The organism is Marininema mesophilum, assembly GCF_900106775.1.
Classification (GTDB): domain Bacteria; phylum Bacillota; class Bacilli; order Thermoactinomycetales; family DSM-45169; genus Marininema; species Marininema mesophilum.
This window is the reverse complement of the sequence record NZ_FNNQ01000017.1, coordinates 1-57,671: the sequence shown is the minus strand read 5'-3', so window position 1 is coordinate 57,671 and position 57,671 is coordinate 1. Positions and strand designations below refer to the sequence as shown.

Here is a 57,671-nt window from a genome sequence, read left to right as displayed (position 1 = left end):
GGAACACACGAGCAGTGGATTTGGTGGTGGAGGAGAGAGTATGTATCGGCGTGAGTGCTTTTCACGCTGGTAAGGCAGTCCTTTATTTGGCGCGTGCCGTAATATTGGCCACCGGTGGTTGTGGACAGATCTATCGCTACACGACCAATTCTCCTGCTGTGACAGGTGATGGATTGGCAATGGCATGGCGAGCTGGGGCGGAAGTGCGGGATATGGAGTTTGTGCAATTTCATCCAACTGCGCTCGCCATCGATGCTAATCCGATGTTCTTGATTTCTGAAGCTGTACGTGGCGAGGGAGCTGTCCTGGTTAATGATCGAGGGGATGCCTTTATGTCCCGCGTGCATGAATGGAAGGATCTTGCCCCACGCGATGTCGTATCACGGGCGATTGATAGTGAGATGCGAGCAGGGCGAAGGGTATATCTCGATGCAACATGTCTAGGCGACACCTTTGCTAGTCGCTTCCCTACTATTTATGAACGTTGCCTTAAAGCAGGGATCAATCCAGCGCTGGATTGGATTCCTGTCACACCTGCCACTCATTTTTTGATGGGTGGCGTGGCGACGGATACGGTTGGGCGCACTACAATCCCTCATTTGTTTGCCGTTGGTGAGACTGCTTGTACAGGTGTGCATGGAGCCAATCGTCTGGCGAGCAATTCACTATTGGAAGGAGCGGTTTTCGCGCAACGAGCAGCGCGCGAAGCGATGACACTCTCGAATCCTTCGAGATTTCCCCGCACCGTTTCCATGCCGATCTGCTCTCGAGATGAGGGCAAAGAGGCGGCGTGGAAAGAAGAGCTTCGTCAGTTGATGTGGGAACATGCAGGAATTATCCGTGACGGTTACACCTTACAGTGTGGTTTAGAAAAACTGGCTCGTTTAGAGAGGAAAGTTCCTGTAAGCTTCCTTGAATGTCGAGATATGATCACGATTTCACGATTGGTGATGGAGTCTGCACTCTGGCGTGAGGAGAGTAGGGGTGGTCATTACCGAAAGGATTATCCAGAATCTATTCCTAGGTGGGCGACAACTAGAAGTTTGATGCAAAGGGGGCGTCAGGATGAATCCGTTGTGGTTGCAGGAGATTGTACATGATGCTTTGAACGAAGATATTGGTCAAGGGGATTTGACCACAGAAGCGCTCATCCCAGCTGAAATGATGGGCGAGGCGATTTTCCTCGCAAAGGGAGCGGGTGTGGTCGCAGGCCATGAAACCGTAAAAGAGGTTTATCGGCAATTGGATCCACAGGTGCGTTTGCACCTGGAACGAGAAAACGGGGATCGAGTGGAACCTGGAATGGTAATTGCTCGGGCGGAGGGGAGTATTCGTAGCCTATTGATTGGTGAGCGCGTAGCTCTCAACTTCTTACAACGACTTTCGGGTATTGCGTCGATGACTCGTGGCGTTGTGGATCAATTGGAAGGGCTCACCTGTCGTGTATTAGATACAAGGAAGACCACACCGGGCCTTCGCTTATTGGAAAAAGCGGCAGTTTATGCAGGTGGAGGTGTAAACCACCGTTTTGGACTCGGGCATGGTGTGATGATTAAGGATAATCATATTGCTGCGGCTGGGAGCCTTTCACAGGCAGTGAAGCAGGTACGCAGTCGTTTGGGACATATGGTTCAAGTAGAGGTAGAAGCCGACACCCTAGAACAGGTGAAGGAAGCACTTTCCCTCGATGTCGATGCTATTTTGTTAGACAATATGAACCTCGATCAGTTACGGGAGGCTGTCCATTGTATTGATGGGCGTGTGTGGACTGAAGCTTCTGGTGGGATTACTCCCACTACTGCACGTGAGATAGCACAGACCGGTGTCAATGGGATTTCGCTGGGATGGCTTACCCACTCCCCAACCGCTTTGGATATTAGCTTAGATTTAATTGTGAAGAAGGAGGTACTATCATGAGTGAAAGCCTATTAATTACCCGTCCTCAACTACTGCCCGATGCTTACCGCAATCTATCCGATCAAGAATATGATGAACGAATTTTACGTGCTAAGGAAAGATTGGGAGATGATCTTGTCATCATGGGTCATCACTATCAACGGAATGATGTGATTCGTTTTGCTGACTTTACTGGAGACTCCCTTGAATTAGCTCGGATTGCTGCTCGTGAAAAACAGGCAAAATCAATTATCTTCTGTGGTGTTCATTTCATGGCTGAATCTGCGGATATATTGTCCCATGACGGGCAAGTGGTCATTCTGCCCGATATGCGTGCAGGTTGCTCCATGGCAGATATGGCGGATATCGATGAACTAGAGGAAGCCTGGGAGATCATCCAAAACGACTTAGGAGATACCGTCATCCCGGTAACCTATGTAAACTCTACTGCGGCAATTAAAGCCTTTGTGGGACGCCATGGAGGTACTACATGTACCTCGACCAATGCAAAGGGTGTGCTCGAGTGGGCTTTCAAACAGAAAAAGCGTGTCCTGTTCTTACCTGACCAACATTTAGGTCGGAACACAGCCTATGAGATGGGGATTCCCCTCTCCCAAATGGCCGTCTGGAATCAATTGACGAACGAGTGGGAAGAGCAAACAGGTCCGATGGAAGATTGGCGTGTTCTTTTGTGGAAAGGTCATTGTTCAGTCCATACAAAATTTTCTGTTGACCAAATTAATCGTTTGCGGGAACGTGACCCAGAGATAAAAGTGATCGTTCATCCAGAGTGTACCTTTGATGTGGTTCAAGCCGCTGATTTAGCTGGCTCTACAAGCTATATTATTCAACAAATCGAACAAGCTCCTGCTGGTAGCAAGTGGGCTGTAGGAACAGAGGTCAACCTAGTCCAACGTCTAGCAGATACGCATCCAGAGCAACACATTCAATTGTTGAGTCAAACAATGTGTCCTTGTCTGACCATGAATCGAATTGATCGCCCCCATCTATTATGGACCATTGAAGGTCTTGTAGAAGGTCGTGTGATCAATCAGGTATCCGTCGATGCTGAAACAGCAAAATGGTCTCGCATCGCCCTAGACCGCATGCTCTCTATCGCCTAAAAATAACAGAGAAGAAGGGCTAAAAACCGAGTAGCTGTCCTGAGAGGACAATCGGTTTTTAGCCCTTCTTTTGTTATGAAAGAGGTTTTTCAACGTAAGCTCACAATACCTCATACTCTACTTCTATGTTTCCGCGCGTAGCTTTAGCGTATGGGCATACTTTACTGGCTTCTTTAACCAGTTTTTGCGCCGTTTCACGATCAACATCAGGGATCTTGATTTGTAACTTAGCGGCGAGACCATATCCACCATCACTGTCTTTACCGATGGAGACATTGGCAGTAACCTCAGGATTGCCTGTACTTACTCGCTCTTTACGGATAACTAAGTTCAGGGCACTATTAAAGCAAGTGGAATAGCCTGCTGCAAATAGTTGTTCTGGATTCGTAGCATGTCCACCTGGTCCGCCCATTTCCTTCGGAGCGCGTACATCGAGATCAATCACACCATCTTCAGAAACAACTCTACCATCGCGACCACCTTGTGAAGTTGCAGCAGTTGTAAAAAGGGGTTTCATAACAGTTCCTCCTCATAGTCCTTGGTTTTAGATTCAATTAGAAAGCGCTTTTTTAATATCCTTCCCTAACGTAGAAGGTTTAGTCGTTGGAGCAAATCGTTTGATTACTTTACCGTCTCGACCGACAAGGAATTTCGTAAAATTCCACTTTATCCCTTCTCTGATCAGACTAGGTGCTTGTTTGCATAAGTAACGAAACAAGGGGTGTGCGGTTTCTCCTCGGACATCTGTCTTTGCGAACATGGGGAAGGTGACACCGTAGTTCACTTTGCAGAAGGATTGAATGTCCTCATTCGTTCCAGGTTCTTGTTTCATAAATTGATTACTTGGAAAGCCAAGGATTTCAAAGCCTTGATCTCGGTACTGTCCATATAGTTTCTGAAGCTCTTCATACTGGGGTGTAAATCCACACTTGCTTGCTGTATTCACAATTAAGAGCACGCGTCCCTCATATTCGGCTAGGGGTTTTTTCCCTCCCGTAATTGTAACTGCATCGAAATCGTAGACATTCATCAGGTCACCTCCAGCCATAATTAATTTCTTGCAATTTAATTGTACACAATCAAAATAAGGAATGCAAGATAAAAGTGAGTGAATAAAGATCCTGTGACTCAACTACTTTTCCCTTTTTGAATTTAACTAGTCACCACCCATTTATTAGGAGGATAGATATTACGCCTTAAGTTGTATATTCGAGATAAGTGATTTAGTATATTTTTGTAGTGATAAAATGAAATTGGTTCACAACCAGGAGATTAGATCTTTAAAGTCCAACATTATATGGTACGGTTCTCGAAGGAGAAAATGATTCGAGGCGGGGGAGAACATCTATGTCTTTGATTCCAAAGTATTCGATGGGGATAGAGTTATCCGATTCCCTATTTAAATTAGTGGAGATTCGCCAAGGTTTCCGACGAACGCATTTAACACAGTATGTTGCGCATCCTCTATTACCAGTTTGGTCGGGGAAGAGGGAATTGGATGAACGTGAAGAGCTTATCCAATCCATTCAAGATGCATTATTAGGGCGTAGATTTCGCACAAGGAAAGTTCATCTCTCCTTAAGCAATCGTCATGTAGTGACGGGAGTTTGGTATGTGCCAGAAATGCGAGCAGGGAGGATGAGGCGCTGGATTGAGAGCAAGGTGTTCTCTGATTGGGAGCTTCCCTTTGATGATCCCATTTTCGATTTTAAAACGATAGGCCATGTGTGGTCGGATGGGGATCAACAAGAGGTACTTGTAGTAGCCACTTCTCGTCGTTATGTAGAGGAAATGACCGATCTGATTCGTTGGTGCGGGCTCGATCCGGTCTCTGTAGGCCTCTCTTCTCTCGATTTGCAAAGGTGGGTCGATTTTTCGGGTGAGACAAGTCCTCACCGATGGGCTACGTTAACTATTTCTCGTACAGGGGTGGAGGTGAGCCTATTTTTTCAAGGTGTGCTCCAGGGAGGATCGTATATGCCTCTTTCAATGGTATCGTGTCTTCAGGATGTACCTGATCGACCTACAATCGATCCTCTGGCTCCCATGTTGACTAGGGAGGATCAAGTCTCATCCTATGGAAAGGCGTTAGTAGGCGTATTGAAGAGAGTAGAACCTGAATGGCTACGCAAAGAATTGTGGCAATCTTCTAGGAACTGGATGATATCTGGAGAGGGAGTGGATTTTGATCTGCTACTCCTACATCTCCAAATGAAGGATGGTCCATCTGTGTATTTAGGGCCTAGTCCGGATGACCTATTAAGCGATGAGATGAGCCTAAAAGCATCCCGTTGGTTGGGCAATGCGTTATCTGTCCCCTTGGGAGCTGCGCTCACGGGGGTGAGTTCATGAATTTGATGCCATCTATTCCACCAGGTAAGCGCTATTTTCGTTTAGGACTAATCATTATTATCTTGTGGTTGTTCAATTTGGCATTGGTAGTTGGTTGGGTATGGAAAGAACAATCCATTGCGACAGAGCGATTGGAGAAGAAAGTAGATAAAGGAAAATTACAACAAGCAGATACCAGAAATCGTGTCCATGAATACAAAAACTTTATGAATGAATATGGTCCTACTGTCCGTTATCGTAAATCGGTGGAAGCGTTAGATGAATCAACAATTAATTGGAGTGACTCCCTTTCCATACTGACAGAACATCTTCCGAAGGGTGCGACATTATTTCAAGCAAAAGCAGATAATGATCTTTTAGATGGATGGGCGGTTTTTCCCACACCAGAAACATCGATTAACTATCTCGATGAGTTGAAGAAAGATTCTCGGGTGAAGGAAGCTTATTTGGACTGTTTTGGGAGCCAATGTGCAGAAAAATTCACCTTGCTTAAAAAAGCAGGGACCCAGATTGCCCATTTTCATGTCACTCTACAAGAGGAGACGGAGGGAAATGATCCGTTAACAGCGTCGCCGGTTCCTATTCAGAATACCGGTGGAAAAAAATCAACCACCCCACCTGGGAAGAAAACAGAAAAAAAAGAGAGGGGAGAGGGGAAGGACCATGGGTGATAAGATTCGTCCAGCAGGGTGGTACAAAACAGGAAAAACACTGCTACTGATTTGGGGGATAGGAACCGTGTGTGTCAGTGGCATAGCCTTGGCAGTCCTTTACCCCACTTACATAGAGAAGGAAGATCAATACAGGGAACTCAAATCCTTAAAAACCTATCATGCTAAACAACAACAGACACTGGTTGCAGATAAGCAAAAGCCAGTAGCACCTGGTTTTGAAGAGTTAAAGGGTCTCCAAGAAAAAGTTCCTACCGATGTAGATTCCGCTCGTTTACTTCGTGATCTTACCCAAGTTGTGGAAAAAGCAAAGGCTACCTGGGTAGAACTTCGTTCAGCAGATCGACTAAAGGATTTAAAACCCTTAGATGAAGGGAAAGTAAAGGCTGAAACCACTGTTCAAAGGAAGGAGGACGACTCTTCACAGAACCAGGTGAAGGAACCTTCGCCACCTTCTAATAAAAAACTTCAGCGATATTGGGGAGATCTTTACGTTCAGGTAGATTCAAATTCCTTTACCTCACTGTTGCAAGAATTGGAACAGCTTGATCGAATCATCGCTGTGCAGGGTTTTGAATATGTAGATCAAGTAGACTCTAAAACAGGGAACTTACGCATTCGTTTTGCTTACTATGCGTACAAGGACGCTGTTGTCGAAAAGAGCATACCAAAAAAGGACACGGTAACAGATCTATCTAGGCAACCCTCAGGGGAGCCTTCACCTCCAGCTAAAGGGAAGGAATATCAGAAGGGTAATCCCTAATTCGTGAAATGTAGAGAAACGGCTATGGTTTGAAGAAATGGGGGGAGCTGATGAGGGATTGGCATGGATTACACGTACTAGTGAACAAGAGCAATCCACTCCCTGCGGACTTTGTACCTAAGGATCTTGTCATACCCGAAGTTTCTTTTTCTTTCTCTGAGGATCATCCACGGAAATATTTGCGTAGGGAAGCAGCGGTCGCCTTGGAACGTCTCTTTGCTTACGCTCAAACGATGGGGATTTATTTGGTGGCGGCCTCAGGCTATCGCTCATACGAAACACAAGCGGCGATTTTTGCTAATCATGTGGAACGGCTGGGGACACTAGGGGCTAATCGGGAGAGTGCACGACCAGGTGAGAGTGAACATCAGACGGGATTAGCGATGGATATCACCTCGAAGTTGGTTGGCTTTAAGTTGGTCGAGGAATTTGGGTCTACTCCAGAAGGGCGATGGTTAGCTACCCATGCTTCTCAATTTGGTTTTATCCTTCGTTATCCAGTGGGAAAAGAAAAAGTCACAGGTTATATCTATGAACCTTGGCATTACCGGTATCTTGGGGAAAATCTAGCTCACCAGGTGACGGAGAGTGGTCTCACCTATGAGGAATTTCTTCTTCAAGAAGTGAATACCCAGGATGATTAAAGAGTAGAAGATGATCGATCTCAATAAAAAAGAGGACCTGGTTCTAAAGCCAGATCCTCTTTTTTTAGGATGATTGGTTGCTATCCTTTGGTGGCTCCGTAGGATCGAAATCTGCTGTAAAATCGGGTTCGCCGTCATCTGCGTTAAATCCCCAGGAGGGGCCAGAGCCGAAGTCAGAGTCAAAACCTGAGTGAGAATCAAAGCCCTCTCCAGCATCGTAACCCGGTCCTGCATAGGCAGAGGCTACTTCTTGCATGGTGACAGAAGCAGTTTCCCAAGCCTCCCATTCGTGGGGTTGTGGTACCTGGAAGTTTTCAGAAGCTGCCAGTTTTCGTGCGCGTTGGGCTTCTTTTTCTAAACGGTGAGCTAAATGATTGAAGCGTGCCCGCACATTTTGTTCCATACTGCCATTGGATTGTTGTCGGCAGTAATTAAGGCAATTGGGACACATCATCCATTTGAGTCCACCGTCTACATAGACGTCAGCAAAAATGGCTCCTGGATAAAAACGATCATGAACTTCGCAGAAATCGCAAAACATCTCATTCTGGCCGGTCATAAAGCCCAATTTAAGGCTGACTTCCTTCTTATCAAATTCTTCGTCAACGTCTTTTTTCTTTTTGGATTCAATGAGACGGAAAAATCCTTCAAGCCGCTCCTTTACTCGTAAACGAGATAAGGGTCTCATATCCTGTAAACGCCGTAATTGTTCGGTAATTCGTTCAAAGGCAGCTTTCCATTTTTGATGATGTTTTGAAGGCCCCTCATCGTAATGATTTTCCCCTTTGCGATAGAGAGGAATAACTTCTTGATATTGAGTATGGAATGGTTCCTTCTGTTTGTCTTTTTGGTAAGCCGTGGAGCTGTTTGCATCTAGCTCATCCGGTTCCATCTCATCAGGGGACGACTCTGATGACGAAGTACTAGGGGGTACATCCTCCAGCGTTTCATCGACGGATTGAGCTTGGTGATTTTGTGCAAGGAGCGCCTTTGCACGCTCTAGCTCTTCATCTGGTAGCAAGGTTTCTCCGTCTTTGTCCACTCCACGGAAGATTCCCTCATCAATCGCTTGACGGAGGGCTTCTTCACTGACCTGCAGTTGATTGGCCGCTTCTTCCAATTTATGAAGAGTCTCTGTATCTGGTTGGATTGGATCATCTACATTCTGATATTGAAACGGCATGGACTGCGCCCCTTTCTGTAAAATCCATATTCCTATACCTTTCTCTTTTACCGACGACGTTCCTTCTTAATCTGTAAAGATTCTAATGGATGTCACCCATTGATTGATCATGTGAAATAATCAATCAATGGTCATTCTTAACAAGTAGACAAAAGGGACCTTTCCATCATATGTTATGATAAATATAAGGTGGTTTCCAAGTGTTTTCCCCTTATTTATTTTTGATACGCAGAGATGAGAGTCTGTTGCTATGAGCGACAGGGCTCTTTTGTGAGTCGTTTATCTTATGCGGGAGTCGGGAATAGAATGCAACAAAAGAAGATTATTCTACTTACTTGATATGCGGAGAGGAGCCCACCTCTTGAATCGCAAATTCCCATTTAAAAAAGAGAAGTTGTCCGTTACTAGAGCTTTTGAAAATGCGGACGACTTAGACTATTTCCCTTACGTTGCTCGGTTACATTATGAGGATGAAGATTGTGTATTCGATATGTGTTTGACAGCACAGGAAGCAGATATATACCAAAATGCACGAACACAATATGAGAAAATGAAAATAGAGCACCCTGACCCTCAGGTGCATCGTCACTATATCGCACAAAAATTTATCAGTCTTCACGAACATTTTGAAGAGCAGATCAGAATGTACTATGGCTTGCGAGACAATGATTCTCAGGCCCTTGAAAATGCGAGGGAGTATTGTCGCCTACAGATCGAATATGGTGCAATAACCATACGTGCATATCGCCGTGATCCTTTTTTTACTGGAGAGTTACCCAGGCATGTGGGATATGAAACACTGCTGGCGATTTATGAAGAATCAGGAGCGTTGAAAGAAGCCTTCGCCTTGATCGATCGGGTAAAAAATGAAGGATGGCTGGGGAATTGGGTGGATCGTGAGCGTCGATTGGAAGAAAAATTGCATGGTTATGAAGGTGGAGAGATTGCATAGTTGGAGGAAAAAGGAACTTTTTCTCTATTGTTAAACCTGTTGGGCTTTGCTATGCTCCTCTGATAAAGTAAAGAAGTGAAAAGAGATATCGGGGGAGGTACTGAAAGATGTATCAGCTAATTTTATTTGACGTCGATGGAGTGCTTTTAAGCGAAAAGCGTTGTTTTGACTCAACGACGCTTTCTGTCTGGGAAATGTTATACAGTGACCAAGCTCTAGGACTACAGGGAGAGTCTTTCGTGTCCAGTCCCCGAGAAAAGGAAATCGAACGGATTAGGAAACTCGTGCTGGATGACGACGGTATTTTATCATGGCTGAAGGCCCAAGGAATGAATTCCAATTGGGATATGGTAAGTTTGTTATTCGGTTATCAGCTTCAGCGTCTCCTGTATTTATTGCACCAAAAACAACCGTCTTTTGTAGAAGAGATCCTGAATCGCCCGCTTAACAGACGGGCATTGATGAGAATCGGAGAAATGGTACGCAAAACAAGAATCCAATTTCAACCCGACTTTCCTGGCATTATTCAAGCACTACGTAGTCAGAAGGGGGAACTGGATCTATCAGAGTGTCTGGATCGCTTAGCGCGAGAGTGGTCAGGTATAGAAACAGAATCCTTCTCACATGGTAAATCCTTATGGCAATTAGGGCGTGAGATATATCAGGAATGGTATCTCGGCGCAGAGCAATTTGAAAAAGTGGAGAAAAAGAAGGCTCTTTATCGTGAGAAAGCAGGATTTCTCGATCAGGAGATCCCCCTTGCCGAACCATCAGCTATCAAGGAGATGCTAAGCGGCCTTTCGCGTCATGGAATCTCACTAGGGATTGGAACTGGACGCCCAGATGTAGAGACTGAGGTGCCATTGGTAGCTCTTGATCTCTATCCCTCCTTTGATCCGAATCGCATCGTAACCGCTAGTGATGTTCAGAGAGCAGAGGAAGTTTATCCAGAACAAGCTCCCTTAGGTAAACCAAGGCCCTTTACCTATATCAAAGGTTTCCTTGGACGACAAGTTTCTGATGCCAAATGTGTGGCGGCACGTCTACCAGTCCCTGAGGGAGAAAAAATCTTGATCGTGGGGGATTCTGTCGCTGATCTTTTGGCTGCACAGGAAATGGGATGTGACTTTGCTGCTACTTTGACAGGGCCTAGTGGTGCTGAAGCTAGGAGCAAATTTGAAGAGCTTCACGCAGACTACATTTTGGATAATGTGACGGATCTCTTAGCATTGATTGATTCTATCCTAGCGAAAGAGAGCGATTCTAAGGAAGTGAATGGAGAGAAAAAAGGTTCGAAGAAGCTGGTGAAGAGGAGAGAAAAAATCGAAAAGGACTCAACGGGGTGAAGGGTTAAGTTTCTGATCAGGTGAATAAATCCTGTGCCTTTCTTCTCAGTGATTGATATTATCTGATGTTTTCTGCATAATAAAAACGGGAAGCGGTTAATAACAGGATGTTCTACTTCCATGAATTCCTGTACTACTCCGCTCATCTACATATTGAGGAGGTTTTTTTTAATGGCAACATTTGAACTGCCGGCACTCCCTTACTCTCCTGATGCGTTAGAACCCCATATCGATACGCAGACAATGGAGATTCATCATGGTCGTCACCATAAGACCTACGTTGACAAATTAAATGCAGCGTTGGAAGGTCATGTTGAACTACAAAGTAAAAAAATTAATGATCTGGTAGCGAATTTGGATCAAGTACCAGAAAACATCCGTACAGCGGTCCGCAATAATGGTGGTGGACATGCTAACCACTCATTGTTCTGGGAAGTCCTAAGTCCTAATGGCGGTGGCGAGCCCACAGGCGATCTAGCTTCTGCAATCAACGATACCTTTGGTGGCTTTGATTCCTTTAAAGAGAAGTTTGCCAATGAAGCTGTGGGTCGCTTTGGTAGTGGTTGGGCATGGTTGATCGTGAAGAATGATGGGTCACTCGCTATCACCAACACATTGAACCAGGACAATCCTCGGATGGATGGTCACACGCCGATTTTGGGTCTAGATGTGTGGGAGCATGCATACTACCTTAAGTATCAAAACAAGCGTCCTGATTACATCAAAGCGTTCTGGAATGTAGTCAATTGGGACGAAGTAAATAAGCGCTACCAAGCAGCAAAATAATTGATTAATGAAAGAAGCAGATTACAAAGAGCTATCAAACACTCTTTGTAATCTGCTTCTTTTTGTTATTCATATGAGAAAATATTTCCTTTGATTACATTTTTTTGTTATTGATCAAAGTATTTGCGGGCGTTACAATGTGCATTGTGCCAAGCGCACAAACTTGCTCCATTATTCTCGCTATAAAGGCTAATAAGGAGAGAATAGTATATGATTAAAAAAATTGTGGCGACTAGTGTTTCAGTCGCTGTTGGTATATCTGGCATGGTGCTACCCTTTGGTTTTCTCGACGAAGAAGCGGATGCCACGGAAAGAAAGAATCATAAAAAAGAGGTTCTCCAGGCTAAGTGGAAGTCTCAAGCAAAAGCAACGATGGATAAAGATAAAAAGCTTAAGACTACACCTAGGAAGGTTACTGATAAAAAGACAGTTCAAGTTGCAAAGGTTCAAGTTGCAAAAAGGAATGCATCTTCTCTCAATCAAGAAGATATTGATTGGATGGCACGTGCAATCTATAGTGAAGCTCGTGGAGAGCCCTATAAAGGGCAGGTAGCCGTTGCAGCGGTGATCATCAACCGGATGGAATCACCTCAATACCCAGACAGGGCCAAAGCCGTTATCATGGAAAAGGGAGCATTTACGGCGGTATCGGATGGCCAAATCTGGCTTAAGCCTGATGCAGAGGCATATAAGGCAGCTAAGGAAGCAGCAAGGGGTTCTGACCCTGCTCAGGGAGCCACTTACTACTTCAACCCAGAGACGGCAACAAGCAAATGGATTTGGAGTCGACCTCAGCTTACAAAAATCGGCAAGCATATTTTTAGTAAATAATCTTGCAGGGAGCACACCATTCTAGGTGTGCTCCCCTATTTTTAAGCCTAGGGTTTGTTATCTGTCAGATTGGCATGAAATGTGATGCCTATGGTACCATGTAACATGTCTCGATAATTGCAACGGAATTTCGCTTAAAAGAATGGATTGATCCGTTGAGGTTTAAGATATGGCATAACGAGAAATATCAAGCAGGGAGGGATAACCCTTTGGAACGTATCTTAATCATGACGATGGGCTTTGGTACCGGGCACAATGTTGCGGCAAAAGCACTGGCCCAAAGCTACGGCGTACAAGCCGATGTAGCAACCTTGACCATTGATCTGTTGGAACTGACGCCAAAAACCTTCCACCCTCTCCTGCAAGTAGGTTATAGTCAAATGTTGTCCCGTTTTCCGGCTTTCTATTATTATCTTTATAATCGAACCTTCCATAACCGTTTTGTTCGCTATATTTCCTCGGAGTTTATCGAAAAGATTGGTTGGATGATCCGAAAAAAATTGAAACGTATCCTGGCTGATTTTCAACCCACACAGATTGTTAGTACACATCCCTTCGGCTTCTTGATGCTCCCTTCACGGTGGCGTTATGTGCCAACAGCAGGGGTCGTGACAGATTATGAAGTACATGGTATGTGGTTAGCACAGGCCCCTGATTTATTGTGTATTCCCCATCAGTTGCTCTCGGAAAAAGAACGTAGGCGTTTAGCATGGCAGACAGGGAGCCGAATTATTGAAACCGGTATTCCTAGTGAAGCAGGTTTCCACCAAAAGATGCCGAGCAAGGAAGCTCGATTGGAGGTTGGTCTTCCTGTAGATCATCCCTTTGTTCTAGTGATGTGTGGAGGATTAGGATGTGGTCCATTACCTCACTTGGTAGAGGAATTAGCACGACTCGATTCCCCTACAGAGGTATGGGTTCTTACAGGTAAAAATGATAAGTTATACGAGGATCTTTCAACGAGGTATGAAGGTACAAGGGTGCGTATCTTTCAATATCGGAGGGATGTCTCCCGATTAATGGATGCGGCGGACCTCCTAATTACTAAACCAGGTGGCCTTACCGTCACGGAAGCCATGGCGAAGGGATTGCCAATGCTACTGTTTGAAGCCTTTCCTGGTCAAGAGACTACCAACCTCAATTATTTATTGCGGGAAAAGGTAGCCATCGCGGTTAATGAAGAGACGATTTGGCAACAAACAGCCACCCTGCTAGCGAATCATGAGCAACGGATGCGCATGTCAGAAGGATTGATGAAGTTGTCTAAGCCAGAGGCAGCATCCCGAGTAGTAGCAGAAACCCTTCGTCTACGTACCCTTGATTCAGCCCTGTAAATAAGATGAGCAAAGAACCCTCTTGAGAAAGGGGGTTCTTTGCTATAGAAAAAAGGGTTGATCATTACTCCTGGCGAATATCCTCGATAACTGCCCTATATACAGAAGCTGGAGGGACTAGAGATGAGATTAGTTACATATGAGCATGCAAATAATGGATTAACAATAAATGCGGAGGGCCCTTCCGATTGGAGGTTAGGGTGGATTGAGGGCAAATGGGTAGTCGATGTAGCCTTTGCTCAGGAGTGGGCGACCCTTGTCCATGGAATGCCCTTCACACAACTTCTTCCCACCACCATGAGAGAGTGGCTTGAAGCGGACATGGATGTCAAAGAACAATTAAAGCGTATTGTTCGTATGACCCAAGGAGAGGACTTAGAGAAAATGAAAATAGAGGGTGAGCCGGTCGCCCTTCCTTTAGAAGATATACGGCTACTCTCACCTCTACCTGACCCTCATTCCTTTCGGGATTTTTATGCCTTTGAACAGCATGTAAAAACAGCTCGTGCACGGCGGGGGTTAGAGATGGTGCCCGAGTGGTATGAGTTTCCGGTCTTTTATTTTTCCAATCCCCATTCGATAGTGGGGACAGATGCGCAGATTTTTCGTCCCCGTAACAGCCAGGCGCTTGATTTTGAATTAGAGATCGCCTGCTTGATCGGGCGTGAGGGAAGAGATCTGAACACAAAAGAAGCGATGGAATCCATTGCAGGATTTACCATTTTAAACGATTGGAGTGCTAGAGACTTGCAGGCGAAGGAGATGAAAGTAGGATTAGGGCCTGCTAAAGGAAAAGACTTTGCTACATCCATCGGTCCCTGGTTAGTGACACCGGATGAGTTGGAACACCGTCGCGAGGATGAACGCTGGAACCTTACGATGACAGCACGAGTAAATGGTCAGGAGCTTTCCCGTGGGAATACGAAGGATCTTACCTTCTCCTTTGCCCAGATGATCGCCCGTGCATCGGAGGATTGTATGTTATACCCAGGTGATTTGATTGGGTCGGGTACTGTGGGGACAGGTTGCATCCTTGAATTGGGTACAGAATGTCATCGTTGGTTGGAACCAGGGGACATTGTAGAGCTATCCATTGAAGGGCTCGGTGTACTGCGAAATACGATCACTGAGTAAAAATTCCCTTTGACAGAGTGGCATCCCTGTCTCATAATATAGACTAATTACAATTGAAAAGAATCAAAAATTCTTATCCAGAGTGGCGGAGGGACTGGCCCGATGAAGCCCGGCAACCCATCTGTAAGCACGCGTTCTTACAGACATGGTGCCAATACCTGTAGCGCATGTAGGCGCTAAGTGATAAGGAGCGGGAACACGGTTCTACCGTACACACAGCCCCTCCTCTAATCCGAGTGGGGCTTTTTGTTTTATAGAGGTTAAATAAAGGAGGAGTCGAAGTGAAACGGATCGGTGTGGGACTTTTAGGCTTTGGTACGGTCGGATTGGGGGTTTATCAGGCATTGCAGAATAACCGTGAGGTTATTTTAAAGCGGACCCGTATTTTGTTTGATGTAAAAAAAGTATTGGTCAGTAATCAAGAGAAACAGCGACAAGCAGAAGGGGTTAAGCCGTTAATTACTACCGATTTTGCCCAGGTATTGGAGGCGGGGGTACAGGTTGTTGTTGAGGCAATCGGAGGTGTGGAACCCGCACGTCGTTACATTGAAGAGGCGTTAACTGCTGGGTGTCATGTTGTTACGGCGAATAAGGAGCTAATTGCAAAGCACGGTTCTGATTTGGAGCGGCTTGCTCATCGGCAAGGAGTGAAGTTGCTTTACGAAGCAAGTGTAGGTGGAGGAATCCCAGTATTGGGGACTATCCAGCATTTTTTACAAACCAATCGAATCCAGCGTATTACAGGGATATTAAATGGTACAACGAACTACTTGTTGACAGAGATGGATAAAAAGGGAATCTCTTTTGCTGAAGGTGTAGCGATAGCTCAACAATTGGGATATGCTGAGGCGGATCCATCCAATGATGTTGATGGTTTGGATGCTGCCTATAAATTGGCTATATTGGCTCGGCTTGCCTTTGAAGTAGATATTTCTACAACAGAGATTCCACGAGAAGGAATTAGGGATATCACTCCAGGGGAGTTAGCCTTGGCAAAAAAGCTTGGCTATGCTGTAAAACTGCTCGCTCAAGTGGATTGCTACGGGGAGAATCGACCTCTATCCTTACGTGTCGGGCCTGGTTTGTTACCACTTGCTCATCCACTTGCCACTGTAGATGGCGTGTACAATGGAATACACATTGAAGCAGATCGTGTGCAAGATATTACCCTAGTTGGTCAGGGAGCTGGTGCGCAGCCCACGGCTAGTGCAATGTTGGAGGATTTGTGCAATCTTTATCGTCTACCCCTCTCTTATGTAGATCCCCGACGAGATGCAGTTGTCCTGCCTCAGGTATCATCAGGTGATCGGTTTATTTTTTTAGAGACAACAACACCGATGCTAGAAGAACAACAAGATCAGTTGCATAGCAGACTAGAGAAGATTGGTCTTCCGGTGAAAAATACGAGTGTGGCTTCTTTTTCTAGAGGAAGAAGTGGATTTGCGTGTGTCCTTGGTCATTGGGAACCGGTTTATCGCGGGGTGTTGCTTGCAGAGCTGGGGCTGGAAGTGACCCATTTATTAGATCGACCGATCTATAGCCACTCAACAACGGAAGAAGTAAAAGATCCGGTAACGAATGTGGTGTAAAAGGAAAAGAATCGAAACAAAAAAAGTCCCGGCTAACAATGATTAGCCGGGGTCAAGGGGGGACTAGCACAACGGTATATGCTTATATACCCTTTTTTACAGTGTCAAACCGCCTTTTGAAAAATTTTTTTGTGTATTATTCTGGAACGGTGATACCTTCTACTCGGATATGTACATGGTCAGGACGAATCCCTGCCATATCATGGAGAGCATCAGATACTCTTTTAATCGTCTCTTCTCCCACCTTAGGAATATATTCTCCATAAGCAATCATCAAACGAATCGATACAGTGATGGATCCATCCTCCTGAGCACTGACTACAACTCCGCGACGAGGAGGTTCTTGTCCCCTTCGCATTGTGACTCGGCTTGTCCCCTTTACTGTCCCGGTCACGCCCTTCGTTCCTTCTGTTGCAGCGGTAGCGATGGTTTCAAGGGCTTTCGTTGTGATGGTATGATTCGCATTCGAAATGTGGATGCTATCAGCCATTGGATGATGACCTCCTTTCATTCTTATGTATTTTCGTCATTCTCTGTTTGATATCCTTGATAGTAGGGGTTTGCATTGACTTCGGGTACAATGATATCAGCGACTCTGATAGAAAAGAAGTGGAACTCCGATATGAGCCAAATGAAGTTAAAGCAGGGACAGATGATACGCCTCCCTATTCGCAGTCTTGGCATCAATGGTGAAGGGGTTGGTTATTATCAGAAACAAGTGGTGTTTGTGGATGAAGCAATACCTGGGGAGTATGTTGCGGTTCGCATTACTGAGGTGAAAAAGAAATTTGCCCGGGGAAACATCCAGCGCATCCTAAAACGATCTTCCTCTCGGGTAACTGCCCCCTGTCCGGTTTATCAGGAGTGTGGCGGATGCCAGCTACAACATATAGCTTATCCGATGCAACTAAGATTAAAGCGAGAGTTAGTAGAGGAAGCGTTCTCTCGTTATACAGGGAAAGAAGGACTCCCTATTCATGAAACGCTAGGTATGGAAGAGCCATGGTCCTATCGCAATAAGGCTCAGTTACCTGTTCAGAAACAACAGGGTAAAGTGGTGATGGGCATGTATAGTCCTTCTTCCCATCGTTTAATTGATATGAAGGGCTGTTTAGTTCAGCATCCCGTTACAGACCGAATCCTTGATATTGCACGACGTACATTGGCAGATTTGTCGATTCCCATTTATGATGAACGAAAGCATCTGGGATCGATTCGTCATCTGGTTGTTCGTTATGGTTTTGAAACAAAAGAGGCGCAACTGGTCTTGATTAGTAAAGAGAATCCTCTCCCGAAGGAAAAAGTATTACAACAGGAGTTGATTCGAAGAATTCCTGAGTTGGTCAGTTTAGTCGTCAATCATAATCCCCAGCGTACCTCGCTAGTTTTTGGAGAAAAAAGTCGTGTTCTTTGGGGCCAGAGTACAATGGCTGAACAATTGGGTGACCGGGTGTTTCACCTCTCAGCACCCGCTTTCTTTCAGCTTAACCCTTCGCAGACAGTTCGACTGTACAATGAAGTTATGAATGCTGCCGGGTTAACCGGTCATGAGACAGTAGTAGATGCATACTGCGGCACAGGTACCATCGGGATATGGCTCGCACAAAAGGCTGCCAAAGTGATCGGTATGGACACAATTGCTGAGGCGGTAGTGGATGCGAGAGAAAATGCGATTGCAAACGGCATCGATCATGCGGAATATCATGTTGGAGCTGCTGAGGAATTACTACCCCGTTGGGCAGACGAGGGTTTCCGGCCGGATGTGGTAGTGGCTGATCCCCCCCGGACAGGATTGGGTAATGCTTTTATCCAAGCACTGATCCGCACACAGGTTGCTCGATTCGTGTATGTTTCCTGTAACCCGTCTACGCTTGCAAAGGATTGTGCAACTCTCGTGCAGGGTGGATATCAGATTCGTACTATTCAGCCGGTGGATATGTTTCCGCAGACTGCCCAAGTAGAGTGCTGTGTGTTACTAGAGAGAGTGACAGAATGAGAGTAGGATGCTTGCAGCGAATGAGATTGATGATACAATCGCTGTGAGATGAAAATCCCAGGTGAGAAGGGGTTTGTGATGGAAAAACGGCTTTTTGTAAAAGGGAATATATTCACCCTTGATAAAAGAATGCCCAAGGCAGAAGCGGTCTATATAGAAGGTGGGAAAATTCAGGCGATAGGTTCCTCTGAAGAATTGAGCCTTCAGTTTGGTAGGGTGGATGTGGAAGTGATCCATTTAGAAGGGAGGTATGTTTATCCAGGTCTTACGGATAATCATCTTCACCTTTTAGGCCATGGGATCAGGCTATCTTGCTTGGACTTTGCTAAGGAGTCAAGTAAAAATAGCATGCTTCGTCGGGTGCGTGAATGGGTGGAGCTGACACCACCTGGTCAGTGGATCTTGGGCCTTAATTGGGATGAACATCGAATGAAAGATGGTGGCCCTCCTTTACGGGAAGAGTTAGACCGCATCGCCCCCATGCACCCTGTGATGCTCACCCGTTCCTGTCATCATGTACAAGCAGTTAACACCTGCGCGATTAAAGCAGCAGGCTTAGCCATGAATGCACCAGATCCATCCGATGGAGTTTATGGACGGGATGAGCATGGTTATTTAAATGGTTTGGTTTATGAAAATGCTTCACAACCCTTTCGTGATGCAATTCCTCCCGTTACCTTTGCAGAAAAAAAAGAATGGGCAAATAAGGCGGCAAGGGATGCCCTATCCTATGGAATAACAGCTGTTCATACTGAAGATTTACGAGATGCAGGAAGTGTGCGTGAATTGGTGAGGATCTATCGGGAACTGATTCAGGAAGGGGTCTTTTTACGTAGTCACCACTTAATTTATCATCCCTTTTTTGAGGAACTGATCGAAGCTGGGTTATCTGCTGGGAACGGAGATGAATGGTTCCGTATCGGAGCGATGAAAATCTTTGCGGATGGTTCCTTTGGAGGGCGTACAGCGCGGCTTTCAACACCCTATGCAGATGATAGTTCCACTCTAGGGATCTCCATTCATTCCCAGGAGGAGATGAGGTGGTTGTTTAGGAAAGCCCATGAACATGACATGCCAGTTGCTGTTCATGCGATTGGTGATGGAGCAGCTAACCAGGTAGTCGAAGTTCTGGAGCAATTACCCACCTTTCGAGGCAGGAGACATTCATTACCGAATCGGCTGATTCATGCCCAGGTTCTTAGCCGTGAATTATTTACTCGTATCCGCCAACTACCCCTCGTTGTCGATATTCAACCTCGATTTGTCGCGAGTGACTTCCCTTGGGTTGTTAAGCGGTTAGGAGAGAGAAGACTTCCCTTCGCCTATGCATGGAAAAGTCTGATCGCTTCCGGCATCCCCTGTGGTGGAGGAAGTGATGCGCCGATTGAGCCGATTAACCCCTTATTAGGTCTCCATACAGCAATCACCCGAAGGGATCCTTATCGTGAGGATCATCCTGGATGGATTCCAGAACAGAAGCTAACCCCATTGGAAGCTCTTCATCTATTTACCTGGGGAGGGGCTACCACAGTAGGGGAGCAAGGGGAACGTGGCTCGATTACCCCTGGGAAGTGGGCGGATCTCTCTATATTTGATCGAGATCTCCTAGGTCCTGACCCGGATACACTATTGGAGACTAAGGCAATCATGACTGTGGTGAATGGTCACATAGCTTGGCGAGATGAAGGGAGCTTGTCTTAATGTTAAAAAATCACTGCCCTCCTGTGAGAGCAGTGATTTTTTACTGTTCCAGTACATAAGCCAAAGCATCTAGTGCTTGGTCAGGGGTTTCCACCACCACTTGTGCTCGTTGCCCCAATTCCTTGAGAGGATGAATCAGCTCCGGTGGACGGACGAGAATAAGCGGTTTCCCTGCTTGAAGAGCGACAGCGGCATCCATTGCCGTATTCCACTGCCGGTATTTTTCCCCGAACAGAGCGATGACGACATCCGCTTTAGACATCCAAATGCGTGTCCGTAGATTATTCATCTCTGATGCTACTTGATCGCGGTATTCGATTGTGGGCTGCTCCCCTTTGATCGTTTCTCCGATGTCATCCGAACGATCATGATCCTCCTGGGGTCCTTTAAAGACGAGTGGAAGTCCTCGTTCTTCCGCCTTTTTACGCAATTGGTCCCGCCAGTCGTCGTGAATTTGCCCAGCCAGATAGACGATAAGTTCCACAAAAAAGCTCCTTTCAACCGAAGTTTTAGATAGAATTGAGTCAGGGGAAGATCCACTCTTGATGTGTCGATACCTATAGCTTATTGTACGGATTGCTAATGGGATGAGCAAGGTGGAAAGAGGAACAACCAATTACAGGCCGAGGGAATGAAAGAAAACAGAGCCAGTATTGACTGGACTCTTTTTTTAGTCATCCTTCGTTCGTACAATGGTGCCTTCCTTTGAACCAGGTCTTAGCGTGAAAAGGAGCAGGAGGCAGATGGGTAGAAGCAAGAGAGCCGATGTAATAAGCCCAGCAACATCTGTACTCTTCCAAATAAACAAAACCAACATCACCAAGGGGCCACCTAAAACTTCACCTAGGGATTGAACTTGTCCTTGCATCGAAAAAATGGTTGCCCGTAGATGAGAAGTGTGAATCGACTCATTGATCCAAGCGGTATAGAGGGGTACGTTTAACTGGCGAAGGAGAAAGGTGATAGAGTAGGCCGCTAAGGCTATCCCGAGATGGACAGTCCAGGCGAATACAAGGATCGTAACCGTCAGCAGTAGGTGAATCATAAGTAAAATCCATACCTTTGTTTGTTTGCCTGTACGTTGTAAATGCCGCCGGATCCACTCGACAACTAGTATATTGAATAAAAGGGCGCAAGCATTCAGTCCGCCAAACCATAGGATATTTCCGCCATCACCGATAGCAGGCAGTTTAAAGGTTTGTAACAGGTGTTTTTGCCAGAGACGGTCAAAGCCTTCCGCGTAAAGGCCCATAAAGAGACCGATGAGAATGATCGTGATAAGCAGAGCATCTCCTCGAATCACCTGGATGCCTTCTTTTAATGTCCCCGTCATTCGTTGCCAAAGCGCTACTTGGCTATTGGTTTCAGGCTGGAATCCTGTTTCAGGAAACCATCCTTGTATAAAGAGGGAGGTAAGGATCAGGAGAATACCTGCGATGGCAATGGGAAGGGATAGGGAGATTTGGCCGAATAATATACTCGCTCCAATCCCAGCTAAAGTAGCTAGCTGCCCAACTTGAGTCCCCCGTAAAAAAATCGCATCGAGACGATTGCTTGCCAACTCATCGGCGATCCATGCTTGATCCGCGCCACTCTGAAAAGTATGTCCGATACCCCATAACACCTGAGCGATAAGGATAGCGGGGAAGGATGGCATTAGACTGGTTAAAAGAAACCCACATCCGGTGAGCATAATTCCGATGGCCATCGATAACCGTCGGCTATATAAATCCGCCAGGATTCCTGTAGGAACTTCAAACAAAAAAACGGTGATCTCCAATACAAAGCCGACCATTAATAATTGAAAGCTATTCATATGAATAGCTTCTATAAAATAGAGAACAGTAGCCGTACTCATAAGGCTAAAACAAAAAGAACCGATAGCTGTATAGAAAAGGTACATAGAATAGGCAGAGAAGCGTTGCATCTAGCTAACAACCCCTTCGTGTTCAAGGATTTAGAACACGTGGGCTGACCTTTGGATCGTTTTTTTAGACATAAGAAACTACAGAGATCAGCCACCCGTGTCTTGAAACTAAGGAAGCATAAGAAATCCGCCAGAGGTACTGAAAAGTAGACAGCACAAATAAGCCTGGAAGTGCCCTGGTTTTTGAACTTCTTATGCTTTTAACGTAAAATCCTTAGTGCAAAATCACGGTTAGCAAGGATAATCCCTCATTTCAAAAACGATCTTCTATAGTATAGTTCGCTTTCAAGATTTCGGCAATAAACTCTGTTAATCGATGTGTCATCGAGCCCTTCTTGCGAATAAGGAAAGAGGGAAGGAGGGAAAGCGATGGTAAATCAGAGTAATTCCGGACAAGAGGATAAAGGGAACGGATGGAATGAGGAGAAAGTTCGCCGTGTCGTTGCTACTTTAGATGAACGAGATCCTGATCAGATTCTCTCATGGGCTGTACAGGAATTTGGTAAGGGAGTAGCTCTTGCCTGTAGTTTTGGTTTTGAGGATGTTTCCTTGGTACATCGGCTGACTCGCATAGATAATGAGCCAACGATATTTTACTTAGATACGGATCTCTTGTTTAAGGAGACACATGAGACCCGTGATCAATTAATAAAAGCGTATGATATTTCCTTTACTCGCGTAGAACCTGCCTATACGTTATCGAAGCAGGCAGAATTGTGGGGAGACGAACTATGGAAGAGAGAACCTGATCAGTGTTGTTTTATACGTAAGGTGGAGCCCCTACGCCGCTTTCTTGCTGGACGGGATGCGTGGATTACAGGGATTCGTCGAGACCAAGCACCGAGTCGGGCAAATGCAGAAGTAGTTGAGTGGGACAGCCAATTTGGTTTGGTTAAAATCAATCCCCTTGCATATCATTCAGCAGAGGATGTATGGGAATATATTCATCAGTATCAAGTCCCTTATAATCCATTGCATGAAAAACACTATCCCAGCATTGGCTGTATACCCTGTACACGGTCGGTGGCGACTGGTGAAGATTCACGTGCTGGAAGGTGGGCGAGCTTTGGTAAGACGGAGTGTGGGCTTCATCAAGGTAAGGAAAGTGCAAATGACTAGCTAGGCTGAAAAATCATTTACTGGGGGATGAGCAATGGTCTCCGTGCCTCATGGAGGAGTGTTAATCAATCGTCAATGCAACGAGATGGAGCAAAAAGAAGAGCAACGGCGGGCCAATTCATTACCCGCGGTCTCGCTATCTTTACGGAGTATATCGGATATAGAGTGCATCGGAACGGGAGTTTTTTCTCCCTTAAAAGGTTTTATGAATCAGGAAAATTATCTATCGGTTCGAGATTCGATGCGTCTTTCTGATGGGACGATCTGGAGCCTTCCGATTACGCTTCCGGTGACAGAGGAAGAATTACAGACAGTAAAGATAGGAAAGGAAGTGGCCTTGAAGGGTCCAGATGGAGTGATCTATGGATTGCTTCATGTGGAGAGCATCTATCAGATTGATCCCCTTAAAGAGGCGTCGGAGGTGTTTCGTACCCAGAACGAGGCCCACCCCGGGGTTTCCTATCTCTTAGCCACTTCTCCTTGGGTAGTAGGGGGGCCGATAAGGTATTTTGGAGCGACTAGAAGACATGGTTCCTTCGCTCGCTACTACACCACTCCACAGCAAAGCCGGCAAATTTTTGCCGATAGGGGATGGGAAAGGGTCGTTGGTTTTCAAACGAGAAATCCAGTTCATCGCGCCCATGAATATATTCAAAAATCGGCATTAGAAACGGTGGATGGGTTATTTCTACATCCACTCGTTGGTGAGACCAAATCCGATGATATTCCAGCCGATGTGCGTATGAAGAGCTACGAAGCCATCCTAGCGTCCTATTATCCGAAAGAGCGGGTTTTTCTCAGCGTATTTCCTGCGGCGATGCGTTATGCGGGGCCGCGGGAAGCGGTTTTCCATGCACTTGTGCGAAAAAATTACGGATGCACTCATTTTATTGTAGGTCGTGATCATGCAGGCGTTGGGGATTACTATGGGACCTACGATGCTCAAGAGTTACTACGTACCTTTCACAGAGATGAGCTTGGAATTACACCGCTGTTTTTTGAACATAGTTTTTATTGTCGACGATGTACTGGAATGGCCTCTTATAAAACGTGTCCTCATCCAAGTGAAGATCATGTCACCCTATCAGGGACAAAAGTACGGGCAATGTTGCGGGAAGGTATTACTCCACCTCCGGAATTTTCGCGCCCTGAGGTGATTCAGGTACTTATTGACGGAATGCGTTAGCTAACTGGGAAATAACAAAGGCCGAGAGGATGCATCCCTTCGGCCGTATTATGAGCAAGGATTTTAAGGAATGCAAAATAGATTCCAGGATTTACAATTCTATAATGTGAAAGTTGAAATGATGGTTTTAAGGTGAAAAAAGAGTGGAATAAAGATTATCAAGAAAGAGAAAATTTTTTTAATCGAAGTGAAGGAGCGGGAAGCTGAGAATGAAAGTAGTTAAGATTTTAATTCATGCGAGTACGTGGTTTTTACCGATCTTATTACCTTTGGTTGTATGGCTCCTTGCAGAGGAAGATAAACTGAAGCGGCTTTCGTTGCAAGCAGTGGTATTTCATATTGTGATGACGATTTTGATAACAGTATCTGCATTTCTCTCCTTTATCTTAATTGGAATACCCTTCTTGATTGTTTTTGGAGTCATCGCATTTATCATCCCTGTTATCGGGATTGTGCGAGCACTCCAGGATCGTGAGTTTGAATATCCAATTATCAGATCCTTTATCTAAGGAAAAAAGCCTGCGACCGCAGGCTTTTTTGTGTGTAGAAAATCCTATTATATAGCTCTAAAACACTTTTTTCAAAAAAGGTGGCGTGATCAATGTAGTTAGGATAACAACAATAATCATCGTGGTATAAAATTGCGGTGCCAATAGCCCTTTTTCCAAACCAAGGGCGGCGATAATCAGAGCGACTTCTCCACGGGAGATCATTCCAGCTCCAATACTGATGGAGGAAGGAAGGGGAAAACCAGTCAACCGTGCGCCTAAACCACTCCCGATCAGTTTTGTGATGACGGCTAGCAAAGTAAGTCCTAGAATAAGCCCAATTTGATTTTCTAGCCCTTTAAAAGTGACCGAAAGACCGATACTTACAAAAAAGACAGGAACAAAAATGGAGTAAGCGATGGGCTCTAATTTCTGCTCGACCTCTTGCTTATAAGGTGTTTGAGCGATGGCGATACCAGCGATAAATGCTCCAATAATTCCTGCTACCCCCATTTTCTCCGAAAAATAAGCAAATCCAAAACAGATGATGAGGCCCGTACTGATGACAGCCTCCGATACGCGTAGAGAGACTAGCCAGCGCATGAGCATTGGGACCACTTTCCAACCCAAGAAGATAGCGAGAAGGAAAAACGCGATTTTCTGCCCAATAATCCACCCTATGTTTACATCGCTTGCGCCAGTAAAACTCATCAAAATAGCGAGCAGGACGACGACTAGGATATCATCGACGATGGCAGCTCCTAGAATCGTGATACTTTCCTTCGATTGGAGTTTGCCCATATCCCGTAGGGTTTGCACAGTGATGCTTACCGATGTTGCTGATAACAAAAGTCCTAAAAATAGAGCAGACGTATCGGAAATACCAAGGGCCTTACCTGCTAGGTAACCACCCAATAAGGGCAGGATGATTCCTCCTATAGCTACAGCAACAGAAGAGCGTCGATTCCGATTTAATTCCTTGATGTCTGTTTCCAAACCAGCGATAAACATCAGAAGTAAGACGCCGATCTCGCTTAGTTGTTCGATGGATTCAGAGTCTTTGATCCAACCAAGTAGAGCAGGACCAATGATGATGCCGACCATTAACTTTCCCAAGACAGAAGGTTGCCCAAGTCGGACACTGAGATCTCCTGCTAGTTTAGTACTGAGAAGGATAATGAGTAATTTGAAGAATAGCATGATGTACACCCTCCTTGGTTAGGGCCTCTTAGCCCTAAAAAAACACAAAAAGAGCCCTTGGTGACAGGCTCCTCCGAAAAAGCGTAACATATTCACTTAACACCATTATGCCTGAAAAAAAGTTAAAGGACAAGATCCCGGCGTCCTTGCTAAAAAGAAATGGTGGGGAAGAATATTTACTGTTTTTGTGCCATAACTGGGATGATCGATGATTTTGGTTTCAGTTTAATGGTTAATTATTCAATACAATTTATTATATACTATATAAATTTATATTAGATACTCTAATGAATAGAGTTCTTGGGGTAATTTAACTGTGAGAGTAAATTGTAATATATCACGAGATATACTAATATGATAGGTACAATACAAATTAAATATAGGGTTTTATTATTTATAGGAGTGGATATCTTTGGCTAAAGTTGTATTGATCAATGGTAGTATGAACCCTGAATCAGTAACAAAACGAATCCTTCAACTATTTGCGGAACTATTACAAAAAGAAGGTCATGAAACAGAGCTTATTTGTGTAGCAGAAACCAATTTCCCATTATTTAGTTTTACAGTGCCGAGGACGGAGGAGATGAATAAGGTTACAGAACAAATTAAAGAAGCAGACGCAATAATTGTTGGTTCGCCAGAGTATCATGGAGGCTATACAGGAGCACTTAAGAATTTATTAGATTATCAAGATGGAACGATTTTTAAGGGCAAGCCCATTGCATTACTTGCTGTAACAGGTGGCCTAAAATCAGGAACTTTGACATTGGTGAGCTTACGTCAAATTTTCCGTACACTACACGCCAATGTAATTCCAGAGGAATTGGCCGTTTCTAGCACCCATGAGTTGGATCAAAACGGTCAACTAAACGAGAATTGTTCCAATCGAGTGCTTGGCGTGATTGACGGACTTCGGCGCGAATGGAATCGCTAAAACTTCAAAAATAAAGAACCTTCCTGAGCGATTAAAGTATGGGGTTGCTCCTCGTAAAAAGTCATCAGGAGAGGATGCGAAGATGGATAAGACGACGGAGACCCATACACTAATCATTGGTGCGGGTCAAGCCGGTTTGGCAATGGGCTATCACCTACGAAGACGGCAGATTCCATTTTTACTGTTGGAATCTCATTCCCGATGGGGTGAATCCTGGCGCAATCGATATGAATCCTTGGTGCTATTCACATCCAGATGCTATATGCAGTGTAGTTCTTCTTCCATGGTTGTGGGACGTTGTGACCGGGGTCTTCCCTTTCCTTTTTTCTTTCCTCGTTTTTCTTCAAGCCCTGCCTTGCTTCCTTGCTGATAGCGTTGGACCCAACGCTCCACTTTTTTGGCTATCCTTTTATATCCTAAACCCTTGTGTAAGTATAAATCGACGGCTTTTTCTTTAAACTCCACCGAATACGTTTTTCGCTGTTCCCCCATGAAAAATCCCCTCCAAGTAAACTGTAGTGCTCTGCTTAAGCACTGTCTACTCAAAGGGGACAATATCATGCTTGGGTCCTCTGTTTTTATAGATAGGGGATGCTCATGATCTAATTGCAAAAAGCATCTTTTAGACTAGGGTGAGAAGATGTTGATTTGGATCGAAGGTTTCTAAGGAAGTATCTGTCTTTAATCGCTGAATGTAATCGGGGTTTGCGATTAACGGACGACCGATAGCCGCCAGGTCGATGGTTCCTTCATTAAGTGCCGCCTCAGCCGTTCCAGGGTCTAAATCACCCACCCCGATGATAGTCCCATCCCAATATTTACGTACCAACTGATGCATGGTTTTCCCATCGGCCAGTACTTGGGTAAAGTATCTGGTAGATGGATGAATCAAGGTTGTCCCTGTTTCGCGGAAAGCTTCAATAAAAGTGCGAATGGCAGCCTCGGGATCTTTCCACATGTAATCTATGTTATCTCCTTTAAAAGCAGAGAAACGAATCACGGTACGATCCGAGCCTACTGCATCGATGACTGCCCGTAGAACTTCCTTCATAAAGGTGAGTCGCTGGGCGAGGTCACCACCATATTCATCGGATCGGTTATTGGAGATGTCTGAGTTAAATTGATCGATCAAGTAGCCGTGAGCTCCATGAATTTCTACACCATCAAATCCGGCTTTGATTGCATTTTTAGCTGCTTGGGCGAACTGACCTACTACTTCACGAATATCTTTTTTGCTCATCTCTTCCGGCTGCTCATAGGGCTTGCGGAAACGAGGAATTTGCCCCTCTGCCTGGATCGCCGAGGCTGACTGAGGCGCTTGCCCTCCGGTTAACTCATGATGGGATAAGCGTCCCACATGCCAGATCTGAGCAATGATCGTACCGCCCTCTTGATGAACGGCTTCGGTAACAGGCTTCCAGGCTTCGATTTGTTCTTCTGAATAAATACCTGGTACCCCTGGGTTTCCTTTGGCACGAGGACTGATTACGATGCCTTCCGAGATGATGAGTCCGATGCCGTCTTGTGCACGTTTACGATAATATTCCACCACATCGGGTCCAACGACACCTGTAGTAGGATCAGCGAAGCTGCGGGTCATAGGAGCCATCGCGATTTGTGAGCGCAGGTTCCAAGCACCGATCTGAGTAGGTTCAAACAGTTTCTGAAAGGTTGTGTTGGTCGTCATCGTTCATTCTCCTCTCGTTTAATTTGCAAGCCGATCCATTTATCCATCGTTTTCAGACAAGCATGTAGTTCACATTGCTAGCAATCACCTGCCTGCAACTATTGTGGATAATGAATATCTACAATAACCTTAAATGGTATAAAATTAATTGTCAAGGGATTTTTCGAGAAGAGTTAAGGAGATTCTCGTTAATAGTAATACCATCTTTATCCATGTATTTTAAGCGCTTCATATCCATATATGCTCGATTCTGTGCGATACGGTTTCTTGGTTATAGGATTAAAAAGATTGAAAAGCAGATTACTATGTTCAAAAAAATTCTCCTTGGTGTTTTGTTTTGAAGTTGGGTCTTCAAAACAAAACACCAAGGAGAATTTCCTCTTAATCCTTGGCTCATCGCTTAGCTTTCATTCAATTCATTTACCTTTTTGGTTATGGAATTTATATACTTTTAAGAGTATTAATTACAGAATGATATACTATTCTCTTATCGAATTGAAGAATGCTTTCAAATCTCTCTCTAAGCTTGGTCAAAATCTGGTGCAATTGCCTTTTTGATAAAGAGTGCAATAATGAAAGCTGTACCACACAAGGCTAATGCAAACCAATAGGAAAAATGTACACCATATGTCATTGCTTCATTCATCAGCTTTTCAGTAACGGGCTCTGATTTTCCTTCTAAGAAAGTTGTCCGACCATGGCTCATAATACTTACAAATACCGAAACGCCCAAGGCACCTCCAATTGGTTGTAATGTATTCGCAATCGCTGTCCCATGAGGATATAAATTCTTTGGCAATTCATTTAATGCATTGGTTTGGGCTGGCATCGCAATTGCAGAAATAGAGACCATTAACGCGATATAGGCAATGATGAACGACCATATGGGCAGTGAAGGAGAGATGTTGCTAAAGAAAAACATCACGCCTACTAATACGAGGGTCCCAGGAATGATCAGCTTCCTGGGGCCAAATTTGTCAAATAACGTTCCCATCACAGGTGATAGCAGACCGTTTAACAACGCTCCGGGTAGGAGCAATAAACCAGCGACCTTTGCAGAATAGCCAAGAGGTCCTTGTAAATACATGGGCATCACAATTTCGGAAGCAAGCATTGCCATAATGATAATGACAAAAATACTAATCCCTTTTGAATAATTTTTGTAGGTGAATACACGAACGTCCAATAATGGTTCATCTAGTTTCAATTGACGGAGTACGAATAACAATAAACTGATTAAACCGATCAAAACAATAGAAAAGCTCGAGATGGACATAAACCCTTCCGGATTTTTCCCTGCACTGCTAAATCCATAAACAATGCCTCCAATCCCGATTGTAGATAAAATGATCGATAGGATATCCACACGAGGACGGGTGACTTCTCCAATGTTTTGCAAGAACCTCAAAGCAAATAGTATGGAAAAGATCGCAAAAGGAATCACGATGATAAATAACCATCGCCAGCCTAACAGGTCAACGATTACCCCTGATAGAGTAGGCCCGATTGCAGGAGCAAACATGATAACCAATCCAAATGTCCCCATCACTTTTCCACGAACCTCAGGTCGATAAATAAGAAGTAATGTATTCATAATGGTAGGGATCAATAACCCCGTACCGACTGCTTGTATCATACGCCCGGCCAACAACATGGGAAAGTTTACTGCACAAGCAGCAATCAATGTTCCCAATAAAAAAACCGTCATCACACCTGTAAACATTTGTCTTGTTGTGAACCACTGAATTAATACGGCAGAAATAGGCATTAAAATACCCATCACAAGCATAAATCCAGTTGCCAACCATTGGACGGTCGTAGCATCGACGTTGAATACAACCATTAACTTAGTTAAGGCAATATTGAGTAAGGTTTCATTCAATATTGCAAAGAATGCCCCGATCATGAAAGTGATTAATATCGCTTTAGTATTGATCTTCGTTTCCATAAGTACCTCCAGTATTTCACCATAAACAATTCGTCTGGCAATTGCATCAGCTACCGATTAAGGGCATCACCTATTTATTATACTTTAAATGCGTTGCACTCTTTATACTACAAAAATAGGAATCCCATTTTTGTTGGACAATATAAGGGGTAGGGAGAGGAGAGCAATTTATTATTGCAGTACATTGGATTTAATGATACATATGGAACGAACATATGGGATACTTGGAAACCTTCCGAGAAAGAATGTGAGAAATGATTATGAGTGCGAAAATTTTAATTGTAGACGATGAAAGAGATATTGCAGATCTTTTGGAAGTTTACTTAAAAAATGATGGTTTTACTGTATATAAGTTTTATTGCGGAACCGAGGCATTACAATGCATTGAACAGACGGAAATGGATTTAGCGATATTAGACGTTATGTTGCCCGATATAGATGGTTTTAAGCTTTGCAGTAAAATCCGGGAGAAGTATTTCTATCCCATCATTATGCTTACAGCCAAAATAGAGGATAGAGATAAAATAACAGGTCTTACCATCGGTGCGGATGACTATATCACCAAACCCTTTAATCCAATGGAAGTTATGGCAAGGGTCAAAACGCAGCTGCGCAGATATATGAGATATAATGAACAGACTCAAATTCATGCAGAACCAAAGGAAACAGTAGAATATGATGTTAGAGGGCTTGTCATCAATAAAGCTACACATAAATGCACCTTATATGGCGAAGAGCTGAAATTGACCCCTATCGAATTCTCGATTCTCTGGTTTTTGTGTGAGCGTCAAGGAAATGTGGTTCCATCCGAAATACTTTTTGAAGCGGTATGGGGAGAAAAGTTCATGGATAACAATAATACGGTTATGGCACATATCGGAAGACTGCGTGAAAAGCTACATGAACCAGCGCGAAAGCCGAAATTCATAAAAACAGTGTGGGGAGTAGGTTATCAAGTTGAATAAGAAGGAAATAAAAAAACGTCTGATGAGGCGTATACTGTTACGCTTCCTGATTTCCGTAACCATAAGTTTCGCCCTTATTGCAGGGGGTGCTTTTGTCATTGTATGGTCTTACAGTCAGATCCCTTGGTCAGTGAATAGCATGCTTTTTAAGATATTAGATTGGATTAGAAATTATATTCTGTTCATAGTAGTAGTTTCCTGTACTTTGAGTATCTTGATCATTCTTTACGTGCAATGGAAGCAGCTTATATCCTACTTGGTAGAAGTAGTCGGGGCAGTAGAGATACTCGGTGAGGACAAAAACAAGATGGTGGAATTACCCTCCATCCTGAAAGAAACGCAGGATCAGTTCAATCAAGTCAGAAATAAAATAAAAGACAAGGAAATCGCTGCCCGTGAAGCAGAACAGCGAAAAAATGATTTAGTTGTTTATCTTGCACATGATTTAAAAACACCGATTTCCTCCATTATGGGATATTTGATGCTACTTAGGGATGAAAAACATATTTCCCAGGAGATGCATGACCGATATATGGCGGTGGCGCTCAACAATGCGGAACGACTGGATGATTTAATCAATGAGTTTTTTGAAATCACACGCTTCAATTTATCCCATATAACGCTGGAGTATAGCAGAATCAATCTGAAACGGTTGCTGGAACAACTGGTGTTTGAATTTCAGCCGATGCTATCGGAAAAGAATCTCCTATGCAGTTTAGATATGCCGACGGATATGGAGCTGCAATGCGATGCTGACAAAATGCAAAGGGTTTTTGATAATTTGATTCGTAACGCCATCAACTACAGCTTTGAAAATAGTGAGATTCAAATTGTTACAGCTGTTTCGGATACTAGGGTTACCATTAATTTCGTGAACAGCGGCAATACGATTCCAGCAGAAAAACTTGAACGTATCTTTGAGCAATTCTATCGACTGGATTCTTCACGCTCCTCTCGTACCGGTGGTGTGGGACTCGGACTTGCCATCGCAAAAGAAATCGTAGAATTGCATCACGGCCGCATTGTTGCATCCAGTCATGACAATACGATCTGCTTTGCAGTGGAGCTACCCCTTTCGTAGGAAATTCGTAAGAATTTCCGTATAGAAGCATCAGGTTTCCGTGAAGAACAGCGGATAAATAACACCTTTGCCTTCGAGTATGATTGGTATCGAAGCAAGGGTGTTTTGTTTTGGAAAGCAATTAAAGGAGGAGCATAAATGACGATTTTAGAGGTGAAAAGCCTGAAAAAAATATACAAAACAAGATTTAGAGGTAACCAAGTTGAGGCTTTGTCAAATATCTCTTTTTCTGTTGATCAGGGCGAGTTTATTGCCATTATGGGAGAGTCTGGATCGGGTAAAACCACCCTGTTAAACATCATGGCTTCCCTGGACAGTCCCTCAGAGGGATCGGTTTTATTGAATGGAAAGAGCTATGCGGACATCAGAGAGGATGAGTTATCCTCCTTTCGGCGGGATAATCTTGGCTTTGTCTTTCAAGACTTCAATCTGCTGGACAATTTAAACATCAAGGATAACATTCTACTACCCCTGGTATTGTCTAACTGCTCCAGAAAAGTGATGAAAGAAAGGCTATTTCCCCTTGTACGGAAATTAGGTATTGAGAATCTAATGAGGAAATTTCCTTATGAGGTTTCCGGTGGTCAAAAGCAACGAACGGCAGTAGCACGTTCCTTGATTACCTCCCCAAGTTTAATCTTGGCTGATGAACCGACCGGTGCGCTAGATTCCCATTCTTCCGAAGAGCTTTTGAAACTTTTTTCTGAATTAAACAGAGAAGGGCAAACCATCATGATGGTGACCCATAGTGTGCAGGCAGCAGGGTGCGCCAATCGAGTTCTTTTTATTAAGGACGGCAAAATCATCTGTGAGGTTTCTAAGCACTCTCCAAATGAAGATATAACACAAAAAATATTCAGCGTCCTCTCCGCTATCTCGACCGCGAGGGAAACATCATGAATAAACAACTCTATCGAAAATTGGCGTTAACCAATTTGAAGAAAAACGCATCGATGATGCTACCCTATCTGATCACCTGTATTATTGTCGTTTCATTTTATTATATAGTCAGTAGTCTTAGCATGAATACGCAGTTGAAAACCGTGTCGAGTGGAAATTTTATCGTTGACGTGATGAAGTTTGGCAGTCTTTTGTTTGCAGCACTTTCTGTTCTTTTTCTGCTTTATACGAACAGCTTTATCATGAAGCGCCGCAAAAAAGAGCTAGGGCTTTATCACATTCTCGGCCTGGAGAAAAAGCATATTCGCAAAGTACTGACCTGGGAAAGTGCTATCACCTCTTTTTGCTCGATTGCAAGCGGCCTGATTATTGGAGTAGTCGCCAATCAATTCGTAACAGCGATATTATCTAAAATGATCGGCACCAAGCTTCCATTTTCGGGTGCAATATCAGGACCAGCCGTAGTAAAGACAATCATCACCTTTGTCATAATTTTTTTGCTGAGTTTCCTATATAATTTGCGTCAAATTCATGTTGCCAATCCTGTGGAACTTTTAAAGGGCGGGCAACTTGGTGAAAAAGAGCCGAAAGCAAAAGGGCTTTTGGCAGGTTTGGGTTTGGGACTTCTTCTGTGCGGATACACACTTTCGTTTTTAGTAAACAATCCGGAAAAAGACAGCAATATGATGCTCGGTGCCGTTGTCTGTGTATTGGTTGCAACGTACTTGTTATTTATCGCTGTCAGCATCCAAGTATTAAAATTGCTACAACAAAACGAGCACTTTTATTATAAGTCCAAGAATTTCACCTTGATATCTGGCATGTTATATCGAATGAAACAAAATGCCCTAGGACTTTCAAATATTTGTATTCTCAGTACGGCTACACTTTTGATTATGACAACGACAGTTTCTCTTTATTTTGGCATTAACAATACGGTTGCTAACGAACTCGACCATGATATTTCAATCAACGCACCGGTAGCTGATAAAGATAAGGTATCCAAATTATTTAAATCTATCGATAAAAATATAAATAAGCATTCACTTAAAAGGAAAAACGTTCTGAAATACACCGGAGGAAAATTTGCTGAGGACTTGGATGCAGATGGAAAATTTGAGATGTTCTTTTTAATGCGGCTCAAAGAGTATAACCACCTGACAAGGCAAAACATGAGTCTTTCTAAGGACGAGGTACTTATATTTTCAGAAGATCCTACTAAGCATTCAGACACCCTTACCCTTGGTAAGAAAAAGCTCAGTGTAAAAGAATATCTGAAAAAATTTCCGATAAAAAACAATTCAGCAGGTATTTACGGTCAGAAATGGCTGTATATCGTATCCCCGAAAGATGGTCTTTTGGCAGATAAACTCTCCCGCGAATCTAATCTGTATTATGAGTTTGATTTGACAGGAAAGGATCAGGATAAATCCAATTTTTCCTATGCTATTTCCAAAGAGGCAGAAAGGTTAGGAATACAATTCGAATCCAGATCGGGATACCATGACGATCTAATGGTGCGCTTTGGTGGGTTGTTATTTCTTGGAATGCTCATCAGTATTATTTTGTTCATGGAAACAGCACTCAGTATTTTCTATAAACAGATTTCCGAGGGGTATGACGATCAGACACGCTTCAAAATTTTGAAGAAGATCGGAATGAGTCAAAAGGAAATCCGCAATACCATCCGTAGACAGATTTTGATTGTCTTTTTCTCGCCACTGGTGATTGCCTTACTGCACTTGTGTGTTGCACTTCCACTGGTGATGAAACTGATGAAAATTGCGTTTATGGACAGTTGGGCTGTAACGTTAGGCAGCAGCGCTGTTTCTGCAACAGTGTTCATACTCATTTACGGTGCGGTTTTTCTTTTAACAGAACGGACATATCGAAAAATTGTAGCACCTTCTAAGCAGTGAAAGGAGTGTATTAATATGAAAATAAAGGAAAAAAGTTCTGTCAGATTGATTACTTTGAAAAAAGGCGTAGGGAAGAAGATACTCATCCGTACAGGTTTGTCGATCATCAGAGGAGAGCATGTGGGTGCTATTGACGAGGATATAGTTCGCTCCAACTTAGCTGAGGGCGATTAGGTAGCGTTCGGGCTAATAAAAAAAGGAACCGTTCCCGAGACAAAAAGTGGGCGGGTTCCTTCTATGCATACTGTGTTCTTCCTTACTATATAGTGAAAGCTTTTTCATAGAGTATTAGATTTTGAGAAAAGAGACATCTGATCTGGGTCAGATGTCTCTTTCTCGTTATTAGTGGTCTTTCCAATACATGAGGTTGTTGAAGACATCTTCGTTAATGCGTATTCCCTGATTATAGGGATTTCCGCCATCGGTATGAATAGCAATGCTGTGGTTGTTTTTTTGATAGACAGGAGAACCACTTTGGCCATTCGTGTCATTGGTGTAGTATAATTTCTTATCATTGACTTGGCGAATTTTATCACTTTGGCGCCATTGGGTACCGTAGTCTTTGTCCCTAGGATATCCACTCATCGTTTCCCCTGAACCAATACGAGTGACGGTTTTCCAGTTGAGGCCGAACCAACCGGTTTTGTTTCCGATATCGGAATTGATCTTGATGGCTGCGTAGTCATAGTTGGTATCTTTATTGGTAATCCAACCCTCTACAGAGTGAAAGGATTTAGATTTCACGGTACCAAAAGGAGCATTGTTTCTATCTCTACCAGGGGTGATAGTTGCCCCGGTTGCCCACTTGTCGGTGTCTATGTTGTAGACACAGTGGCCAGCGGTGACGATGGTATCTGCGTTAATAAACCAACCTGTGCAATCGCCGATATCACTAGAGATTTGCACAATGGCACTGTAGGGAAAGGAGGTTGTACGGTTGACACGAACGCGGTCATCGGAGCCGATAATCGACTTGACTCCGATAAAGGGAAGATTATTTTTTACTTCAGCTCTTTTGGTGACAGTGGATGGTTGCTTGGTAACGGTCTCACCAGTTCCTTTGTAACTGGAGGTAGTAGCACCATCCCGTTTCCTGCTGTTGCTAGAAGGTTTGGTTGGTGCAGTAATCGTACCCTCATTAGAGACCATGGTGTATGGTGACAGTTTAGACTTAGATGCTGGAGTAGCTTCTGCACTGGAGAGTCCTATCAATACTTACTTGCTGTATTAGCATCAATTTATCATTAAGGGAGGTAGCTGATTGAACGGATTATTACGGAGGAAAATGCCCTTTACAGAATACGGTCCTGTATGGAGGGTCAGTAAATTTAGGAGACTTGCCTTCTCAGAAGCATTTTCCAATCTAGGTAATATGGCACAAGGAATTGCGCTTGCAGCCTATATATACATGCTATCTCAGTCTGTGGGGATGTACAGTGCGTTTCTGTTGATTCGTTTTGCTCCTCAATTTGTTCTAGTCTCTTTTGTAGGGAAGATTGTAGATCGATACTCCCGTCGCTATACGACGACAATTATCAACATATTATTGGGATTAATTTCTATAGTAATGGCATTTTTTTCGGGAAATATAGCTGTAATTATGGTGATGGCGCTATTGGCTGGTGTGGTGGAACTGCCATATCTTCCAGCGCTTTCGTCAAGCGTACCATCCTTAGTTCGTAAGAATCATTTGTCACTAGCTAATGGACTGCTAGGTGTGTTTAGTGGACTTGCCAGAATCATAGGTGCTGGTATAGCCGCGTTCGGATTGTTAACAGATGCTGTGGTCTGGGTGATGATCTTTAATGCCCTTACATTTTTTATCTCTGCGTTTGTTTCATGGATTTCACTACCAACCAAAAATCAAGATCTCGATCAGGAAGAAAATACAGGGGAATCAGGTAAGTCTGAGCCGAAAATTCCAGTTGGTTTTTGGGGGATCTTTCGCTATTTGCGGGGCAATCGAACCTTGAAGCTTCTAGTACTAGGATCGACTTTAATTTGGGGATGTTTAAGTTTATCTGATGTATTACTTGTACCGGTATTGTCAGCAGAGGTTAGTGGAGGTGAGAAATACTATGGAATCTATCGACTGATCGCTGCAATAGGGATGGCACTGGGCTCTTACTTTTCAGATAAATGGCATAAATGGTTTGCTACAGAGCGACTTCTATCGTACGGATATGCAGCACCATTATTGGTTGTTGCAGTGGGTACAATCGGGTTAGCATTTTGGCCGATGACGTTTGGACTTGTGTTTTATTTGTTACTTTGGGTGGCGTTGATGTTACCTGCAAATTTACTGGCTGTTGAGCTCCAGCACACGCCAAATGCATTTCGTGGCCGAGTAATGGTAGTGGCTGATGCTGTAGATGGATTTTTATTTATTGTACTAATGGTGGTAGTGCCACAATGGGTGCGATTTGCTAACGTTCAAAATTTGCTCTGGTTGACTGCGTTACCCTTTGCTTTCATTTCGTTAGTGTGGACGTTCGATTGGGTTCGGAATGGACGCAGCAGTCGACATCGAGAAAGCATAGGTAGAGGTGAGGTATCGTGATTCAATTTCAAACCACGAGGTGAGAAGGAGTTGCGGCGGGCACGCCTAGGGCTTCTCCGATGTTTTTTGAAGAGTACTACTCTGGATAGTGAAAAATTGTTTCCTGTTTTGGATTTATTACTCAAATATTTTTAAGAAGTATGTTAGAATAATTAAAAAATATTACATAGTAGGAGTTGAATATGATGGAGGATCAACAAAATCCCAATGTAGTTGTCGCTGTTCAAACAAAGAGTATGGGACTTTCTCTAATACTAACTTTTTTCTTTGGTCCACTTGGAATGCTTTACTCCACCATATTAGGTGGGATCATTATGTTTTTTGTGGAGGTTTTTGTTGGCTTATTTACTTTTGGGTTTGGCTTACTTCTCACTCATCCTATTTGTATGATTTGGGGAGCGGTTGCTACAAATACTTATAATGAAAAATTGTTAAAGCGGTATCAGTAAACCGGGTTTGATGGGAAACGCGATTAAAAGAAGAATATAATGTAGTAATTGAGTAGTTTAGGTGTAGAGCGCCTAAGGTTAAACCTTAGGTTCTCCACTTTTATGCAGAAGAAAGGAAGATTATAATGAAATCGGTTTTAAAAAACCGTTCATTTGTATTTATTGGTACAAGTCAATTTATACATAAAATTGGGGAATGTTTATATGATTTATTAATGCCCTTATTAGTTTTATATCTAACTGGTTCTCCGGTTTTAATGGGTACGATGTATGTAGTAGGTGAACTAGCAGAGTTTATTGTTTACATGTTTGGTGGAGTTATTGTTGATATGTATAATAGAAAGAAATTGCTTATTACAATAGCAGTTCTTCAAGCAACTCTAATAATTTTAATTCCAGTAACAGAGAGGCTCGATTTTCTGAATATATCCCTTATATTTTTAGTTTCCTTTATATTAGATATCTGTGTATGCTTGTATGGTATTGCTGACGTTTCTATTATACCCCAAATTGTAGAGAAGGAGGATCTACCTAGTGCTAACGGATTTATGCAAGTAGCATTATCTACAGGCCAAGCTTTAGGGCCTGCTATATCTGGTGGTATAATTTCTATATTCGGATTATTTGGTAGTGTGTGGATTAATTCTGGTATTTTTTTATTGCTACTTTTTACATTTTTATTCCTCCAATCATATAACAAAAAACCTAAAATAGAGAAAATAACCCCGAAGAGAATACTTTCAAACAGTTGGGAAGGCTTTTTGTTTACATATAGACAATCATTTTTGAGAAAGCTGCTTATATGGCCTATTATGTTTGGTGTAGTTATTATCTCTAGGCTCATATCACTATTTATTCAGTCAACGACAGATCCGGAACTGCTAGGTAGGGTCAATGGTGCGTCTCGGTTAATCTCAGGCGTATTGGCTCCTGTTAGTGTGTTATTAGCTGGATATATTTCTGAAATAAAAGGAACAACATCTGTTTTTATTGGGTCTGCTGCAGTTATATTTTTATCAGCAATACTAATAATGTTTAGTGAATTAAGACAGGCTTCCTGGGGTACTATTTCGCATGAGAAAAAAGTAAAGCCTAAAAGAGCAAGTGAGTCCAGGTAGAAGGTGGTATTGAGCGTTCAAGGCATATCCTCTGATATAAGGGACAGGGTAGGAAAACTATATATAGGAGATTACTCCCCTCTAGTCAAAGGGGCAATCCCTTTCGTGTTGCGACCAACTCGCACAGAACATATGTTTACGCAACGTCAATGTCTAGTGATAATAGGAAAGTACAGATCTTTTGGAGATCAAGAGGGGAGGAGAAGATGAAGTTATTAAATTTTGGGGCTGAAGATGCAAAGAAAATAACGCAGTTTGGTAGCCAGGGAATACGTATTACACCGATCATAAAACAGGGGGGATGGGTACAGACTGGGTGTATCCATTTTTCACAGAAAAGTTTACTTGGCCTCCATGTAACTCCTGGACCCCAGCTTTTTATGGTTGTTGTTGGGGAGGGGTGGGTTAGAACAAAAGATACGAAGTCCATTCCAATTCGAGCAGGGCAGGCTGCCTTTTGGTCAAGTGGAGAAGAGCATGAGTCCGGCAGTGAAACGGGAATGACTGTGCTCGTCTTTGAAGGAAAAGGTTTAGAGAAGGATTTATTGCTAAAAGGATAAATTTTAAACGTGTACATGGAAAGATGGGATTTCTTAATCCTAAACGTTTGCTAAGAATACCATAAAAGTAATATAAATATTAGAATTAAAACGTTTATCAATAAAAGTGGTAAAATTCGGCGTTTTAGGAATCGTACAGAATGAGAGGGGAGAAAGGGTTGAGTATAAGAGTCCAGGTCTCTTGTTTAGTGATGAAGGATAGCAAGATCGCCATGGTCAAGAAGAAAAATCGAAACTCATCAGTATATAACCAGTTTATACCTCCAGGGGGACATGTTGAGTTGCATGAACCATTAGAAGCTGCCTGTATCAGAGAGGTTTATGAAGAAACTGGCCTTCGCGTGGATGATTTGAACCTGTGTGGGGTTGTGTCATTTATAGCCCATACCAGTGACTATCATTCAGTCTGCTTCTTCTTTAAGACGCAAAATGTTGCTGGAGACCTTAAGGTGATGGAGCCCGAAAAATTAACCCCTCATTGGATTGACCTGGATAGTCTCCGACAAAATAATCATATTACTGATTATCACAAAGCATTTTTGCAAGAAATGATTATTGAAAACAATTACATTAATGCAATAGTCCAATGGTGTCAACTAGATAATCACATCGAATGGAGTATTAATAATGTTAACAATTAAGCATGGGAATTGATTATCTTTATACCGGATGAGTGATTTGGAAGCATCCTACGGAATGCTTTTTTCTCTATGGAAACTGAACGTAGCTAGGAGCAGAATGTTCTATTAAATGCTTCCCGTCAGTAGATGGGTACTCCCAAAATCCCACAGCGCTCAAAGGAATTTGCCCTTGGGGTGATTCAGTTGTGGGCGTGTACTATCTCACATTCCACCTGTAATAAAATCTGCAAAGATACTGGGTTATATTTTGTGAAAATGCCAAGGCACCCCTCTGAATTCAGAGGGGTGCCTTGGCATTTGTCTGCTACATAAAATATCTTCGACGCACATAAATTGATTGATGGGAAGGAAAGGGGTGAAAAGACGTTGACGATCAGTCTTTGTATGATTGTGAAAGACGAGGAAGACATTTTGGATCGAGCATTACAATCCGTCAAGGGATTTCCAGACGAAATCATCATTGTAGATACAGGTTCTAGCGATAACACTATGGAAATTTCCCGGAAATGGACAGAAAAAGTGTTTGCGTTTGAGTGGGTGGAAGATTTTTCAGCCGCACGCAACTATACATTTGAACAAGCAACGATGGATTATATCTTTTGGTTAGATGCAGATGACGTTGTTAACTCAAATAATCTTAAAAAGTTAATCCACCTAAAACGGACATTGAATCCATCCTTTGACGCTGTCAGGATGGATTATCATACAACCTTTGATTCATACGGTAATGTAACGACCACTGCACGGAGGATTCGACTAATTAAGCGGAAGAGCCCTTTTAGATGGATAGGTGTAGTTCACGAGGATTTGAGTTGGGAAGGAAAAGGTGGTAATCCCACTATTCTAGAGAGTGATATCATCATTATCCATAAAAAGATGAAGCCAAGCACAGAAAAAAGGAACCTTCAAATTTATGAAAAACATTTGGCGAAGGGATTGACCTTAACTACACAGGATATCTTCCATTATGCACAAGAATTGAAAGGAGATAAGCAATATGAGAAAGCAATTGGTTATTACGAAGAATTTTTGAGGAAAAAAAATAACTCATCGAGTTGGAGGACGTTTACATATAACCAATTAGCTACTTGTTACCATCTCATAGGAGATACTAAAAAAGAATTGGAGATAACATTACAATCATTTGCTGAAGGGCTACCACTTCCCGAATTTTGTTGTCGCTTGGGAGAACATTTTGTAAAGAAGAAGGAGTATGATGCGGCAATCTTTTGGTATGAACTAGCGGTTAATGTCCCATGCGATAAAAATATTCAAGGTTCAACCAGTGAAACTTTTCGTACATGGTTTCCAAATAAACAACTAGCATTATGCTATCTTCAACTAGGACAGTATAGCAAAGTTTATCGTCATTATAAAAAAGCGTTGTCTTTTCGAGCAGGGGATGAAGAAATGCTGAGAAATTTAAAATTAGTTAAAGAGTTGATGGATAAGAAAAAAGAGAAAAAAAGAACGGGCCGAAAGAAAAAAAGATAACGTTCAAATAGCAGTGACGGGAATAAGCAATCAGAAATAAAAGTCTTTTAAAAGGAGAGGGAGATGAAATCGCTCAAAATCTTAGCAGTATTTGGTACTCGTCCAGAAGCTATTAAAATGGCACCAGTTATTCATCGTCTTTATCATGAATCCAACATAGAAGTGAAAGTGTGTGTGACGGGTCAACATAGGGAGATGGTTAGCTCAGTATTAGAAGTCTTCGGGATTTGTACTGACTTTAATTTAGATGTAATGGCTGAGCAGCAGAGTTTAGATGACATTGCGGCACGGATATTGGAGAGGTTACCAGGAATCATGGAACAAGTACAGCCTCATATGACGATTGTCCAGGGGGATACTACTTCTGCCTTTATTGCTGGGCTGGTTTCTTTTCATCAGAGGGTTCCAGTTGGGCATATTGAAGCGGGACTTCGAACTACTCATTCTGAAATTCCTTTTCCAGAAGAGATGAACCGCCGCTTACTGGGAAGATTGAGTAGCCTTCATTTCTCTCCCACTCTTCGGTCCGCCCGTAATCTTATTAGGGAAGGGGTAGATGTAACCTGTATCCATGTAACGGGGAATACGATTGTGGACGCAATGCGGTGGATCAAACATCAGCCAAGTGATCTCACAATGAAAAGATATTTGAAAGGAAGTCCATATATTCTGATTACTTCCCATCGAAGGGAACATTGGGGAGAACCGATGCAGAGTGTATTTCGAGGAGTATTAAAGTTAGTAAAGTTGCTCCCAAACGGACGAATCGTTTTCCCTACTCATCCTAATCCAGCGTTAAAGGAAGCAGCCAGACGTGCCTTTGAAGGTAGGCCTGAGGTTGTGCTTATGGATCCTATGCCAGTGGTCGATTTTCATTTTCTGGCGGCTAATGCATCATTGATTGTTTCGGATTCTGGAGGAATCCAAGAAGAGGTTCCTTCTTTTAATGTCCCTTTGCTGATTACTAGGATGGAGACAGAGCGTCCCGAAGTAATCGAAGGAGGTTGGGGAGTGCTTACAGGTTGTGATGAGGATCGTATCTTCAGTGAAGGGAGACGATTGTTGAATGAAGATAAAAGAGCGTGGGAAGGAAGAAAAAATCCATTTGGTGATGGACGGGCATCGGACCGGATTGTTGCGGCTATATGGAAGTATTTTAACCGCTCTAGTGTGAATAACAGGGATCTTATTATTACTAAGGGGTGAGGGAGGACGGAAAATGAAACTTTTGTTATTTAAGGGGAGAGAAGACAACCGGTTGGTTTCACGCGTACACACCTTGTTTTCAGATTGGGAAATTACTACGATTACCTATCAGCCCGAAAGATGGGCTCATGAACCGACACTTCATCCTCATTTTTTAAATGATCTAAATGCTAACGATTATTGTGTCATTCTGAGCGACCCCTTTTGGCTTCCTGTGGTGTGTACATTTAATCCACGCTACATTATTACACTGTTGTCCAATCCACCACAGAACTCTAAACAGAGGTCTTTATGGAATAAATTCGCTTTGTTAGCGGGGGGGAAGAGTGATTGGATAGGGTGTGAGTCCGAGAACTTATATATAGAATATTCACTTCTATTTTCACAGGTGGTCCTCTTAGCAGAAGATGATCTCATGAATGATATCTTATTATTAGAATGTTTTCGTAAATTCACACAAGGAGAAAACATGCAGGAAGTGGTTGAAAAACAACGGATCATTCGCGAAGGTCACTACCTTCAATTAGCTGAACGCCTCGGACATCGAGAACAAACATTGTATCTAGCTTGTCTCTATCAATATTTTCTAGGAAAAGAAGAGGCAGAAAACAATCTTCTTGACTCCTTTGAATCCCTATTAATGAGTGGGAAAACGGATAAGTGGGCAGGCCGTTATCGATTTCGGTCAGCTATTCAATTAGCTTCTGGTCGACTGGAAGAATCGATTCAAACCTTTGGTATCACTGCTAGCAATAGTAGTGATCGTCAATTTTATCATCAGTTGTTGACGTGGGCAAATGAAGGACAGATACATTTAACTAAGGGTGCTCTGTTTGGATTAAACGGTGATTGGCGAAAAGCTCGTTTAGTTCTAGAAGAAGATGAGAGCGAAGAAAGTGGTTTGGAAAAGCAACAACTATTAATTAAGAGCTTATTAAAATGTGGTGATTTGGATGAAGCTCTTAACCAAATGAATGGTAGGAAAGTATTAGATCATGCTGTGCAAGCGAAAATTGTGCAAGGATTGATTCATTTCTTGAAAGGGAATATTCCAGGTTCGATTCAATCTTTTCTACATGCATCTCTACATGACTATAACGCTTTACTTCATATTATTGAGACAGAGAACGTAGAAAAAGTAATTCAGTCTTATTAATTAAAAAATATAACTTATTTAATAATGAAATTATTTATTTTAGAAAGGAGGGCGAAAATGGAACCGATACGCAAAGAAAAAGATAACAGATTGATCGCTATGATGCAGGTGCGCAATGAGGTAGGGCGTTATTTAGAGAAGGTGCTTACTTCTCTGGAAATGTTCGCCGATGAGATCGTCATCATTGATGATGCGAGCACGGATGAAACACCTGATTTATGCCAAAGTTTTAAAAAAGTAACCAAAATAGAAAGAGAAAAAGAGAGTTTATTTGGTCAAGAATGGAAGCTTCGGGGAAAGTTATGGGACCTTGCTTGTTCTAGAGAACCCGATTGGATTTTAGCAATCGATGCTGATGAAATTTTTGAAACGCGGGCAAGCAAGCATATCCGAAATTTGATAGATCAGACCGACTTCGATCAAGTGGGATTTCGTTTTTATGATTTTTGGGGATCACAAACCCATTATCGATCCGATCATTTGTGGCAGTTACATCAGCGATATACTCCGATATTGATCCGCTATTTCCCTAATTATCCCTGTATCTATCCTCAACAAAATCATCATGTACCAAGGTTGCCTATTAGTTATCTTGTTCTTCCGAGTCACTGTTCCGACTTCAGAGTAAAACACTTGGGTTGGTCGGGTAACGAAGAAGAACGCCGTCTGAAATATGAGCGGTACATCCGCATAGATCCACAAGGGAAATGGGGTAACTTGGAACAATATCACTCCATTTTAGATCGAAACCCCAACCTACTGCGATGGGAGGAGGAAACCCTATGAGTGAATCTATTCATCTGTTTGCTCCTGATTTTTCTTTAAAAGAAGAGACCCCCATTGATCGTCTAGGAACCTATGCTTTTGACTTGGCTCATCTAATTCAGGAGATGGGTTGGGGCGTTGAGATTCACCGGATGAAAGAACAGGAAGAAGAGCGAATGATTCAAGGGATTCTGTTGCGAGATCATTCTATCAATGTTGCAAAGAAAGCAGAGGGAGCCTGTATCTTTTTGGATTTCCTCTCCTTCTCTGGATGGGTTCGACAGGGGAGTCTGGGGGTTATCCAAGGGATGCAATGGATTAGAGAAGGCGAAACTCAGGAGGAAAAGCATAAACGAGCGGAAAACGTACAACAGGGGTTAAACCAGCTTTACAAATTAATAGTGACAGATAGCTACTTGCTTACCTACTGCCGTAGCGTATGTACATTCCCATATAATCGTGTTCACTTCATTCCTGACGGATTAAATGGTGAGTTTTATCATTCCAATCCAAAAGAGCGGGAGGAAAGATCCTCCGTGAACATATGGATGCCGCTATCGACCGAGGATAAGCAGGGGTTTCTGTTATCGATAGAAATCGCTGATTGGCTTTTGGAGCATCATCCCACTGTAAAGGTTTGTTTTACACAACCTTCCTCAGTAAACCGGGAGTTGTTGTGGATCTATCAACGGTGGCAATCCCATCACTTAGCATCGGAACGCATCGAAACAGTTGATTTTGGTTGTGCTTTGATGAGAAGGGATCAGCTATGGACAACGGATATTCTGATACATCCTCATTTTAATGACACAGATTCTATAGATATATGTTTAGAAGCATTAGCTTGTGGAGTACCCATCATTGCCTCTTCTTTTGGTAGAGTAAATGATTGGATAATAGACAGTTATAATGGATATCTTACTTCTCCCACACTTGAAAATGTGACCCAGTCAGCTCTCCTGTTGCTAGATGACCCTGTTCGACGAGAGGTGATCGGTCGACGTGGACGAGAGACTGTTCTGAGAAGAGGTATACAAAAGTGGCGCGAAAATTGGAGATCCACCCTTCAGAAATGGAAAATGGGGGGAGATTACTCATGAGTAAGCAAATTCGTATTCTTACACATAGTTTTTTGGATGCTTATAATAATCGATTAGACAGAGTATTTGGCGGTGGATTAGAACGGTATATAGTTGATTTATGTCATGTAATTACGAGGATGGGACTAGCACCAGAAGTACATCAACTTGGGTACAAACAATCCTTTTCAGTAGAAATGGATGGAATACCGGTTCATGGATACTCATGTGAAGAACAAGACCGCACGAACGTATTTCAGGGAATGGCTACAGGAGCCAATGCTCCTGTCATTTATGCTAGTTTTATTTGGAAGCCCATGCAGTATCGCTCGGATGGACTGATAATCAGCCATGGGATTAATTGGGATCATCCGTTAGATAATGTAGAAAATAAAAAGATGATAGGAAAAGCCATTCAAGGGGCCTTAGATCAGGTTCGTACTGTAGTAAGTGTGGATACTCACTTTCTAAGCTTTACACGGACGGTTTGTAATTTGAAGTATCCGGATCAAATGGAGTTTCTACCCAATTTTGTGGATACCCGTCACTTTCATCCTATTAGAAAGAAGAACAATGAAAATGGACGAGTAAGAATCCTTTTTCCGAGGCGAATTAGCTGGGAACGTGGAGTCATCCCGATGATGGTGGCCGTAGATGACTTGCTAACCAATTATCCATTTTTGGAAGTAGAATTCGCGGGTGATTTTCAGGAAGGAGAATTGGTCCATCGCGCCTTTTCTCGTTGGTTTAGTGTTCATCCACATCAAGATCGATTACGAAAGATGACTTACAACTTCCATGACGTAGCGAAGGCTTATCAAGAAGCAGATATTGTGGTGATTCCTACCATCTTCTCAGAGGGAACTTCTTTTTCATGCCTAGAAGCGCTGAGTACAGGAAAAGCAATAGTTGCAAGTAATGTGGGTGGATTAAACGATTTGATTCTTCAAGGGTACAATGGCTATTTAGTTAATCCTCATGCGGACGAGATTACGGATGTACTTCGTTTCTTAGTAACAGATACCGAAGAGTGTAAGCGTTTAGGAAAGAACGCACGTCGCACTTCCCTGGTCTTTGATCGAAAAAGGTGGATGAATAAGTGGGAGAAGATTTTATATCGTCATTTTCACAATGTCGGCTATACATGGTGAAGAAAGCCAACCCTATACAGAGGTTGGCTTTCTTAAATATAACTTCTGTGCAATACATCGTGTTACCTGAATCTTATGCATGTACCCTATACGGCTAGACAATTCTTCGCTCCATCTCTGGTCGTGCTCTAAAGTAATCACTTCTATTGGAATTAATTTTTGTTGGCAAAGCGACTTCCAAAATAGTGTAGATTGTCCTCCACCTAATTCAAGAATGCGGTAAGATCGAGTAGGATCCATTTGGTGATATAATTCTATGTGATACTTTTTAAGGTCTTTATACTATGACTTAAGAGTTGTTTTGTAGAAGTTTTCTTTTTTAAAATCGCTCGATAACACTGCAGTTTTCCATACATATTGGTTGAGAGGACATCGCTTGGTTGTTCGAAAGAGTGTATCGTGGCAAAGTCAAATTCTTCTGTTTCGATCATTTCCTTAAAAGTATTCAAGTCAATCGTAGGGAAATCAAAGGTAAGCACAATTAATCCATCCGGTTTAAGAATGTGAGCAAATTCTTTTAAGGCAAGTTTTTGTTGAACAGATGATAAATGTTCAAGTACGGATATACAAAATATTTTATCAAAATGGAAGGCGGAATAGGGTAATTTCGTAATATTCGCCTGGGAAAAGTGAATATTTTTTAAAATACAACTAATTTTTTCGTTAAATTGATCATTTCCTAATGTGGATTCCAATTCTTGAATGATTTTTTGCTCTGATAAAATTCCTGGATTGATATCGCATGCATGTACTTCTTTGCATCGCTGTGCCAAGTAAAACTTGAGTGGATGAGAGAGACCGCAAGCGGCGTCAAGTACGGTTTCGTTATGATGGGCAAAGTTTTTTGCCCACTCATATTCATACCCTCTACTCCACCATTCCTTGGGAAGAGGGAATACGAGATGGTCAGTTTTTGGATCGGATTCACGTATGAACCTTGTTTCATACAAATTGTATGGCATCAATATAGGAACCCCTTTCGGTAAGATTTTCGATGACTAATATATATGTGCCCTCCTTGGATTTAATAAGGGTTGTACCAGTAAGTCTAAAATAAATAATAGGGAAAAAATACCTGATTAGTTATCTCTATTTAAGGTTAATTAATTAGAGTGCCTTTAATAAATATAAAAGAATTTATTTTTAAAATATGAAAATTGTGGTGAATCACCGGAGAGGTAGTTCAAATAGACGGGAGGGTGATGAAGAATTGACGAAAGAAAGATATATTCGCAATGGGATACAAACTACGTTAATTGATTTATCCGATCAATTAAGCAACCGTACTTCGCCGTATGAAATAAATCAACATCATATAAAATATCTAGATCATTCCGTAGCAGTCTCACAAGCTAAAAAATTATTAGGTGATCATGAGTTTTTCCCCAACAAAGAGGGGTGGGCTACAGAGGAGGTAACACTAAGTTCACATTCAGGAACCCATGTGGATGCTCCCTATCATTATGGTTCCTTATCGGAAGGTAGACCAGCTAAGACCATCGATCAAATTCCCCTGCAATGGTGTTATGGTGATGGGGTATTACTGGATTTTTGTCACAAAGGTATTGGAGAGGGCATTGATGAACAGGACATCAAGTCAGAATTAAATAGAATCGGTTATGACTTGAATCCCTTTGATATTGTATTAATTCATACGGGTGCATCGAAGTTGTTTGGGACCCCTGGTTACGCGAATAAACAACCTGGCTTAGTAAGGTCGGCGGTTCAATTCCTTGTTAGTCAGGGCGTTAAGCTGATCGGAATCGATGCCTGGGGGTTAGACAGGCCGTTCGATAGGATGGCAGAGGAATCGATAAGTGGTAAGGGTCAATTCTGGGAAGCTCATTTGTTTGGTAGGGAGAAGGAATATTGTCAAATTGAGAGATTGTGCAATCTAGAAGAAATACCAAAGCCTTTCGGTTTCACTGTACAAGCTTTTCCCGTGAAAATTGAAGGAGCTAGTGCTGGGTGGAGTAGAGTGGTGGCGATTTTAGAAGAGAAGTAAAATATTGATTGGTAGAAAGAAGTAGATATTATTTAATCAGTTATAAAAATTAGACGGCCATTTAGCCGTCTAATTTTCGTTTTATTGATCATCATCGTCAAGGAAGAACGCTTCCAAGATCTTGATGACACGTTTTTTTGAATAACTGTCGCAAGCAGGTTCCCGTGTATTGGTTTCGTAATGTGTGTACGGAAGGGTTTGGGTTACATATCACTCCTCAGGCTCATTGTTCTGTCCAGGGAAGCTTCGATTCCCTTTCTGTTTAAGTAATTGCTGTGCAATGGTGAAACCAATGAGGTACGCGGGGGCTGAAGTGTTGCCATCTACAGTGAAGGGGACGATGGAAGCATCAGCTACAATTAAGTCCTTCACCCCATGAACCCGCCCTCGGCGATCTACAACCCCACCCTTCTGAAGAGGTGCCATTCGAAGCGTGCCTTGTTGGTGGTGATTATGATCAAAATTTTCTTTGATAAACTGTTCAAGCTTGGCCTCATCATTAATGATGTCCAAGGTGGGAGAAACGATTTGATATGCTGAATCAATAGCTGACAATTTAGCCGCTATGTTCTTAATATAAATCTTGTAGATGTTTTTTACCGCTTCGAGGTCTGTGGTATTTTCAAGAAAACCTTCATCGGCAAGTACAATTTGTAATGGGTCATTGCTCTGTATCTCAACGGATCCTTGGCTTTTAGTTTGCAAGAAAAGGATCGCGATGGTTAATGTGTCCTCTAAGCGGATCCCTATAAGCTGTACGCCCCGACGATCTTGGTCTGCTCCAGGTGTAGGATCCGGCAGAAAGGCACCACCTGTATAAAGAGAATGAAGATCATCGGGAGGTACGGGATTATCGTTTGGATTGGTTGTAAAAACGGCGAAGTTAAGCGTGTGATTTCTGAGGTGCCTACCCACATTCGGATTATTAAAAACAACAGAAATCCCTGCCTTTTTAAGAAGCTCGGCGGGGCCGATTCCAGAAAGCATCAATAGCTGTGCGCTATTGATCCCTGCTGAAACAATGATTTTCTTGCGAGCACAAGCTCGAATGTACTTACTCTCTTTAAGGAATTCAACACTGTCTGCGCGCCTATTGTGGAAAAGCACACGAAGAGCCGTGGATTTAAAAGAAACGTTCAACTTCCGACCGTTTACACCACGACCGTCACGGGTCATGATATCTGATGAAAGAAAGGCGGTAGATGCGCTTTCTCGTTGGCCGTTTGGCTTCTGATATAGCTGCCAGCGGGTAAAGGAGCCGAGAGGGGTTGTAGGATCATTATAATCAAGAATTTCTTTGAATCCTGTTGCCTGCTCTATGGCTGAGACCAGCTTTTTGGCCATGGTGGTGGGATTCTTTGGAGCCTGCCTGATGTTGATTTTTCCATTAAAACCTCGGACCTTAGGGGTATTGGTGTTTCCGTTGTATTTCTCCAACCTTTTGAAATTCATGATCGCTCGTCGGGATGACCAGAGAGGACCCAGAAGGTTTTCCCATTCTCTAAAAACAGCCGCCGTGGGTCGTACATACTGTTCGCCGTTGATCGAAGAGCCACCCCCTGAGAGGCGACCGGTGGTCCACTCAAAAGTAAGCTCATTAAGGTTTTCCTGCGGGACCCCCTCTCCTTGCCAAAAGTACTGTGGAAAAAATCGCTCTTCAAGCTCTAAAGCAAATGTAGAATCCCTGATCGGCTGGTTACTATCGTTATTTCCCCCTGCTTCCAAAACAAGAACGGAAGTTCTTTTATCATCGGTAAGGGTTTTTGCTATAGCCGCACCTGCTGGACCGGTTCCTATGACGATATAGTCGAAAACCGGTGCACTTCGCTCTCGAGTCACTTCAATCCCCCCTCATTTCCAAATATGATTATGTGGGGAGTGTGATCTGTAGGACCGCTTGTGGATACCAAGCCCGTTAATTGTTTAGACCACCGGGTTTTCCGTATTAAAGATACAATGCGATCAACAAGATGCCTGCCAAGACAAAACGATAAATGGCAAAGGGGGTTAAGCTGACGCTGATTCTCTTTCTTGGAAAGCCTGTATGAATCACACAATTGCGGATTCCCCGACATCTTCAGTGAACATCCACCTTTTTAAAGTAAACGATGCTCGCTATGAATCCCAAAAAAGCCGTAGCCGCAATCAGCAGATACGAAACTTCTGATGGGTATGTTGGCTCAAGGGTACCATTCGCAATATCCAATGCGGCTACCCAAGGGAACAACCCCCTGTGTTCGGAAGTGGCCAACATCACGTTGAGCAACGTGATCACGATTGTGACGACAATGGTGGGCACAAAATTTTTCAACATGAGCGTGATCAGCACAATCGGGGTAGACAAAATGAAAAGAAATACTCCAGCTATCGCGAATTTGCCGAAGGATTGCGTGACCATCAAGAAGCTTAGCCCCTCAAACTGCAACAGGATTCCCATCAACAATGCCAGGCCCCATACCACTAAAGTCAACAGCATGATCCAAAAGAAGAGGAGAATCCATTTACTCATAAGCAAACTGATCCGCGAAACTGGGATCGTCAACAGGTTTTTTAGTGTGTCTTCTGTATATTCCCGACTATAGAGATAGGCGGTAATGACTCCATACAGCGGGGCTCCTATAATCAATACGGCATATTTGCTCGTATTCAAGAACAGCACGTCAAATTTGGCGAGCACCGTAGGCTCCTGAATAAACATGGCGATAGCCACCATAAGTGGGGCTACTGCCGCTCCGATAATGCTGAGTAAGAACATTTTGGAACGCTTGAGTTTCAAGAGTTCGGTATACACCAGATTAACCAATCGTCCCACCTCCAACCAATTTCGTGAAGTAATCTTCCAGTCTGTCCTCGCTCATCATAATCTTTGCCACTTCAATATCATTTTGCACGAACAATTTATTGATTTGCCCCTGTTGTCCCAGATGTGAATACACGCGGATATTCCCCTCGTCATGGACTTCGTAATCGGTAACGTTAAAATGGTTCTCCAGAAGCATCGTCGCTTTGTTGTCGTTGGACACTTGGAATTCCAAGTATTTGCGGTTTCTTTTCCTGAGTTGGTCAAATGAGACTTCTTCTAAAAGTCTCCCTTGGTGGATGATACCCAAGTGATCAACCAACTGCTCGATTTCCGATAATATATGGCTTGAAATGAGAATGGTAATATTTCTTTCGCTAGCCAAATTAAAAATGAGCCTGCGCATTTCCTTAATCCCGATCGGATCCAGTCCGTTAGTGGGTTCATCCAGGATCAGCAGCTCCGGATAATGGAGAAGCGCTCTAGCGATCCCCAGTCTCTGCTTCATTCCCAACGAGTATTCACCGACCAATTTTTTTGTTTCATTGTGCAGTCCCACGATCTCCAATGATTCATCGATCGCTTTTTTCTTGTGAATTCCGATGATTCTGGCGTTGACGAGCAAATTCTCTCTGGCCGTAAGGTTCTCATAAAAGCCGGGCACTTCAACAATCGAGCCGATTTTTCGCAAAATCTCTTTTTGATTGTTAATAAAATTCTCTCCAAATATTTCGATCTCCCCATGGGTCGGCTTGATCAATCCCAATAACATCCGGATCGTAGTCGTTTTGCCCGCTCCATTTCGTCCAAGAAATCCGTATATTTGTCCTTGTTTCACAGTCATATTCAGATTGTCGACGGATTTTTGTTCGCCATAAATCTTTGTCAGATTCAGCGTTTTAATGACGACACTTATTTGAGAACACCTTCTTTCCATCAGCATAGTTACATTCTGGGATCGAGGATTTAACTACGTCTTACCTATTTCTTAAATATTTCTTAAATCAGTGTGGGTCGATTGCGTTTGGGGATTGAAAAACCAAACGTCGTTCGTTCCCAAGGGATGCTTGCCACCCATATCCTTCCGCCGTTTTTTTCGACCAGCGCTTTGGCGATCGCCAGACCCAGTCCGCTTCCTCCATGCAAAGGATTCCTAGACCGGTCACTTCGATACATTCGTTCAAACACGTTCCCGATATCATTTTTGTCTATGCCCGGCCCTTGATCCCAAACGAGCAATTGATACTCATGGGCGGTTTCGGTCAGCACCATACCCAACACTTTTCCCGCTTGGCCATAATGAACGGCATTCCTGATGATGTTTCTGATGATCCGCATCAGGCTCAGGCGATCCGCCATGATGAGGCAATTTTTATCCGGCATGCTCACTTTCAACTCGATCCCATGTTTTTTGAGATCGGGCAAAAACTCAATCAACGTTTCCCTGGCCATTTCGGCAAAGTCGAGAGGTTCCGGTTTTATCGGCATTTCATCGGCGTCTAATTTGGCCATCGTGAATATTTCACCGATCAGTTGCTTCAGCCCCTTGGACTTTTTGGAGACGATCTCCAGATATTCTTGTTTTTCTGCCACTGATACAGCGATATCATCCTTTAACGCGTCCACATATCCAATAATAGATGTAAGAGGAGTCCGAATATCGTGAGATATACTTGACAAAAGGCTCCTTCTGGCCGCCTGGGATTGTATCGTCTGGACTTGCACTCTCTCAAGTTGTTCTATTAATTCGTTCACTGAGAAAGTCACTTCATCCAGCAAGAGGTCCCCTTTGGCGAACAACCGGGTCTTCAAATTTCCATCCCTTACCTGTCCCAATACCGTGACCATGTGCTTCAGTCTGGAGAGGAAACGGAATCTGGCAAACAAAAGAAGAGCGGTGGTCATGAATAAAACAACAAACAAGATTGATCTGGGCATTTCAGGAAAGCGGTTGTTGACATCCAGAATAAAAAGTCCCATGAGTGCGGTGAATTGAAGGATCAGCAGAAAGACTTGGTTATCCTTCGTCATCTTTTTCACCCACAAACTTATATCCGATTCCCCACACGGTCTGAATAAATTGCGGATTGGAAGGATCGGCTTCTATTTTCTTTCGAAGCTTTCTGATATGCACCATGACGGTATTGTCATCTTCTAGGTAATCGCTGTTCCACACATTGCGAAATAACTGGGTTTTTGTAAATACTTGACCGGGGTGGGTGATAAAAAATTTCAGCAATTGAACTTCTTTTGCGGTTAACGGTATTTCCTCTTCGGTACTGTGGACTGTGTACGTCTTCAGATTCACCGTAAGGCCCTTGAACTTGATCAGCATTTTTTCATGAATGCCGCCCTCTCTACCGAGTACCAAATATCTCCTCATGAGCGCCTTTACTCTGGCAACCACTTCATTGATGCTGAAAGGTTTGGTGATGTAATCATCCGCACCTATGCTCAGGCCCACGATTTTGTCAACCTCATGATCTTTGGCTGTCAGCATCAGGATCGGGACATTGCTTGTGTTTCTGAGCCTCCTGCACACTTCCATGCCATCCAGCTTCGGCATCATGAGATCCAAAATAATCAGATTATATTTGTTTTTACCGAACAAACCAAGAGCTTCCTCACCATTGACGGCCGTATCCACCTTGTACAGTTCCCTTTCCAAATACTTTTTCAACAAATCTCTAATTTCTTTGTCATCATCGGCGATCAGCACACGAATATCTTCCATGTCTTCACCTGTTTCTTCTTATATTCTCAAAAGATAGGGTGGCATTTCTTTAAAGAAATGCCACCCTTCATGCTTACCGTTCCTTCATCGTGACCAATAGGTCGCGAATGAGCTCGGCATTCTTATTAAGAGTCTAGGGGCCATTTTTGGATATCATTTGCATATGGGCCCCGCTCCCAACCGAATTCGTTCTTAACTGATTTTCTCGTTAATACTACCATAGGCAATCGCGTCTTGACATACATGTAAGATTTCATTACCAGTAGTTTGATCAATAAATTTGAGGCCAATTTTTCAAGATCTTTTAGTAGATGGGAGCTCCCAAGAACTCCCTGCCATCTTCCATCTCCAAATTTAGAACCCATTTGATATAACGTAACGTACTAACCATCCGGAAATTATCCCAAGGGCAACTGCTGGAAGGAACATTTGTATCTTCGCAATAATAATTGCTGTAATAAGGCAACCAATAAGCACAGGATAAGAAATCTCCAACACTTTATCCGTCGGAATAAAAACTTGTTTTACAATTAGCGCGGATATGATTCCGACTGGAACATAATTAAAATATAAACGTAGAGTGGAACTCACTTTTCGTCCTGCCATCATTTGGACACCGATGATGCGAGTTATATATGTAGAAATAGAGAGTAATCCGATTAGAAGCCAATCATTCAGCACTTTTTACACCTCTTTTTAAGTAGTAAATACCAACAAATGGTGCTAAAAAACCGGCAATAATGATTGAAAATTGGTTGTCTGGTATTAAATACTCAAGTCCGATTACCATGATAGCAGCAATAATGGCTGTTGCAACTACTGGTTTTTCTTTAATACCTGGTATAAGTAAGGCAACGAAAGTAATAGGGAAGGCTAAATCTAAACCCCATTCTTCGGGTTTGGCTATACCCGTTCCTATTAAAGAACCAGTCAAGGAAGACATAATCCATGCTAAATAAAAACAACCTGCCACAACACCAAAATATAGAGGGTCAGGGCCATATTTATTAAATCTAGCACTTCCTAAAACAAAAGGTTCGTCTGACACACCCATAGATAATAACCATCGCCATTTCTTAGCTGGAGAAAGCCCCTCCGCTAAAGAAGCCCCATATAGTATATTGCGCAAATTTAACAAAGTGGCAGTTAGAAGCACACTCGTTAAACTTGCGCCACCTGCTACCATAGCAACGGTTACCATTTGCACCGAACCGGAAAATATGAATATGGACATAGCCAATATCTCAACTAAACTAAACTTAGCCTGAGTTGCTAGAACACCAAAAGATAATCCTTTTATAGCAATAGCGATAGCCAAGGGAAAAGATTCTACAAAACCACTTTTAATTATCTTTTTTTGAGTTGCCAAATTTAATCACCTTGTAATCTCTTATTCTAATACCGCATTTACTTGGTTCTTGACACGATAATGGTACAGCTCTGGAGCTAAGCCATATACGTGTAAAACTACATAGGAAGTGCCTCACCAGAATTTCTCGCTTTTCTTAGGCCTACAGGCGTAAGTTGATTTTCATTATTTAGGATCATTCTTCATTGAATAAAGAAAAGTCAGATTTGGGTAAATTCAAGGCTGATCATCAACAATTTCATCGCAAAAATCCAGGTACTCTTTGATCCAAGTATCTGGATCAAAGAGTACCTGGATTGGCGAACTTCGCGGTTGACTTTTTTCACTTTCATTCGCCCTCTTAAATTCTGCTAAGTATAAATAAATCCTTTTATATTGTCAATAGATTTGTGAATTTTTCATTATGATAGAACGACAAGTACAAGATGGATTGGACAGTCAAGGCAGGGACATTGTGCTGAAAGATCATAAAAAAATGTCAACCATTAATAACTTGAATCTAAGAGTTTATCATGTTTGGGAATGCCACAAAAGGAACAGCTATCATAAATGCATCGGAATGATATTAATTTGCGCAATAGTCGTTTCCTTTATTAAAATGGTAAATCCATTTTTCACTAACTTGTGCCACATAAAATAAAGGTAGGTACCATAACGGTACCTACCTTTATTTTTTCACTACGTGAATGAAATGATCATTGATGGGAACCGGGTGTTACGGGATAATACAGTTCTTTGTCATTATATTTATATTGTTGATTAGCCAATCCATCAATAAAGTCGTTCCAGCCTCCAGCTTTCATCAGTTCTTGTAAACCGGTTCCAGGTTCAAGGGTATACGTGGATGATAATTGATACAATGCTCCTCGATAGACCGGATATTTAGTTTTATAATCTGGATTAGTAGCTGCTGGCACTTTAGTCTGAT

General features: G+C 42.9%; 57 protein-coding genes, 1 pseudogene and 1 riboswitch (1 of these 59 running past the window's edge). Of the genes and pseudogenes, 38 read left to right on the top strand and 20 right to left on the bottom strand.

Annotated elements, in window-relative coordinates; all coding sequences use genetic code 11:
- The 3 genes in view from BLV90_RS14215 to nadA are tightly spaced (each overlapping or abutting the next) and all read left to right on the top strand, a layout consistent with a single transcriptional unit that may run on beyond the window.
- Positions 1–1,100, top strand: partial view of an L-aspartate oxidase gene (locus tag BLV90_RS14215; RefSeq protein WP_091742523.1) — the 3' portion only. It extends 451 nt beyond the left edge of the window; only the last 1,100 of its 1,551 coding nucleotides appear in the window; its start codon lies off the left edge, out of view; the stop codon is at positions 1,098–1,100.
- A complete protein-coding gene (nadC, locus tag BLV90_RS14210) occupies positions 1,066–1,917 on the top strand; it encodes a carboxylating nicotinate-nucleotide diphosphorylase (protein WP_091742520.1) in 852 nt (283 codons plus the stop codon). Before BLV90_RS14215 ends, nadC begins: the two co-directional genes overlap by 35 nt.
- A complete protein-coding gene (gene nadA / locus BLV90_RS14205; RefSeq protein ID WP_091742517.1) occupies positions 1,914–3,020 on the top strand; it encodes a quinolinate synthase NadA in 1,107 nt (368 codons plus the stop codon). The genes nadC and nadA overlap by 4 nt, the downstream gene beginning before the upstream one ends.
- A 100-nt stretch (positions 3,021–3,120) precedes the next feature.
- On the opposite strand, the gene BLV90_RS14200 is transcribed toward nadA, so the two are convergent.
- The gene (locus tag BLV90_RS14200; protein ID WP_091742514.1) at positions 3,121–3,537 is read right to left on the bottom strand and encodes an organic hydroperoxide resistance protein; all 417 of its coding nucleotides are present in this window, start codon (positions 3,535–3,537) and stop codon (positions 3,121–3,123) included.
- Between the two features lie 33 nt (positions 3,538–3,570).
- Positions 3,571–4,050 (bottom strand): glutathione peroxidase, encoded by a 480-nt coding sequence (locus tag BLV90_RS14195; protein WP_091742511.1) that lies wholly within the window; start codon positions 4,048–4,050, stop codon positions 3,571–3,573.
- 317 nt (positions 4,051–4,367) lie between these two features.
- Between BLV90_RS14195 and pilM the strand changes: the two genes are divergently transcribed.
- Genes pilM through BLV90_RS14175 form a run of 4 tightly spaced genes read left to right on the top strand, consistent with a single transcriptional unit; the run spans position 4,368 to position 7,450 of the window.
- The gene (pilM, locus tag BLV90_RS14190; protein ID WP_091742508.1) at positions 4,368–5,372 is read left to right on the top strand and encodes a type IV pilus biogenesis protein PilM; all 1,005 of its coding nucleotides are present in this window, start codon (positions 4,368–4,370) and stop codon (positions 5,370–5,372) included.
- Positions 5,369–6,043, top strand: a complete 675-nt coding sequence (locus BLV90_RS14185; protein ID WP_091742505.1) for a hypothetical protein — start codon at positions 5,369–5,371, stop codon at positions 6,041–6,043. Before pilM ends, BLV90_RS14185 begins: the two co-directional genes overlap by 4 nt.
- Positions 6,036–6,806, top strand: coding sequence for a hypothetical protein (locus BLV90_RS14180; RefSeq protein WP_091742502.1), 771 nt, complete (start codon positions 6,036–6,038; stop codon positions 6,804–6,806). Before BLV90_RS14185 ends, BLV90_RS14180 begins: the two co-directional genes overlap by 8 nt.
- 50 nt (positions 6,807–6,856) lie before the next feature.
- Positions 6,857–7,450, top strand: a complete 594-nt coding sequence (locus BLV90_RS14175) for a M15 family metallopeptidase (protein ID WP_091742499.1) — start codon at positions 6,857–6,859, stop codon at positions 7,448–7,450.
- Positions 7,451–7,514: 64 nt separating this feature from the next.
- Here BLV90_RS14175 and BLV90_RS14170 read toward each other — a convergent pair whose 3' ends face one another.
- Entirely contained in the window at positions 7,515–8,633 is a 1,119-nt protein-coding gene (locus tag BLV90_RS14170; protein ID WP_091742496.1) for a hypothetical protein, read from the bottom strand.
- A 361-nt stretch (positions 8,634–8,994) separates the two neighbouring features.
- Between BLV90_RS14170 and BLV90_RS14165 the strand changes: the two genes are divergently transcribed.
- The 7 genes from BLV90_RS14165 to BLV90_RS14135 all read left to right on the top strand — a co-directional run bounded on the left by BLV90_RS14165 (position 8,995) and on the right by BLV90_RS14135 (position 16,605).
- Positions 8,995–9,585 carry a hypothetical protein gene (locus BLV90_RS14165; protein WP_091742493.1) on the top strand — a complete coding sequence of 197 codons (591 nt, stop codon included), beginning with the start codon at positions 8,995–8,997 and terminating at the stop codon, positions 9,583–9,585.
- Between the two features lie 107 nt (positions 9,586–9,692).
- The gene (locus BLV90_RS14160; protein WP_091742490.1) at positions 9,693–10,931 is read left to right on the top strand and encodes an HAD family hydrolase; all 1,239 of its coding nucleotides are present in this window, start codon (positions 9,693–9,695) and stop codon (positions 10,929–10,931) included.
- 171 nt (positions 10,932–11,102) lie between these two features.
- Positions 11,103–11,717: a superoxide dismutase gene (locus BLV90_RS14155; protein WP_091742487.1), complete on the top strand. Its 615-nt coding sequence runs from the start codon at positions 11,103–11,105 to the stop codon at positions 11,715–11,717.
- A 210-nt stretch (positions 11,718–11,927) separates the two neighbouring features.
- Positions 11,928–12,548, top strand: a complete 621-nt coding sequence (locus BLV90_RS14150; RefSeq protein WP_091742484.1) for a cell wall hydrolase — start codon at positions 11,928–11,930, stop codon at positions 12,546–12,548.
- A 209-nt stretch (positions 12,549–12,757) separates the two neighbouring features.
- Positions 12,758–13,882, top strand: coding sequence for an MGDG synthase family glycosyltransferase (locus tag BLV90_RS14145; protein ID WP_091742481.1), 1,125 nt, complete (start codon positions 12,758–12,760; stop codon positions 13,880–13,882).
- A gap of 123 nt (positions 13,883–14,005) precedes the next feature.
- Positions 14,006–15,016, top strand: a complete 1,011-nt coding sequence (locus BLV90_RS14140; protein ID WP_091742478.1) for a fumarylacetoacetate hydrolase family protein — start codon at positions 14,006–14,008, stop codon at positions 15,014–15,016.
- A 70-nt stretch (positions 15,017–15,086) separates the two neighbouring features.
- Positions 15,087–15,206: riboswitch (SAM riboswitch) on the top strand.
- 91 nt (positions 15,207–15,297) lie between these two features.
- Positions 15,298–16,605, top strand: coding sequence for a homoserine dehydrogenase (locus BLV90_RS14135; protein WP_091742476.1), 1,308 nt, complete (start codon positions 15,298–15,300; stop codon positions 16,603–16,605).
- Between the two features lie 136 nt (positions 16,606–16,741).
- Here the strand turns inward: BLV90_RS14135 and BLV90_RS14130 are convergent, their stop codons facing one another.
- Positions 16,742–17,095 (bottom strand): Asp23/Gls24 family envelope stress response protein, encoded by a 354-nt coding sequence (locus BLV90_RS14130; RefSeq protein ID WP_177168087.1) that lies wholly within the window; start codon positions 17,093–17,095, stop codon positions 16,742–16,744.
- 132 nt (positions 17,096–17,227) lie between these two features.
- Here BLV90_RS14130 and rlmD point away from each other — a divergent pair, with 132 nt between their 5' ends.
- The gene (gene rlmD, locus BLV90_RS14125) at positions 17,228–18,601 is read left to right on the top strand and encodes a 23S rRNA (uracil(1939)-C(5))-methyltransferase RlmD (RefSeq protein WP_091742471.1); all 1,374 of its coding nucleotides are present in this window, start codon (positions 17,228–17,230) and stop codon (positions 18,599–18,601) included.
- A gap of 78 nt (positions 18,602–18,679) precedes the next feature.
- Positions 18,680–20,302, top strand: a complete 1,623-nt coding sequence (locus BLV90_RS14120) for an amidohydrolase (protein ID WP_091742469.1) — start codon at positions 18,680–18,682, stop codon at positions 20,300–20,302.
- A gap of 40 nt (positions 20,303–20,342) precedes the next feature.
- On the opposite strand, the gene BLV90_RS14115 is transcribed toward BLV90_RS14120, so the two are convergent.
- A complete protein-coding gene (locus BLV90_RS14115) occupies positions 20,343–20,786 on the bottom strand; it encodes a YtoQ family protein (RefSeq protein WP_091742466.1) in 444 nt (147 codons plus the stop codon).
- Between the two features lie 186 nt (positions 20,787–20,972).
- On the bottom strand, positions 20,973–22,229 hold the full coding sequence (locus BLV90_RS14110) for an MFS transporter (protein WP_091742464.1): 1,257 nt from the start codon (positions 22,227–22,229) through the stop codon (positions 20,973–20,975).
- A gap of 369 nt (positions 22,230–22,598) precedes the next feature.
- Between BLV90_RS14110 and BLV90_RS14105 the strand changes: the two genes are divergently transcribed.
- From BLV90_RS14105 to BLV90_RS14095, 3 genes are all read left to right on the top strand, one after another.
- Entirely contained in the window at positions 22,599–23,348 is a 750-nt protein-coding gene (locus tag BLV90_RS14105; RefSeq protein WP_091742461.1) for a phosphoadenylyl-sulfate reductase, read from the top strand.
- A 34-nt stretch (positions 23,349–23,382) separates the two neighbouring features.
- A complete protein-coding gene (gene sat / locus BLV90_RS14100) occupies positions 23,383–24,534 on the top strand; it encodes a sulfate adenylyltransferase (protein ID WP_091742458.1) in 1,152 nt (383 codons plus the stop codon).
- A 209-nt stretch (positions 24,535–24,743) separates the two neighbouring features.
- Positions 24,744–25,043, top strand: coding sequence for a DUF4870 domain-containing protein (locus tag BLV90_RS14095; RefSeq protein WP_342707328.1), 300 nt, complete (start codon positions 24,744–24,746; stop codon positions 25,041–25,043).
- A gap of 57 nt (positions 25,044–25,100) precedes the next feature.
- Here the strand turns inward: BLV90_RS14095 and BLV90_RS14090 are convergent, their stop codons facing one another.
- Positions 25,101–26,222: a cation:proton antiporter gene (locus BLV90_RS14090; RefSeq protein WP_177168086.1), complete on the bottom strand. Its 1,122-nt coding sequence runs from the start codon at positions 26,220–26,222 to the stop codon at positions 25,101–25,103.
- A 412-nt stretch (positions 26,223–26,634) separates the two neighbouring features.
- Here BLV90_RS14090 and BLV90_RS14085 point away from each other — a divergent pair, with 412 nt between their 5' ends.
- Both BLV90_RS14085 and BLV90_RS16885 read left to right on the top strand, forming a co-directional pair.
- The gene (locus tag BLV90_RS14085; RefSeq protein ID WP_091742451.1) at positions 26,635–27,156 is read left to right on the top strand and encodes an NADPH-dependent FMN reductase; all 522 of its coding nucleotides are present in this window, start codon (positions 26,635–26,637) and stop codon (positions 27,154–27,156) included.
- Positions 27,157–27,238: 82 nt separating this feature from the next.
- Positions 27,239–27,526: an NAD(P)-binding protein gene (locus BLV90_RS16885; protein ID WP_143035068.1), complete on the top strand. Its 288-nt coding sequence runs from the start codon at positions 27,239–27,241 to the stop codon at positions 27,524–27,526.
- Here the strand turns inward: BLV90_RS16885 and BLV90_RS14080 are convergent.
- The 3 genes from BLV90_RS14080 to BLV90_RS14070 all read right to left on the bottom strand — a co-directional run bounded on the left by BLV90_RS14080 (position 27,415) and on the right by BLV90_RS14070 (position 30,791).
- Entirely contained in the window at positions 27,415–27,648 is a 234-nt protein-coding gene (locus BLV90_RS14080) for a hypothetical protein (protein WP_091742448.1), read from the bottom strand. The two genes, BLV90_RS16885 and BLV90_RS14080, sit on opposite strands and share 112 nt — an antisense overlap.
- Positions 27,649–27,778: 130 nt before the next feature.
- A complete protein-coding gene (locus BLV90_RS14075) occupies positions 27,779–28,843 on the bottom strand; it encodes an alkene reductase (protein WP_091742445.1) in 1,065 nt (354 codons plus the stop codon).
- 520 nt (positions 28,844–29,363) lie between these two features.
- Positions 29,364–30,791: an MDR family MFS transporter gene (locus BLV90_RS14070; protein ID WP_091742442.1), complete on the bottom strand. Its 1,428-nt coding sequence runs from the start codon at positions 30,789–30,791 to the stop codon at positions 29,364–29,366.
- A 260-nt stretch (positions 30,792–31,051) separates the two neighbouring features.
- Between BLV90_RS14070 and vanR the strand changes: the two genes are divergently transcribed.
- The 5 genes from vanR to BLV90_RS16315 all read left to right on the top strand — a co-directional run bounded on the left by vanR (position 31,052) and on the right by BLV90_RS16315 (position 35,830).
- Positions 31,052–31,756: a VanR-ABDEGLN family response regulator transcription factor gene (gene vanR, locus BLV90_RS14065; protein WP_091742548.1), complete on the top strand. Its 705-nt coding sequence runs from the start codon at positions 31,052–31,054 to the stop codon at positions 31,754–31,756.
- 22 nt (positions 31,757–31,778) lie between these two features.
- A complete protein-coding gene (locus BLV90_RS14060; RefSeq protein ID WP_091742546.1) occupies positions 31,779–32,837 on the top strand; it encodes a sensor histidine kinase in 1,059 nt (352 codons plus the stop codon).
- 138 nt (positions 32,838–32,975) lie between these two features.
- The gene (locus tag BLV90_RS14055) at positions 32,976–33,737 is read left to right on the top strand and encodes an ABC transporter ATP-binding protein (RefSeq protein ID WP_091742439.1); all 762 of its coding nucleotides are present in this window, start codon (positions 32,976–32,978) and stop codon (positions 33,735–33,737) included.
- Complete coding sequence (locus tag BLV90_RS14050; protein ID WP_091742436.1) at positions 33,734–35,656, top strand: ABC transporter permease; 1,923 nt, start codon at positions 33,734–33,736, stop codon at positions 35,654–35,656. Before BLV90_RS14055 ends, BLV90_RS14050 begins: the two co-directional genes overlap by 4 nt.
- A 15-nt stretch (positions 35,657–35,671) precedes the next feature.
- Positions 35,672–35,830: a hypothetical protein gene (locus BLV90_RS16315; protein ID WP_177168085.1), complete on the top strand. Its 159-nt coding sequence runs from the start codon at positions 35,672–35,674 to the stop codon at positions 35,828–35,830.
- A gap of 168 nt (positions 35,831–35,998) precedes the next feature.
- Here the strand turns inward: BLV90_RS16315 and BLV90_RS14045 are convergent, their stop codons facing one another.
- Complete coding sequence (locus BLV90_RS14045; protein WP_091742433.1) at positions 35,999–36,868, bottom strand: trypsin-like serine peptidase; 870 nt, start codon at positions 36,866–36,868, stop codon at positions 35,999–36,001.
- 49 nt (positions 36,869–36,917) lie between these two features.
- On the opposite strand from BLV90_RS14045, the gene BLV90_RS14040 reads away from it, so the two are divergent.
- The 11 genes from BLV90_RS14040 (at position 36,918) to BLV90_RS13990 (ending at position 47,835) form a co-directional block, all read left to right on the top strand.
- Positions 36,918–38,216: an MFS transporter gene (locus tag BLV90_RS14040; RefSeq protein ID WP_091742430.1), complete on the top strand. Its 1,299-nt coding sequence runs from the start codon at positions 36,918–36,920 to the stop codon at positions 38,214–38,216.
- Between the two features lie 185 nt (positions 38,217–38,401).
- On the top strand, positions 38,402–38,665 hold the full coding sequence (locus BLV90_RS14035; protein WP_245726371.1) for a hypothetical protein: 264 nt from the start codon (positions 38,402–38,404) through the stop codon (positions 38,663–38,665).
- A gap of 125 nt (positions 38,666–38,790) precedes the next feature.
- Positions 38,791–39,783, top strand: a complete 993-nt coding sequence (locus BLV90_RS14030; RefSeq protein WP_091742424.1) for an MFS transporter — start codon at positions 38,791–38,793, stop codon at positions 39,781–39,783.
- A 206-nt stretch (positions 39,784–39,989) separates the two neighbouring features.
- On the top strand, positions 39,990–40,343 hold the full coding sequence (locus BLV90_RS14025; RefSeq protein ID WP_091742421.1) for a cupin domain-containing protein: 354 nt from the start codon (positions 39,990–39,992) through the stop codon (positions 40,341–40,343).
- Positions 40,344–40,483: 140 nt separating this feature from the next.
- The gene (locus tag BLV90_RS14020) at positions 40,484–40,984 is read left to right on the top strand and encodes an NUDIX domain-containing protein (protein WP_091742418.1); all 501 of its coding nucleotides are present in this window, start codon (positions 40,484–40,486) and stop codon (positions 40,982–40,984) included.
- 366 nt (positions 40,985–41,350) lie between these two features.
- Positions 41,351–42,478, top strand: a complete 1,128-nt coding sequence (locus BLV90_RS14015) for a tetratricopeptide repeat-containing glycosyltransferase family 2 protein (RefSeq protein ID WP_245726370.1) — start codon at positions 41,351–41,353, stop codon at positions 42,476–42,478.
- 63 nt (positions 42,479–42,541) lie between these two features.
- The gene (gene wecB / locus BLV90_RS14010) at positions 42,542–43,684 is read left to right on the top strand and encodes a non-hydrolyzing UDP-N-acetylglucosamine 2-epimerase (RefSeq protein ID WP_091742415.1); all 1,143 of its coding nucleotides are present in this window, start codon (positions 42,542–42,544) and stop codon (positions 43,682–43,684) included.
- Between the two features lie 13 nt (positions 43,685–43,697).
- The gene (locus tag BLV90_RS14005; protein WP_091742412.1) at positions 43,698–44,840 is read left to right on the top strand and encodes a hypothetical protein; all 1,143 of its coding nucleotides are present in this window, start codon (positions 43,698–43,700) and stop codon (positions 44,838–44,840) included.
- A gap of 57 nt (positions 44,841–44,897) precedes the next feature.
- The gene (locus tag BLV90_RS14000; RefSeq protein ID WP_091742409.1) at positions 44,898–45,626 is read left to right on the top strand and encodes a glycosyltransferase; all 729 of its coding nucleotides are present in this window, start codon (positions 44,898–44,900) and stop codon (positions 45,624–45,626) included.
- Complete coding sequence (locus BLV90_RS13995) at positions 45,623–46,705, top strand: glycosyltransferase (RefSeq protein WP_091742406.1); 1,083 nt, start codon at positions 45,623–45,625, stop codon at positions 46,703–46,705. The genes BLV90_RS14000 and BLV90_RS13995 overlap by 4 nt, the downstream gene beginning before the upstream one ends.
- A complete protein-coding gene (locus BLV90_RS13990; protein WP_091742403.1) occupies positions 46,702–47,835 on the top strand; it encodes a glycosyltransferase family 4 protein in 1,134 nt (377 codons plus the stop codon). Before BLV90_RS13995 ends, BLV90_RS13990 begins: the two co-directional genes overlap by 4 nt.
- A 254-nt stretch (positions 47,836–48,089) precedes the next feature.
- On the opposite strand, the gene BLV90_RS13985 is transcribed toward BLV90_RS13990, so the two are convergent.
- Complete coding sequence (locus tag BLV90_RS13985) at positions 48,090–48,797, bottom strand: class I SAM-dependent methyltransferase (RefSeq protein ID WP_091742400.1); 708 nt, start codon at positions 48,795–48,797, stop codon at positions 48,090–48,092.
- A 248-nt stretch (positions 48,798–49,045) separates the two neighbouring features.
- Here BLV90_RS13985 and BLV90_RS13980 point away from each other — a divergent pair, with 248 nt between their 5' ends.
- Entirely contained in the window at positions 49,046–49,840 is a 795-nt protein-coding gene (locus BLV90_RS13980; RefSeq protein ID WP_177168083.1) for a cyclase family protein, read from the top strand.
- A 210-nt stretch (positions 49,841–50,050) separates the two neighbouring features.
- Here BLV90_RS13980 and BLV90_RS13975 read toward each other — a convergent pair whose 3' ends face one another.
- The 8 genes and pseudogenes from BLV90_RS13975 to BLV90_RS16310 all read right to left on the bottom strand — a co-directional run.
- Positions 50,051–51,679: a GMC family oxidoreductase gene (locus BLV90_RS13975; protein ID WP_425433899.1), complete on the bottom strand. Its 1,629-nt coding sequence runs from the start codon at positions 51,677–51,679 to the stop codon at positions 50,051–50,053.
- A gap of 238 nt (positions 51,680–51,917) precedes the next feature.
- A complete protein-coding gene (locus BLV90_RS13970; RefSeq protein ID WP_091742391.1) occupies positions 51,918–52,643 on the bottom strand; it encodes an ABC transporter permease in 726 nt (241 codons plus the stop codon).
- Positions 52,636–53,577 carry an ABC transporter ATP-binding protein gene (locus BLV90_RS13965; RefSeq protein WP_091742540.1) on the bottom strand — a complete coding sequence of 314 codons (942 nt, stop codon included), beginning with the start codon at positions 53,575–53,577 and terminating at the stop codon, positions 52,636–52,638. The genes BLV90_RS13970 and BLV90_RS13965 overlap by 8 nt, the downstream gene beginning before the upstream one ends.
- A 62-nt stretch (positions 53,578–53,639) precedes the next feature.
- Positions 53,640–54,671 carry a sensor histidine kinase gene (locus BLV90_RS13960; RefSeq protein WP_091742388.1) on the bottom strand — a complete coding sequence of 344 codons (1,032 nt, stop codon included), beginning with the start codon at positions 54,669–54,671 and terminating at the stop codon, positions 53,640–53,642.
- A complete protein-coding gene (locus BLV90_RS13955) occupies positions 54,658–55,374 on the bottom strand; it encodes a response regulator transcription factor (RefSeq protein WP_091742385.1) in 717 nt (238 codons plus the stop codon). Before BLV90_RS13955 ends, BLV90_RS13960 begins: the two co-directional genes overlap by 14 nt.
- 354 nt (positions 55,375–55,728) lie before the next feature.
- Complete coding sequence (locus BLV90_RS13945; RefSeq protein ID WP_091742379.1) at positions 55,729–56,055, bottom strand: AzlD domain-containing protein; 327 nt, start codon at positions 56,053–56,055, stop codon at positions 55,729–55,731.
- The gene (locus BLV90_RS13940; protein WP_091742374.1) at positions 56,045–56,743 is read right to left on the bottom strand and encodes an AzlC family ABC transporter permease; all 699 of its coding nucleotides are present in this window, start codon (positions 56,741–56,743) and stop codon (positions 56,045–56,047) included. The genes BLV90_RS13945 and BLV90_RS13940 overlap by 11 nt, the downstream gene beginning before the upstream one ends.
- Before the next feature lie 695 nt (positions 56,744–57,438).
- A pseudogene (locus BLV90_RS16310) lies at positions 57,439–57,671 on the bottom strand (hypothetical protein); the annotation flags it as partial.

Coding starts and splice junctions, on each gene's coding strand:
- BLV90_RS13985 (WP_091742400.1), bottom strand. CDS start 48,797: ATGCCATACAATTTGTATGAAACAAGGTTCATACGTGAATCCGATCCA.
- BLV90_RS16885 (WP_143035068.1), top strand. CDS start 27,239: ATGGATAAGACGACGGAGACCCATACACTAATCATTGGTGCGGGTCAA.
- BLV90_RS14030 (WP_091742424.1), top strand. CDS start 38,791: ATGAAATCGGTTTTAAAAAACCGTTCATTTGTATTTATTGGTACAAGT.
- BLV90_RS14025 (WP_091742421.1), top strand. CDS start 39,990: ATGAAGTTATTAAATTTTGGGGCTGAAGATGCAAAGAAAATAACGCAG.
- BLV90_RS14090 (WP_177168086.1), bottom strand. CDS start 26,222: ATGCTATTCTTCAAATTACTCATTATCCTTCTCAGTACTAAACTAGCA.
- BLV90_RS13990 (WP_091742403.1), top strand. CDS start 46,702: ATGAGTAAGCAAATTCGTATTCTTACACATAGTTTTTTGGATGCTTAT.
- BLV90_RS14035 (WP_245726371.1), top strand. CDS start 38,402: ATGGAGGATCAACAAAATCCCAATGTAGTTGTCGCTGTTCAAACAAAG.
- BLV90_RS13955 (WP_091742385.1), bottom strand. CDS start 55,374: ATGGAAGATATTCGTGTGCTGATCGCCGATGATGACAAAGAAATTAGA.
- BLV90_RS13960 (WP_091742388.1), bottom strand. CDS start 54,671: ATGACGAAGGATAACCAAGTCTTTCTGCTGATCCTTCAATTCACCGCA.
- BLV90_RS14185 (WP_091742505.1), top strand. CDS start 5,369: ATGAATTTGATGCCATCTATTCCACCAGGTAAGCGCTATTTTCGTTTA.
- vanR (WP_091742548.1), top strand. CDS start 31,052: ATGAGTGCGAAAATTTTAATTGTAGACGATGAAAGAGATATTGCAGAT.
- BLV90_RS14055 (WP_091742439.1), top strand. CDS start 32,976: ATGACGATTTTAGAGGTGAAAAGCCTGAAAAAAATATACAAAACAAGA.
- pilM (WP_091742508.1), top strand. CDS start 4,368: ATGTCTTTGATTCCAAAGTATTCGATGGGGATAGAGTTATCCGATTCC.
- BLV90_RS14070 (WP_091742442.1), bottom strand. CDS start 30,791: ATGGAAACGAAGATCAATACTAAAGCGATATTAATCACTTTCATGATC.
- BLV90_RS14155 (WP_091742487.1), top strand. CDS start 11,103: ATGGCAACATTTGAACTGCCGGCACTCCCTTACTCTCCTGATGCGTTA.
- nadA (WP_091742517.1), top strand. CDS start 1,914: ATGAGTGAAAGCCTATTAATTACCCGTCCTCAACTACTGCCCGATGCT.
- BLV90_RS14110 (WP_091742464.1), bottom strand. CDS start 22,229: ATGCAACGCTTCTCTGCCTATTCTATGTACCTTTTCTATACAGCTATC.
- BLV90_RS14000 (WP_091742409.1), top strand. CDS start 44,898: ATGGAACCGATACGCAAAGAAAAAGATAACAGATTGATCGCTATGATG.
- BLV90_RS14140 (WP_091742478.1), top strand. CDS start 14,006: ATGAGATTAGTTACATATGAGCATGCAAATAATGGATTAACAATAAAT.
- BLV90_RS14020 (WP_091742418.1), top strand. CDS start 40,484: ATGAGAGGGGAGAAAGGGTTGAGTATAAGAGTCCAGGTCTCTTGTTTA.
- nadC (WP_091742520.1), top strand. CDS start 1,066: ATGAATCCGTTGTGGTTGCAGGAGATTGTACATGATGCTTTGAACGAA.
- rlmD (WP_091742471.1), top strand. CDS start 17,228: ATGAGCCAAATGAAGTTAAAGCAGGGACAGATGATACGCCTCCCTATT.
- BLV90_RS14050 (WP_091742436.1), top strand. CDS start 33,734: ATGAATAAACAACTCTATCGAAAATTGGCGTTAACCAATTTGAAGAAA.
- sat (WP_091742458.1), top strand. CDS start 23,383: ATGGTCTCCGTGCCTCATGGAGGAGTGTTAATCAATCGTCAATGCAAC.
- BLV90_RS14160 (WP_091742490.1), top strand. CDS start 9,693: ATGTATCAGCTAATTTTATTTGACGTCGATGGAGTGCTTTTAAGCGAA.
- BLV90_RS14175 (WP_091742499.1), top strand. CDS start 6,857: ATGAGGGATTGGCATGGATTACACGTACTAGTGAACAAGAGCAATCCA.
- BLV90_RS14200 (WP_091742514.1), bottom strand. CDS start 3,537: ATGAAACCCCTTTTTACAACTGCTGCAACTTCACAAGGTGGTCGCGAT.
- BLV90_RS14075 (WP_091742445.1), bottom strand. CDS start 28,843: ATGACGACCAACACAACCTTTCAGAAACTGTTTGAACCTACTCAGATC.
- BLV90_RS14120 (WP_091742469.1), top strand. CDS start 18,680: ATGGAAAAACGGCTTTTTGTAAAAGGGAATATATTCACCCTTGATAAA.
- BLV90_RS14195 (WP_091742511.1), bottom strand. CDS start 4,050: ATGAATGTCTACGATTTCGATGCAGTTACAATTACGGGAGGGAAAAAA.
- BLV90_RS14130 (WP_177168087.1), bottom strand. CDS start 17,095: ATGGCTGATAGCATCCACATTTCGAATGCGAATCATACCATCACAACG.
- wecB (WP_091742415.1), top strand. CDS start 42,542: ATGAAATCGCTCAAAATCTTAGCAGTATTTGGTACTCGTCCAGAAGCT.
- BLV90_RS14060 (WP_091742546.1), top strand. CDS start 31,779: ATGAGGCGTATACTGTTACGCTTCCTGATTTCCGTAACCATAAGTTTC.
- BLV90_RS14170 (WP_091742496.1), bottom strand. CDS start 8,633: ATGCCGTTTCAATATCAGAATGTAGATGATCCAATCCAACCAGATACA.
- BLV90_RS14180 (WP_091742502.1), top strand. CDS start 6,036: ATGGGTGATAAGATTCGTCCAGCAGGGTGGTACAAAACAGGAAAAACA.
- BLV90_RS14105 (WP_091742461.1), top strand. CDS start 22,599: ATGGTAAATCAGAGTAATTCCGGACAAGAGGATAAAGGGAACGGATGG.
- BLV90_RS13995 (WP_091742406.1), top strand. CDS start 45,623: ATGAGTGAATCTATTCATCTGTTTGCTCCTGATTTTTCTTTAAAAGAA.
- BLV90_RS14150 (WP_091742484.1), top strand. CDS start 11,928: ATGATTAAAAAAATTGTGGCGACTAGTGTTTCAGTCGCTGTTGGTATA.
- BLV90_RS14080 (WP_091742448.1), bottom strand. CDS start 27,648: ATGGGGGAACAGCGAAAAACGTATTCGGTGGAGTTTAAAGAAAAAGCC.
- BLV90_RS13965 (WP_091742540.1), bottom strand. CDS start 53,577: ATGGAAAGAAGGTGTTCTCAAATAAGTGTCGTCATTAAAACGCTGAAT.
- BLV90_RS14095 (WP_342707328.1), top strand. CDS start 24,744: ATGAAAGTAGTTAAGATTTTAATTCATGCGAGTACGTGGTTTTTACCG.
- BLV90_RS14005 (WP_091742412.1), top strand. CDS start 43,698: ATGAAACTTTTGTTATTTAAGGGGAGAGAAGACAACCGGTTGGTTTCA.
- BLV90_RS16315 (WP_177168085.1), top strand. CDS start 35,672: ATGAAAATAAAGGAAAAAAGTTCTGTCAGATTGATTACTTTGAAAAAA.